Origin of the sequence: Shouchella shacheensis (assembly GCF_001484965.1) — a bacterium.
Classification (GTDB): Bacteria; Bacillota; Bacilli; order Bacillales; family Bacillaceae_D; genus Shouchella; species Shouchella shacheensis.
In genome coordinates, this window is sequence record NZ_LLYY01000008.1 from 115,343 (window position 1) to 173,013 (window position 57,671).

48 protein-coding genes and 2 pseudogenes (2 of these 50 running past the window's edge) are annotated in these 57,671 nt (G+C 48.4%); 29 read left to right on the plus strand and 21 right to left on the minus strand.

The annotated features are described in order from the left end of the window. Positions 1 to 486: the 5' portion of a multicopper oxidase family protein gene (locus AVZ68_RS10575; protein ID WP_180316694.1), read on the minus strand. The gene continues 1,059 nt to the left of window position 1, outside the view; 486 of the gene's 1,545 nt are visible here — the first part of the coding sequence; the start codon lies at positions 484 to 486; the stop codon falls past the left edge of the window. A 152-nt stretch (positions 487 to 638) separates the two neighbouring features. On the opposite strand from AVZ68_RS10575, the gene AVZ68_RS10580 reads away from it, so the two are divergent. The 5 genes and pseudogenes from AVZ68_RS10580 (at position 639) to AVZ68_RS10600 (ending at position 4,702) form a co-directional block, all read left to right on the plus strand. Then, positions 639 to 1,247 carry a GNAT family N-acetyltransferase gene (locus AVZ68_RS10580; protein WP_059104519.1) on the plus strand — a complete coding sequence of 203 codons (609 nt, stop codon included), beginning with the start codon at positions 639 to 641 and terminating at the stop codon, positions 1,245 to 1,247. Continuing rightward, a pseudogene (locus AVZ68_RS10585) lies at positions 1,244 to 1,997 on the plus strand (DUF2332 domain-containing protein). Before AVZ68_RS10580 ends, AVZ68_RS10585 begins: the two are co-directional and overlap by 4 nt. A gap of 249 nt (positions 1,998 to 2,246) precedes the next feature. Beyond that, complete coding sequence (locus AVZ68_RS10595) at positions 2,247 to 4,079, plus strand: hypothetical protein (RefSeq protein ID WP_059104522.1); 1,833 nt, start codon at positions 2,247 to 2,249, stop codon at positions 4,077 to 4,079. Positions 4,080 to 4,190: 111 nt separating this feature from the next. Then, on the plus strand, positions 4,191 to 4,361 hold the full coding sequence (locus AVZ68_RS19835) for a DUF4177 domain-containing protein (RefSeq protein ID WP_082676495.1): 171 nt from the start codon (positions 4,191 to 4,193) through the stop codon (positions 4,359 to 4,361). Positions 4,362 to 4,444: 83 nt separating this feature from the next. Next, positions 4,445 to 4,702 (plus strand): cytochrome b family protein, encoded by a 258-nt coding sequence (locus AVZ68_RS10600; protein WP_059104523.1) that lies wholly within the window; start codon positions 4,445 to 4,447, stop codon positions 4,700 to 4,702. Between the two features lie 121 nt (positions 4,703 to 4,823). Here AVZ68_RS10600 and AVZ68_RS10605 read toward each other — a convergent pair whose 3' ends face one another. The 4 genes from AVZ68_RS10605 to AVZ68_RS10620 form a co-directional block, all read right to left on the minus strand. Next, on the minus strand, positions 4,824 to 6,746 hold the full coding sequence (locus AVZ68_RS10605; RefSeq protein ID WP_059104524.1) for an FtsX-like permease family protein: 1,923 nt from the start codon (positions 6,744 to 6,746) through the stop codon (positions 4,824 to 4,826). Continuing rightward, positions 6,721 to 7,500 (minus strand): ABC transporter ATP-binding protein, encoded by a 780-nt coding sequence (locus tag AVZ68_RS10610; protein WP_059104525.1) that lies wholly within the window; start codon positions 7,498 to 7,500, stop codon positions 6,721 to 6,723. Before AVZ68_RS10610 ends, AVZ68_RS10605 begins: the two co-directional genes overlap by 26 nt. Positions 7,501 to 7,605: 105 nt before the next feature. Next, positions 7,606 to 8,673, minus strand: a complete 1,068-nt coding sequence (locus tag AVZ68_RS10615; protein ID WP_059104526.1) for a sensor histidine kinase — start codon at positions 8,671 to 8,673, stop codon at positions 7,606 to 7,608. Further along, a complete protein-coding gene (locus tag AVZ68_RS10620) occupies positions 8,670 to 9,380 on the minus strand; it encodes a response regulator transcription factor (protein WP_059104527.1) in 711 nt (236 codons plus the stop codon). The genes AVZ68_RS10615 and AVZ68_RS10620 overlap by 4 nt, the downstream gene beginning before the upstream one ends. A 151-nt stretch (positions 9,381 to 9,531) precedes the next feature. On the opposite strand from AVZ68_RS10620, the gene AVZ68_RS10625 reads away from it, so the two are divergent. From AVZ68_RS10625 to AVZ68_RS20715, 4 genes and pseudogenes are all read left to right on the plus strand, one after another. Beyond that, complete coding sequence (locus AVZ68_RS10625; RefSeq protein ID WP_059104528.1) at positions 9,532 to 10,110, plus strand: TetR/AcrR family transcriptional regulator; 579 nt, start codon at positions 9,532 to 9,534, stop codon at positions 10,108 to 10,110. 23 nt (positions 10,111 to 10,133) lie between these two features. After that, the gene (locus AVZ68_RS10630) at positions 10,134 to 11,486 is read left to right on the plus strand and encodes an MATE family efflux transporter (protein ID WP_059104529.1); all 1,353 of its coding nucleotides are present in this window, start codon (positions 10,134 to 10,136) and stop codon (positions 11,484 to 11,486) included. A 238-nt stretch (positions 11,487 to 11,724) separates the two neighbouring features. Further along, a complete protein-coding gene (locus AVZ68_RS10635; protein WP_059104530.1) occupies positions 11,725 to 12,777 on the plus strand; it encodes an EAL domain-containing protein in 1,053 nt (350 codons plus the stop codon). A gap of 433 nt (positions 12,778 to 13,210) precedes the next feature. Continuing rightward, positions 13,211 to 13,773, plus strand: a pseudogene (locus tag AVZ68_RS20715) (GGDEF domain-containing protein). A 461-nt stretch (positions 13,774 to 14,234) separates the two neighbouring features. Here the strand turns inward: AVZ68_RS20715 and AVZ68_RS10645 are convergent. Together AVZ68_RS10645 and proC are read right to left on the minus strand one after the other, a co-directional pair. Next, positions 14,235 to 15,737: a class I adenylate-forming enzyme family protein gene (locus AVZ68_RS10645; RefSeq protein ID WP_059104532.1), complete on the minus strand. Its 1,503-nt coding sequence runs from the start codon at positions 15,735 to 15,737 to the stop codon at positions 14,235 to 14,237. Between the two features lie 328 nt (positions 15,738 to 16,065). Then, positions 16,066 to 16,872, minus strand: coding sequence for a pyrroline-5-carboxylate reductase (gene proC, locus AVZ68_RS10650; RefSeq protein WP_059104533.1), 807 nt, complete (start codon positions 16,870 to 16,872; stop codon positions 16,066 to 16,068). A gap of 125 nt (positions 16,873 to 16,997) precedes the next feature. Between proC and AVZ68_RS10655 the strand changes: the two genes are divergently transcribed. Further along, complete coding sequence (locus AVZ68_RS10655) at positions 16,998 to 17,264, plus strand: YciI family protein (protein ID WP_059104534.1); 267 nt, start codon at positions 16,998 to 17,000, stop codon at positions 17,262 to 17,264. A gap of 42 nt (positions 17,265 to 17,306) precedes the next feature. Here AVZ68_RS10655 and phnE (AVZ68_RS10660) read toward each other — a convergent pair whose 3' ends face one another. The 5 genes from phnE (AVZ68_RS10660) to AVZ68_RS20505 all read right to left on the minus strand — a co-directional run bounded on the left by phnE (AVZ68_RS10660) (position 17,307) and on the right by AVZ68_RS20505 (position 21,221). Next, entirely contained in the window at positions 17,307 to 18,110 is an 804-nt protein-coding gene (phnE, locus tag AVZ68_RS10660; protein ID WP_059104535.1) for a phosphonate ABC transporter, permease protein PhnE, read from the minus strand. After that, positions 18,107 to 18,895 carry a phosphonate ABC transporter, permease protein PhnE gene (gene phnE, locus AVZ68_RS10665; RefSeq protein ID WP_059104536.1) on the minus strand — a complete coding sequence of 263 codons (789 nt, stop codon included), beginning with the start codon at positions 18,893 to 18,895 and terminating at the stop codon, positions 18,107 to 18,109. The genes phnE (AVZ68_RS10660) and phnE (AVZ68_RS10665) overlap by 4 nt, the downstream gene beginning before the upstream one ends. Then, positions 18,867 to 19,664, minus strand: coding sequence for a phosphonate ABC transporter ATP-binding protein (gene phnC / locus AVZ68_RS10670; protein WP_059104537.1), 798 nt, complete (start codon positions 19,662 to 19,664; stop codon positions 18,867 to 18,869). Before phnC ends, phnE (AVZ68_RS10665) begins: the two co-directional genes overlap by 29 nt. 128 nt (positions 19,665 to 19,792) lie before the next feature. Beyond that, complete coding sequence (locus AVZ68_RS10675) at positions 19,793 to 20,749, minus strand: phosphate/phosphite/phosphonate ABC transporter substrate-binding protein (protein WP_437182691.1); 957 nt, start codon at positions 20,747 to 20,749, stop codon at positions 19,793 to 19,795. Positions 20,750 to 21,074: 325 nt separating this feature from the next. Further along, positions 21,075 to 21,221: a hypothetical protein gene (locus AVZ68_RS20505; RefSeq protein WP_180316695.1), complete on the minus strand. Its 147-nt coding sequence runs from the start codon at positions 21,219 to 21,221 to the stop codon at positions 21,075 to 21,077. A gap of 250 nt (positions 21,222 to 21,471) precedes the next feature. Here AVZ68_RS20505 and AVZ68_RS10680 point away from each other — a divergent pair, with 250 nt between their 5' ends. Both AVZ68_RS10680 and AVZ68_RS10685 read left to right on the plus strand, forming a co-directional pair. Further along, entirely contained in the window at positions 21,472 to 23,007 is a 1,536-nt protein-coding gene (locus tag AVZ68_RS10680) for a PTS transporter subunit EIIC (RefSeq protein WP_082676499.1), read from the plus strand. 4 nt (positions 23,008 to 23,011) lie between these two features. Continuing rightward, the gene (locus AVZ68_RS10685) at positions 23,012 to 23,701 is read left to right on the plus strand and encodes an N-acetylmannosamine-6-phosphate 2-epimerase (RefSeq protein WP_059104540.1); all 690 of its coding nucleotides are present in this window, start codon (positions 23,012 to 23,014) and stop codon (positions 23,699 to 23,701) included. 31 nt (positions 23,702 to 23,732) lie between these two features. Here AVZ68_RS10685 and AVZ68_RS10690 read toward each other — a convergent pair whose 3' ends face one another. Next, positions 23,733 to 24,539, minus strand: a complete 807-nt coding sequence (locus tag AVZ68_RS10690) for a MurR/RpiR family transcriptional regulator (RefSeq protein WP_059104541.1) — start codon at positions 24,537 to 24,539, stop codon at positions 23,733 to 23,735. Between the two features lie 237 nt (positions 24,540 to 24,776). Here AVZ68_RS10690 and AVZ68_RS10695 point away from each other — a divergent pair, with 237 nt between their 5' ends. The 6 genes from AVZ68_RS10695 to glpK all read left to right on the plus strand — a co-directional run bounded on the left by AVZ68_RS10695 (position 24,777) and on the right by glpK (position 33,744). Next, on the plus strand, positions 24,777 to 25,433 hold the full coding sequence (locus AVZ68_RS10695) for a GDSL-type esterase/lipase family protein (protein ID WP_059104542.1): 657 nt from the start codon (positions 24,777 to 24,779) through the stop codon (positions 25,431 to 25,433). Positions 25,434 to 25,923: 490 nt separating this feature from the next. Beyond that, entirely contained in the window at positions 25,924 to 27,642 is a 1,719-nt protein-coding gene (locus AVZ68_RS10705; protein WP_059104584.1) for an ABC transporter ATP-binding protein, read from the plus strand. A gap of 2 nt (positions 27,643 to 27,644) precedes the next feature. Then, complete coding sequence (locus AVZ68_RS10710) at positions 27,645 to 29,540, plus strand: ABC transporter ATP-binding protein (protein ID WP_059104544.1); 1,896 nt, start codon at positions 27,645 to 27,647, stop codon at positions 29,538 to 29,540. A 222-nt stretch (positions 29,541 to 29,762) separates the two neighbouring features. After that, complete coding sequence (locus tag AVZ68_RS10715; RefSeq protein WP_059104545.1) at positions 29,763 to 31,037, plus strand: ATP-binding protein; 1,275 nt, start codon at positions 29,763 to 29,765, stop codon at positions 31,035 to 31,037. A gap of 454 nt (positions 31,038 to 31,491) precedes the next feature. Further along, a complete protein-coding gene (locus AVZ68_RS10720) occupies positions 31,492 to 32,202 on the plus strand; it encodes an MIP/aquaporin family protein (RefSeq protein WP_281176616.1) in 711 nt (236 codons plus the stop codon). 36 nt (positions 32,203 to 32,238) lie between these two features. Further along, positions 32,239 to 33,744, plus strand: a complete 1,506-nt coding sequence (gene glpK / locus AVZ68_RS10725; protein WP_059104546.1) for a glycerol kinase GlpK — start codon at positions 32,239 to 32,241, stop codon at positions 33,742 to 33,744. A 159-nt stretch (positions 33,745 to 33,903) separates the two neighbouring features. Here the strand turns inward: glpK and AVZ68_RS10730 are convergent, their stop codons facing one another. The 3 genes from AVZ68_RS10730 to AVZ68_RS10740 are packed head-to-tail and all read right to left on the minus strand — an operon-like array spanning position 33,904 to position 35,313. Continuing rightward, positions 33,904 to 34,215 carry a nucleotidyltransferase substrate binding protein gene (locus AVZ68_RS10730; RefSeq protein WP_218970842.1) on the minus strand — a complete coding sequence of 104 codons (312 nt, stop codon included), beginning with the start codon at positions 34,213 to 34,215 and terminating at the stop codon, positions 33,904 to 33,906. Next, positions 34,203 to 34,514 (minus strand): nucleotidyltransferase family protein, encoded by a 312-nt coding sequence (locus tag AVZ68_RS10735; RefSeq protein WP_059104547.1) that lies wholly within the window; start codon positions 34,512 to 34,514, stop codon positions 34,203 to 34,205. Before AVZ68_RS10735 ends, AVZ68_RS10730 begins: the two co-directional genes overlap by 13 nt. Positions 34,515 to 34,569: 55 nt before the next feature. Next, entirely contained in the window at positions 34,570 to 35,313 is a 744-nt protein-coding gene (locus AVZ68_RS10740) for an SDR family NAD(P)-dependent oxidoreductase (protein ID WP_059104548.1), read from the minus strand. Positions 35,314 to 35,568: 255 nt separating this feature from the next. Between AVZ68_RS10740 and AVZ68_RS10745 the strand changes: the two genes are divergently transcribed. From AVZ68_RS10745 to AVZ68_RS10765, 5 genes are all read left to right on the plus strand, one after another. Next, the gene (locus AVZ68_RS10745) at positions 35,569 to 37,230 is read left to right on the plus strand and encodes a glycerol-3-phosphate dehydrogenase/oxidase (protein WP_059104549.1); all 1,662 of its coding nucleotides are present in this window, start codon (positions 35,569 to 35,571) and stop codon (positions 37,228 to 37,230) included. 8 nt (positions 37,231 to 37,238) lie between these two features. Continuing rightward, complete coding sequence (locus AVZ68_RS10750) at positions 37,239 to 37,793, plus strand: glycerol-3-phosphate responsive antiterminator (RefSeq protein ID WP_059104550.1); 555 nt, start codon at positions 37,239 to 37,241, stop codon at positions 37,791 to 37,793. Between the two features lie 145 nt (positions 37,794 to 37,938). Then, positions 37,939 to 39,357 (plus strand): alanine/glycine:cation symporter family protein, encoded by a 1,419-nt coding sequence (locus AVZ68_RS10755; protein WP_059104586.1) that lies wholly within the window; start codon positions 37,939 to 37,941, stop codon positions 39,355 to 39,357. Positions 39,358 to 39,455: 98 nt separating this feature from the next. Further along, positions 39,456 to 40,643 carry an MFS transporter gene (locus tag AVZ68_RS10760; protein WP_059104551.1) on the plus strand — a complete coding sequence of 396 codons (1,188 nt, stop codon included), beginning with the start codon at positions 39,456 to 39,458 and terminating at the stop codon, positions 40,641 to 40,643. Positions 40,644 to 40,866: 223 nt separating this feature from the next. Next, positions 40,867 to 42,195 carry an oligosaccharide flippase family protein gene (locus AVZ68_RS10765; protein ID WP_059104552.1) on the plus strand — a complete coding sequence of 443 codons (1,329 nt, stop codon included), beginning with the start codon at positions 40,867 to 40,869 and terminating at the stop codon, positions 42,193 to 42,195. Between the two features lie 79 nt (positions 42,196 to 42,274). On the opposite strand, the gene AVZ68_RS10770 is transcribed toward AVZ68_RS10765, so the two are convergent. From AVZ68_RS10770 to AVZ68_RS10780, 3 genes are all read right to left on the minus strand, one after another. Further along, the gene (locus AVZ68_RS10770; protein WP_059104553.1) at positions 42,275 to 43,894 is read right to left on the minus strand and encodes a gamma-glutamyltransferase family protein; all 1,620 of its coding nucleotides are present in this window, start codon (positions 43,892 to 43,894) and stop codon (positions 42,275 to 42,277) included. A 236-nt stretch (positions 43,895 to 44,130) separates the two neighbouring features. After that, positions 44,131 to 45,441: a uracil/xanthine transporter gene (locus AVZ68_RS10775; RefSeq protein WP_180316696.1), complete on the minus strand. Its 1,311-nt coding sequence runs from the start codon at positions 45,439 to 45,441 to the stop codon at positions 44,131 to 44,133. 149 nt (positions 45,442 to 45,590) lie between these two features. Next, the gene (locus AVZ68_RS10780) at positions 45,591 to 46,823 is read right to left on the minus strand and encodes a pyridoxal-phosphate-dependent aminotransferase family protein (RefSeq protein ID WP_059104554.1); all 1,233 of its coding nucleotides are present in this window, start codon (positions 46,821 to 46,823) and stop codon (positions 45,591 to 45,593) included. 174 nt (positions 46,824 to 46,997) lie between these two features. On the opposite strand from AVZ68_RS10780, the gene AVZ68_RS10785 reads away from it, so the two are divergent. After that, positions 46,998 to 48,638: a PucR family transcriptional regulator gene (locus tag AVZ68_RS10785; protein WP_059104555.1), complete on the plus strand. Its 1,641-nt coding sequence runs from the start codon at positions 46,998 to 47,000 to the stop codon at positions 48,636 to 48,638. A 57-nt stretch (positions 48,639 to 48,695) separates the two neighbouring features. Here AVZ68_RS10785 and allB read toward each other — a convergent pair whose 3' ends face one another. Together allB and AVZ68_RS10795 are read right to left on the minus strand one after the other, a co-directional pair. After that, positions 48,696 to 50,045: an allantoinase AllB gene (gene allB, locus AVZ68_RS10790; protein ID WP_059104556.1), complete on the minus strand. Its 1,350-nt coding sequence runs from the start codon at positions 50,043 to 50,045 to the stop codon at positions 48,696 to 48,698. A 21-nt stretch (positions 50,046 to 50,066) separates the two neighbouring features. After that, positions 50,067 to 51,491, minus strand: a complete 1,425-nt coding sequence (locus AVZ68_RS10795) for a YfcC family protein (RefSeq protein WP_059104557.1) — start codon at positions 51,489 to 51,491, stop codon at positions 50,067 to 50,069. Between the two features lie 322 nt (positions 51,492 to 51,813). On the opposite strand from AVZ68_RS10795, the gene allC reads away from it, so the two are divergent. The 5 genes in view from allC to AVZ68_RS10820 are tightly spaced (at most 20 nt apart) and all read left to right on the plus strand, a layout consistent with a single transcriptional unit that may run on beyond the window. Beyond that, positions 51,814 to 53,037, plus strand: a complete 1,224-nt coding sequence (gene allC / locus AVZ68_RS10800; RefSeq protein WP_059104558.1) for an allantoate deiminase — start codon at positions 51,814 to 51,816, stop codon at positions 53,035 to 53,037. A 20-nt stretch (positions 53,038 to 53,057) separates the two neighbouring features. After that, positions 53,058 to 53,822, plus strand: coding sequence for a (S)-ureidoglycine aminohydrolase (gene allE / locus AVZ68_RS10805; RefSeq protein ID WP_059104588.1), 765 nt, complete (start codon positions 53,058 to 53,060; stop codon positions 53,820 to 53,822). A gap of 13 nt (positions 53,823 to 53,835) precedes the next feature. Further along, on the plus strand, positions 53,836 to 54,885 hold the full coding sequence (gene allD, locus AVZ68_RS10810; protein ID WP_059104559.1) for an ureidoglycolate dehydrogenase: 1,050 nt from the start codon (positions 53,836 to 53,838) through the stop codon (positions 54,883 to 54,885). Between the two features lie 12 nt (positions 54,886 to 54,897). Further along, a complete protein-coding gene (gene fdrA / locus AVZ68_RS10815; protein ID WP_059104560.1) occupies positions 54,898 to 56,607 on the plus strand; it encodes an acyl-CoA synthetase FdrA in 1,710 nt (569 codons plus the stop codon). Between the two features lie 12 nt (positions 56,608 to 56,619). Next, a protein-coding gene (locus AVZ68_RS10820) for a YlbE family protein (protein ID WP_059104561.1) crosses the window boundary here: on the plus strand, positions 56,620 to 57,671 show its 5' portion. Its footprint extends 220 nt past the window's final position; the window shows 1,052 of its 1,272 coding nt (coding positions 1–1,052); the start codon lies at positions 56,620 to 56,622; its stop codon lies beyond the right edge, outside the window.

The following is a 57,671-nucleotide window of genomic DNA, read 5'->3' on the forward strand; positions in this document are numbered from 1 at the left end:
ATAGACATTGAGCCTCGTAATGCCCATGGCGTGGTCGTGATACCAGAGCGTCGAACCCCGCTGATGGTTGGGGTATTCGTACACTTCGCTTTCAAAAGACGATCCTACTTCTTTAAAACCTTTCGTAAACCACGCCTCTGGGTAGCCATCACTAGACGGTCGGGTCTCACTTCCATGTAAGTGGACAACGGTTCGTACTTCCGGTTGATGGGCAACATGGTGGATCGATCGGTCGATTGGAAGAAAATGCGTGTCGGGAAGATTGTTGATCCATTTAACCTGAGTCCGCTCGCCCCGATTGACATCAATGAGTGGTCCCGGAAACTGGCGATCGTATCCCCACAGACGTGTCGGTCGTAAATCTCTGTGCAGCTTTTGATAAAATTCTTCCATTTGCACTTCGTAATAAGTTTCATTTTTACTTTTTCGCTCCGGCTTTGCCGTGTTCATGAGTGGCAGCCGGTCGACAAATTTCATGAGGTTCATCGGTTTCATCTCCCAGGTTAGGCATTAATACATTAGATGATGAAGCCGCATTATTGATTGGGCGTATGAATGGGTTTTTAGATATTTTGTCGTCGGGGGTTGGGGCGTTGCTGCCTGGAGAAGTCGTAGTCATGCATGGTAAGGAGGCACTTATGCTCATTAGAAAGTATGCACAAGCAGACGAAGATGGGTGGGTCCGGTGCCGAGTGCTATCATTCTTGGATACCCCATATTTCGATAATGTTTTGAAAGAGAGAGAGGAATATGAAAACCCTGCCATAGAACTTGTGGCCGTGGAAGAAGGTCAAATAGTTGGGCTGCTGGATATTGAATGTGAGGTTAGGGAGGGTAGCGTTTGTTCAAGGGGCACAGGGTTAGGTGGGATGCTATGGCATGTCGCCGTTCATCCTGATTACCGCAGAAGAGGGGTTGGAAACGAACTATTGACCGAAGCGGAGAAAATTGCAAAAGACCAAGGTCTAAATCGACTAGAAGCTTGGACAAGAGATGATGGTAGGGTCCATAAATGGTACGAAAAACATGGATTTCTTAAGGAGACATCTTATTTCCACGTAGTTATCGAAGGCAGTCAGGAGATAAAAGGCACACTTAAAAGTGAGATGCCGAAATTATGCCCTATTCAAGTATTTGCGCATTATTCAGGGGAAGATGAAGAGGCTGTAAGAGGTAAGTTCAACAGAGTTCACGAATGCTTTTGTTATGTGAAACGAATCCCATTACGAAAGGAAGATGCACAATGACTATCGATCAAATGTCCATTCGATTTAAAACCTTCGCAGAAGCAGAGTGCAGAGGGTCCAGCCACTTATATGAATATTTAGCTTTACGAATTGCGGAAGACTCTGATTTACTCCACTTAGCTGCTGAAGCACCGGTGGGCCAACCAGCTCCTAATCTATTGTTTGGAGCGGTTCATTTTTTGTTGCTAAGAGGGAGGGACCATTCTCTAAGGGAGTATTATCCAAGCATCGTGGAAGACGCGAAAGAGGTTCAAGCGTCCTTTCCCCATTTCAAAGACTTTTGCAGCCTTTATTCAGAAGAAATCACTTCCATTCTGAAAACGAAATTGGTGCAAACGAATGAAGTGAGGCGCTGTGCTTATCTCTACCCGATTTTTTGCTACATATACAGCCAAGTCCGCACCCCTCTGTCTCTTATTGAAATCGGAACAAGTGCTGGCCTGCAATTATTATGGGATCAGTATTCCTATTCCTACGGCAGCGGTGAGCTCTATGGGAATAAAGAGGCGACGGTTCTTTTGCAGTCGGAAGTTAGACAAGGGAGTGAACCTTTCTTATTAAAAGAAAGCCCGTCCGTAGATTCGCGTGTGGGGTTTGATTTGCACATTAATGATGTAACCAAGAACGAAGATGCGTTATGGTTAAAAGCCCGCTGACCTTCACCTCGATTATTTTCTAAACGGTGTACCTTATTATAAGAGGGTGGGCGAAACCGACGGGCATGGTAGGTGGTTTGATTGGAAGTTGTAGTTTTTCTATATTCCCCGCTCGGTGCAACCAAACGGTACGATAACAAGCGTCAGCCCTTATAGTAAGGGCTTTTTTGCCGCGCAGTATTTGTAAATCTCCTAACAAAAAGCTAGGAATCTGCTTGTTGAGAACCCGGAAGGATATTTTAATGAGGTACTTCGGAAAAACAGCCATTTTCATCAGGTTGTGAATCTTTTTCTACTGTAAGGCGTATATAGAAGTAGACACATTTTCACCAGGAGGAAGTATATGTTTAGTTGGATTTTCATCATGGCGCTTACTTGTTTGGAGTTGAATCCGAAATACTGGGTCCGAGGACTGAAGCGCAACAGCCAATCATTTATCATGATTCAGTTGGGTCGGTACGTCGTGGGGCTGATTATAGGGATTGTTATTATCTATTTTCGTTTAATTGATATATCGCTAACAGGAATGATGAATACATATGGATTCGTAGTTGCTATCAATCTGCTTATCTCTGGGCTGTTTCATCCCTCGAATCGTATCAAAAAAGGAAAGGAGCAGAAGCAGAAACAGAAACAGAAACAGGAACAGAAGAAGCCAAAGCTCCCCATAGTCAATGTGCAAGGCATGCTCGGGGCATTCATTCTTGTTGGTTTGTTGGTTCTTAATTTCGTCTATCCATTCACAGTCACGCAAGAATTAGCGCAGCTTGGAGAGATTGAGACCAGTAATGAGCAAATTGAATCGGTCACCGAAGAGGCCGTTCGTTCGGTTCCTTATACATATGCACGATACAAATCGGAAATTGTGTTTGGCAACATTGACAACTACTCCTTTTTTGAGTTGGGAGAATCGAGCATTCAGAAAATGGATGATGAGTTGTACTGGGTATCTCCGATTGAGTACGCAAGCGTTTGGCGATGGTTGAGAGCGGATTATGCTCCTGGTTATATTATGGTCAGTGCCGAAGATCCAAATGCCGAAGCTCAGCTTATGGACGATTATGAAATGAACTATGTGCCGAGTGCTTATCTTGGTGAGCATCTCGAACGTCATGTGCGGAAAACGTATGAAGATGTCATTCTCATGGGGTATTCTTTTGAGCCTGATGATGAGGGGAGGCCGTACTACGCGTATTCCTATGCGTACTATGATCATTACCGGACGGGTCCTAAGGCCGATGGTGTGATTGTTGTTGATGCAGAAAGTGGAGAGATGGAGCAGTATGAGCTAGGGGAGCAGCCTGATTTTATTGATAACGCGATTGATTACGGAGTTGCCTTAGACTATGCCCACTGGTTTGGCACCTACAGCAATGGCCTATTCAACGCTCTCTTTGCAAAAGAAGGCGTTCATCAACCGACGAGTGACGAAGAAATGATTGGGGTTCTTGGCCCTGATGAAGATATGTATTGGATGGTGGACCATATGCGCCCGAACCAGGAGTCCAATACGATGGTTGGGTTTACGATGGTCAATGCCCAGACGGGGGAAGCGAAGTATTATACGGGCTCCTCAGGACTTCTGAATGCAGGTGGAGCACGAGAAGTGGTGGATAAGTCGTATCAACGAGAGCAATGGAGCGGCACGCAGCCTGTCTTGTATTCCGTCTACGATCAGTATACGTGGGTGGTTCCGGTGGTGGATCAGAACGGGTTAATGAGAGAAATGGCCATGGTCCATGCAGATACAGGGAATGTGGCGACGGGATCATCAAGGGAGGAAGCCTTCAGCAGTTATCGTCAGATGCTCGCAACCGATCTGGACTCCGATGACTTCGTTCCAACCGATGTACTGGAAGAGGAAACCGTTGAGGGAACCGTCTATCGAGTGAGCGATACGCTTAACGAGCAGTACATCCAAGTGTTGATTACCGATGAGGCCCGAGTGTTGGAATTCGATCTCACCACCGTGGCGGATGCGGTATTCCTCCAAGAAGGGGACGACATTGCGGCACAGGTCGTGGATACCGAAGAGAATGTGTTGAATGTCGTTGACTTTACCAATGTGACGATTGAAGATGATTTTGGAGAAGTCGAGGATTTTGAACTAGACGAAGAAGCAGGGAACGAATCGGATTCAGAGGCATCTGACGAAAATGGGGAAGGGGAAGAGTAAGCTCAGCGTGGGGAGGAGACAAGGAAGTCTAATTCTCACGTTCATGCAACAAGGCGTGGGGATTAATAGAAACACCTTTTCTTGGGAATCCTCTCTAATGAGGTGAAAGAGATGACGTTTGAATACAAAGTCCTAAGCATATCCGGAGAAGAAAAAGAAATGGAAAAGACGCTGAATGATTTTGGAAAAGAAGGATGGGAATTGGTGAACGTGACGCCTCTGTATGAAAGAGTGTCGAAGGTTAGTGGCTATCAAGCGGTTTTAAAGATCGTTTGTGGTTGAGGAGGAGTAGTCCTAGTCCTTCAACTTTCTTCCCGATCTATGTTACCTTTTAGAGAGGAAGAGCTAGCAAAGGGGCGGATGTAATGAAAAAACATGCAACGTTTCTCGGGAGCTTTCTAGTCGTGTATATTGGGTTGCAAATTCTTTCGGGTATGGTTCTAACCATGTTCTATTCAGCGGAAATCATACACTCATTGGGTAGCACGCCATCCACGGCTTCAGAAGTGGCGTTCGGGGAAGTGAGCTTCATCCGGGGGGCAGGGATGGTCGTTGTTGCAGCAGTGATTGCTTTCCTTATAACAAAGGTTTGTCACCGTCCGAAAACACAGACACATGCCTAGAAGCAGAAAGGAGGGAGAACATCCTTCCTTTTTTTGTGTCTAGCTCCGGTGGGTCTGGGCAACCCGCCGGTGCTAAAAAAAGGAAAGGGAGACCACCTCCCTTTCCTTCGTTTCATTACATTTAGCTTAGCACCGCCCGCACATAAAAGTAACGCGTCACAAGATAGTAAACGAGCTGCAAGACTACATAAATACTGATAACAAGCGCAGCATTGGATACTAGACTGGCACCAAGCAAGTTGCTGAGCATGCCGTAGGCAAAACTTGCGTGGATGGAGCCCATAACGACGGGGACAAAAAATAAGAAGCGCACTTGGTTATCAAGAATCTGCACGGTTTCTTTTTTCGTGATCCCAATTCGGTTGAGCGCGAACATTTGTCGTTTTGTATCTTCGAGCTCCGTGAACAGCTTCAGGTACAGCATGCTTCCTTGCACAATAAAGAAGAGCAAGCTGACAAACAAACCGATGAAGAGCACAAGTGAGTACGTTTGTGTCAACATCGTGTAAAGGGGCGCTCGTGTATTCAAGGCATAAAAAAGCTCATCGTTTGCCTCTGCTTCGATCGCTTCCGACACGTCTGCTTCCTGTTGCCAATTAACGAGTTCGTAGCCAATAACGCGATTTCTGTCGACGCCTTCAATGGCGTCAAACCGCTCATAGGCGTCATCAGGAATCACAAGCGTAGAGTAAGCCCCCTGAGTGGGATTTACAATTCCATCTCTAGACTGCCCCAATACGGTAAAGCTCTGCGTAAGCTCTCCAACTTGTACGTCCTTCTCTGAACCCTCCTGCTCAAAATAATTCTCTGTCAGATACGGCATACTGATAAAAGCCTCATCCTCTGCTAGAGAAAGAGAATCAATCCCTCGTTTTTCCGCATAGAAATTGTAAACTGTCTCCGGAAGCAGAAAAGTCGTGGACGCCTCAAGCTCTCCGCTGTACCCCAGTGCTTGCGTATCAGCAATGATTCCTGTGACGTCGAGCTTGTAATCAATCTCCGCGTCATATGCGTCCAAGAGGGTTTCAATGGTCTCGGGTGTTAGAACTTCAAACGCTTCAGGGTCTTCCTCTGTCCATGAAACAGCCTGCGTCATGCCTTCCGTTGCTTGCAAGATAACGGACTGAAAGAACATGTAGACGGTGCCCGCGGCGGTGAGCACCACCGCACTAATAATCGATGTGATAAACAGCATCCGTGCATAATCGTTCAAGCGAAACAAAATATTGGTGCGTGTCAGAAGCTTTGTCCCGTTCGTCAAACGACGTTTATTGGCGTACAGTCGTTTGTAGACCGCAACGGTTCCCTGTGTGAAAAAGAAATAAGTGCCAATGACCACGAAAAACAGAATTGGAAACATCGTGAACAACGCAAACTCAGGCGGTCCCAACAACGCAATCGCGTAGCCAATCGCAAGAAAAACGAGCGCCACAACGGCGAGCCAAGGGGAGACTTTCGGCATCGTCTTCGGTTTTTGTGATTCTTTGAGCATCTCGACCACTTGCTTGTTCCGCATGCGCCAGAATGAGAACAGGGTTAGGAATTGGAACAACGCAAAGAACCCAAGCCCCGATATGACATAGGGGAGCGGTAGTACCTGAAACGTGATCGGTGATTCTACGGTAAGGAGCGACGTCATCAACATCAGAAATAGCTTGGAGAAAAGCGTGCCCAGTAGCAAGCCACAGACGATCGCTATAAGCGAGATCAGCGTTTGTTCGTAGTAGACAAGCGCCCGCAACTGACGGTTGTTCATGCCAAACAGGGACAGGAGTCCGAACTCCTTTGAGCGGACTTGCAAGAAGACCGAATTGGAGTAGGCAATGAAAAACACGGAAAACATCACGATAATGACTTGCGCGGCAATCATTCCTCCGCGCACCGTATCGCCAGAAGGGATGTAGCCGCTCTGGACATCGGGATGAAACACAAACTGCGCGTAAATAAAGAAGACGGTTACCGCAAAGACACAGCTGAGAAAGTAAGCGGCGTAGCGCTGGGCGTTGCCGGTTACATTTCTACGAGCGAGCGTGCGTATGTTCATGGAAATCACCTCCAAGAACACTTAAGGTATCGAGAATGTTTTGGAAAAATGCTTGCTGGCGCTCGCCTTTGCGAATCTCAGAGAAGAATTCACCGTCTTTAATGAAAACGATGCGGTCGCAGTAGCTTGCGGCCGTTGGGTCATGAGTCACCATTAAAATTGTTGCGTTCTGCTCTTGGTTGATCGACGTCAGCGTATCAAGCACTTGGCGCGCCGATTTTGAATCGAGATTCCCTGTGGGTTCATCCGCTAAAATCATCGACGGCTCATGGATGATCGCTCGCGCGCAGGCGGTGCGCTGCTGCTGACCGCCGGAAATTTCCGATGTGCGTTTATCAAGAATCTCACTGATATTCAGTAGCTTCGCGATTCGCTCCAGCCGCTCCTCCATTTTCTTAAAGGAAAGCTTATCAAGCGCCAGAGGCAGCAAGATGTTTTCCCGTACGGTGAGCGTGTCGAGCAAGTTAAAGTCCTGAAACACAAAGCCAAGCTCTCGGCGGCGAAAGAGGGCGAGCTTATTGTTCGTAAGCTGCGCGGGGTTGGTTCCATTGATGATGATGTCGCCTGATGTCGGCTGGTCAATGGTGGCGAGCATGTTCAAAAGCGTGGTTTTCCCGCTTCCTGACGGCCCCATTACGCCCACAAATTCTCCCTTTTCGACTTGAAGGTCAAAGCGAGCCAGCGCCTTGTAGGCAAGCCCGTCTTTCTTTGGATAGTACGTTTTGGCAAGTTGTTTCACTTGAAGTATAGACATCGATTCTTTCCTCCTACCATGGTTGGATAAGGCTAGTATAAAAAAAGAACCCGCCCTCTCCCATCGAATGATCTTTCAAAGGGAGAAGCAAGCCTTACAGTTTTGTCATCTTGGCTGCTCGTGTAGGGTGGTAGAGGAGAAAACAATCGTCACGGTCGTGCCTTTATCCACTTCGGAATCAACGTAAATCGAGTGCCCAAGCTGACTTGCAATGGTGTGTGCTAAGTACAGACCCATTCCTGTCGACTCTGTGTGCGTACGCCCGTTGTCGCCGGTGAAAAACGGATGAAAGACGCGGGGAAGGTCTCGAGCAGGGATGCCGATGCCTGTGTCTGTGACGGATAACCTTACGCGGTCGCTCTCCTCCCAGACATCGAAGAAGATCTTCGCGCTTTTGCCCTGCTTCGAATAGTTTAAGGCATTAAGCAGGAGCTGATGCAAAATCACGCGCAGCCATTTGCCGTCACTGGCCACAATGTAGGCACCCATATCTGCATTGATTTCCGGGAAAAGCTTCCGGCGGATGAACTGGCGCTTCTCCTCATTGACGACGTCACGCACAAGCGAAATGGGGTCAATTTCTTCCGCTTTTAAATCAAGGGAAAAGTGATCGAGCCGTGCTAAGTGCAGCATTAATTCAAGGCCATGGCGAAAGCGATCATTTTCATCACTAATTTCATTGAGCGTCTTCTTTTCTTCGGCATCTGCCTCATTACGTCGCTGCTGAACAAGAAGCGAGATGACCGACACCGGTGTTTTCATATGATGCACCCATTGGTTGATGAAAAGCTGATGCTGCTCGCTCGCTGCCTGATAAGCCTCTCGCTCCTCTCGATACAGTTCATGATACATTCGCTGCAAGCGCAGCCACATTGCCGACTCCTTCGTCGGTGGGGCAAGCGCTTCAAGCTCATAGCTTGTTTCTAGAGGAGGCTGTGCTTCTGTAGAGAGGGCGTGCAGTTTACGCAAATAGCTACGCATGCGCACATAATCCATACAAAGCCAGACGCCAAGGAAGAAAAGCGAGAGAACAAAGCAATAGAGAATCGTACCGACATCAAGGACCCCGCCCGTGTTCTGGAAGGCAAGGCTCGCTGTAAGAACAATAAGACCTGTGTTAAAGAGAAATACGAAGATAAAGGGGATGCGATCTAAGAGAAATGCACGTTTCATGAATTTGTATCCTTCCAGTTGACGTTAAGCCTGTAGCCCTGACCGCGGATCGTTTGGATGGCATCAACAATACCAACATCAGCGAGTCGCTTTCTCAGCCTCGTCACATTCACAGACAGGGTGTTATCATCGACAAAATCGACCTCATCCCAGAGGGCTTCGAGAAGGTCATCGCGACTGACGATACGATCGTGACGATCGGCCAGGCGCTGAAACAGGAGGAATTCTTTTTTGGTTAGTTCTAGCCTTCGTTCACTAAACACGATCTCATTTCGGTCCGGGTATGAAAATAACTCAGCTAATTCATGCACGTTTTGATGAATTTCCTTCGACCCTGCATACTCCCCGTAGGTCCGGCGCAGGGAACTCTTCACCTTAGCGAGAACCACATCAAGGTGAAACGGTTTGGTGATGTAATCATCGCCGCCGTTTTCAATCGCCATCACTTGATTCATCTCATCCGTTCTTGCGGAAATAAAAAGGACAGGTACGTTGGAGTCCGTGCGAATTTGCCGGCACCAATAGAAGCCGTCAAAATGAGGCAAATTGATATCAAGCAACACAAGGTCTGGAGCCAGCTGCGTAAATTCTGATTTAACGTTCGCAAAATCCTTTGTTTGCGTGACTTCATAGCCATGTTTGCTTAAGTGGTCGGCTAAAATCCGGCCAATTTGTGTGTCATCTTCAACAAGATAGATATGGTACATCAACATCACCTCATCCGTATTGATTTAAAGATAGCATGTTTTGTATGGGGGACAAAACCTACTACAGACGGAGAAGAAAAAAAGCTAGCTAATCAGCCTGGCCTTCTGTTACACTATTACCTGACGAACGTTCGTTAAAAGGTGGTGCGAGATGAAAGCAGAACAAATTAAGGAAGCTGCGTTAAAATATTTTACGATATATGGGTATGAGGGAGCGTCACTAGCACGGATTGCCGAGGATGTGGGCATTAAGAAACAATCGATTTACGCTCATTTTAAAGGGAAAGATGATTTGTTTTTGGAAGTGGTGAGGGAGGTGAAGCTTCTCGAATGGGAGGCGAAGCGACGTCACTTTGATTCTGTGGAACCACGTCACCTTCGCAATCGTTTGTATGAATTCTTAAAGATGCATAAGCAGATGTTTGAAGAAGACGAACGGTTTCGGTTTTGGCTACGCATTTCCTTCTTCCCACCGCCGCATTTATATAAAGACGTAGAAAAAGAAGTGCTTGAAATTGAGCAGGCAGTGGAAGCAATGCTTCGTGAGGTGTTTCAAAAAGCAATCGAGCTTGAAGCGGTAAGCGGCAGCGATCCAGCGGTGCCGACGCTTGCGTATCTGGGCATTTTAGATGCGATTGCCATGGAGATCGTCTATGAGGGAGGCTCCAATCGAGTGGAGCAGAAACTGGAAGCATCATGGCATGTATTCTGGCGGGGGATTGCCGTCTAGGCTAGGGAATGGGAGATGAAAACATGACGACACAAAAGCAAAATCCGCTAGATACCGAGTCTGTCGGGAAAATATTCGTCCGTTATTTAGTCCCGTCTCTTATTGGAATGGTGCTCATGGCGGTCAATTTCGTCGTCGATGGCGTGATGGTGGGCAATAAGCTTGGGCCAGTTGCACTTGCGGGTGTCAATATTGCTGGCCCCGTCTACACGATCTTTGTGGCGATGTCTTTGTGGATCGGGATGGGCGGCGCTACGCTCTATTCCCAGAGCATGGGACGAAAAGAACCCAAACACGCACGCTTTATCTTTACCCACTCGATCGTATTCATTGCCGCTTTCACGCTTGTGATTGGATTAACGGCCCTCGCGTTCCATGAGCCTCTCGTTTACGGGCTTGGCGCGAACGAGGAAACGGCTCCGTTTGCCGCGAGCTATATGAATGTGTTTCTCGTCTTTGGCTTTGTGTTCACATTGGAAAATGCGTTTAGCATCTTTGTACGCAATGACGGCAATCCAACGCTTGCGATGGCCGCCTTGATTACGACAGCGGTCTCCAACATTGTCATTAACTATATCATGCTGTATGTGCTTGGCCTAGGTGTTCGCGAAATTGCCTATGGCACGATCATTGCGGCTACACTTGGCTTGCTTGTGCTAAGCTCGCATTTTTTCATGAGGCGAAGCAATTTGAAACTGGTGAAATTTCGTTTTCAAAAGCCGCTCTTTCTGCAGACATTGACTTTTGGTTTTCCTAGTTTTCTCGCGGAAGTCGGGATATCGGTTTTCACGATTGCTCACAATATTGCTTTTTCACGCCTTGCCGGAACCGAGGGCGTGGCTGCTTTTTCGATCGTCAACTACATTCATGGAGTCATGCTTTTGATGTTTCTCGGCATGGGCTCGGCCATTCAGCCGCTCGTCAGCTATTTTCACGGTGGCGAGCAGGAGGAGAAAAAGCGTGAGGTGATGCGAATTGCCTTGAAGACGGCGCTTGTCGCAGGTGTGTTTTGCTTTGTGGTCGGTCAGGTGGCAGCTGTTCCTCTGGTTGCGATCTTTGGGGATTTCCCACAAGACATTCGGAACCTCGCGACGACAGGCATACGGTTATTTTTTATCGCTTATATCTTCATGGGGCTAAACTTTGTGATGATGACATTCTTTCAGTCGATCGGCCAGGTCCGTATGGCCGCCTGGATCACGGCAGGGCGAGAGATTATTTTTATGATTATCTTCCTAGTCTCACTTCCGGTTTTGTTTGGCGTTAACTCCGCATGGCTGGCAATTCCGCTAGCGGAAATTTGTGTGCTCGCGACCGTGTTTATTTACGTGAAGCGCAGTGGATACAGGTTTGGAGAGAGCGGGGGATTGATTTGAGGAGGGACGATAGGAAATAAAGGCAATCAAAACGCTAGGGGTGATGGTCCCTAGCGTTTTTTATTGTCCAGCTCCGGCGGGTAGAAGCTCGGGATTTTTCAGTCCTGGCCCGAAATCCAAACCCGGGATTTCTAGTCCAGGCCTTCCAAAATCCTCGCTTCTGAACGACCCGCCTGCGCTTTCCGACTAAAGAACTTCTTCAAAGAGACCGATACTAAGTAATAAGGAGGGATCTTTCATGCAAAATCATTGTGACATTTGTTTGCCGCAGCACCGGGGGTATACCATTCTCTTTAAAGGAGAACAGCAAACGAGAGAGCTGGAGAAGTACTTCAAGTCTTTCCCAGAAGAACAGTGGTCGGTTGTCGAGGATAAGCTTTATTGGGCTGAGGAAACCGTATTCTTTGATTTATTGGATTATCTGAATGTACACATGGATGCCGACAAGATACTGGCTGTCGGGTCGAAGCGAACAGAGCCACAGAAGGATATCAAGGGTCTTAGACCCATTTCCACATTCCTAATGGAGAAACAAGCCAGCTGGATTGACGATGTGATTGAACAGCATGCCATAAAAACACACTATCAGCCGATTGTGACGGTGAAGGGCCAAAGAGTCGAAGTCATTGGACATGAATTACTGTCAAGGGGGATAGATGAGACAGGGGCTCTCATTCCTCCTATCAAGATGTTTGAAGCCGCAAGAGTTCGCAACCGATTGTTTGCCCTTGACCGAGTCTGCCGCATTGAATCCGTGAAAAATGCGGCTCCTGTTACCGACAAGCTTATTTTTATCAACTTCATTCCGACGTCGATTTATGTGCCTGAACATTGCCTTACAACAACATTCAAGCTGATTAGCCAATTGAATATGAAGCCGGAGCAAATTGTTTTTGAAGTGGTTGAAACAGATGAAGTCGAGGATATTGAACATTTAAAATCGATCTTGCTTCATTATCAGGCCCATGGATTCAAATATGCGCTTGATGATGTCGGTACCGGGATCAACGATTTAGGAAAGTTAAATGACCTGCAGCCACACTATGTCAAATTGGCACGTGAATATTCCGATGGTGTTAGTACCGATCTTGAGAAACAAGCTGTTGCCAAATCGGTGATAGACGTAGCACGAAGCATTGGCTCATGTCCGTTGGCAGAGGGGATCGAACGGCCGGAAGATCTGACTTTCCTTGCTGATATGGGGTATGAATTGTTTCAAGGGTACTATTTTGCGAAGCCTCAGGAAAATCCCCTTGAGCGTATGACGTTAAATGAAGATACTAACATTTAAACCTAAAGCTCCCGGTTTCTCTTACTTGCTTCAACTGTTCGAGACGCGTACACAGGTAGTTTTGGTATATACCATTTATGCGCTATTTGCTGTGTTGCTCATATTGGATAGCTACTATCTTGTAGATTTTTCGCTACCTGTGATGATTCTGTGGAGCATGTACGTCGTGCTAGGTATCTGGTTCATCAAACGCGCGCTTCATAACAAAACAAGTGGCCTTTGTTATTATTTGATTGGCAGCTCTCTATGGTGGTCGGGAGCGATGTTTTTCTCAGGAGGGTTGACCAGCCAGCTCTTTTTTTTCGGCGAAATTCTATTGATTTTATACGCGCTTTCAGGGTCTATTCTGATGAATGCTCTCGGCGGTGGTCTTTACATTGCAGCGGTAACCGCAAGTGCCATGATTTCAATACAGACCATCGATAACCTGTCCATGCTGACGACGGTGATTGTGGTGAATTTGCTAACCCTTTCCGTCGGTTTTCTCACTTCGCACGCGATTGATTATCACCGTAAATCGATCGACCAACGGCAAACACGCGCCCTCACAGACTATTTAACGGGACTGTCTAACCGGGAAGGTTTTGTTGAACACATTAGCCTTCATCGATTGGACAAAGGTCTGTTTGGTCTTTTTGACTTAAACGGATTCAAGGAAATCAACGATGAACATGGCCATGATTTTGGCGATGAAGTCCTCAAGCAGGTAGCGAAGGAACTTAAAAAAACCTTCCGGATCAAGCGCATATCGGCAGAATTGGAGGAGATGAATTTGTTTTTTTCCTACCTGAAACGGATACGGACGACGAGAAGATGCGTCATCTCCGTACACTGGTGGAAATGAGCATTCAAGATGCTGGCAATCAGGCAGGGATTATGCTGAACGCCTCTGTTGGCCTGATGCCCGCCGCGGCATATCCCAATTTCCGTGAACTCTATCGGATTGCTGACCAACTCATGTATGAGGACAAAAGAACGTTGAAGCAAACGAATTGACCCGATTTTTCAGATCAACTAGGGGGACTATGCCACTACCGGTTATCTTACTAAGGAGTTGATAAAAAAGAACGAAACTAGTGTCGCTTCGCCACTAGTTTTGCTGAAAATATGACAAAACACAAATCAGATAGTTTTTCTTGTGAAACTCCGGTATGATAGCCGTAGTTCAAGCATCATGAGCAAGCCATCGTTTTGTGGGTTCAAACGATTGTCAGGACTCGGGAGGTTCTCGTAATCTGCCCAGTCGATGGGTTCACGGGCCGTAGAGTTGTTGAGGGGAGCTGAGTCCTAACAAAGCTTTTGCGGTTCGCAAAATCCGGCACGTCCTACATGGAGGCAAGGTATTCCACTCACTATGTACAAGAAAAAAAGAAACGCTAGGAAAAAAGCCTCAGCGTTTCTATTTCCTTGGTGCTGTGTCTATGTCCGTTGCAATGCCGAACGTCTCTTTAGCCGCCCTATTGTCTCTGCGAGAGTTCTTTCGCTTGTTCGCGTAACGCAAACTTTAGTACTTTCCCACTCGCGTTTCGAGGCAGTTCCAAGCAAAATTCAACCTCAGCTGGACATTTGTAGCGAGCAAGCTTCGAAGCGCAGTGGCGGATGACCTCTTCCTCGTTCAAAGAAGCGCCTTCCTTTGTGACAACAACGGCTTTAGGGACTTCGCCGAGGACCGGATGGGGGATGCCAATGACCGCTGCTTCTACAACGCCCGGTAGTTCAAAGAGAACTTCTTCAATTTCTAGAGGATAAATGTTCTCTCCGCCACGAATGAGCATGTCTTTTTTTCGGTCTACAACGTACAAATAGCCATCCTCATCCATCCGTCCGAGGTCCCCGGTTAACAGCCACCCGTCCTGAATCGTCTCAGTGGTCGCCTCTGGATTCTTGAAGTAGCCTTTCATCACATGCGGGCCTTTCACCGCGATCTCGCCCGTTTCTCCCTGGGCAACCGGTCGTCTCTCCGTGTCGACCACTTGAACCTCACAGGAGGGCAGTGCTGTACCGACGGAGCCAATTTTCGTTAGCGCGTCCGGGTCTTTCAGCGTTGTCGCTCCGGGAGCGTTCTCGGTCTGACCGTATAGGTTTTGCACACGCACATGAGGAAAGAGTGTTTTGAGTTGCTTGATTCGTTCATAGGGCATCGGAGCCGCTCCGTAAGCAAATGTCTTTAAGGCAGGGAATGTGACTGTTTCAAGTGCTTTCTGCTGAAGCAGTAAATTGTACATCGCCGGTACGCCAAAGAAGAGGGTCACATTCTCCTGCTCCAGCGCTTCAATCACCTGCTCTGAATCAAAGCCGCTGTGGATAATCGCCGTCCCTCCCGCTGCTAAGGTGGGAAGCATGAACACATGGGACGCAGCACAATGAAACAGGGGAGCGACCAAGAGTGTTCGTTCTTCACGAGTCAGGGAAAGGGCTTCTTTCCACATCGAGGCGATCGCCAAGCAATTGCCGTGGGAGAGAAGGACGCCTTTGGGTTTTCCGGTTGTGCCTGATGTGTAAAAAAGCACAGCTGTGTCCTGCTCGTCAATGTTCGCTTCTTTTAGCGGCAAGCGCTCCTCCCGTGTATAGGTGGTTAAGTTGACCGCCTCTGTCAGTGCAGGAAGCGCCGATTGAAGCGATAGGCTTCGTCCTGTAAAGGCTGTTTCATAGAGCAGGCAAGTGGCTTCGGAATGCGAAAGGATATAGGAAAGCTCGTGTTCTGATAGCCGAACGTTTAGCGGTAGGCAGACGAACCCCGCCGCTTGGCAAGCAAAATAAGCAACCACAAAGTCATCGTTGTTGGAGAGCAAAAGGGCGACCGTGTCCCCCTGTTTCAGGCCTTTTTGTTGAAGGTAGGCCGCGAGTTGTTCAGCTTCCAGCGTAAGTTCGCTGTACGTAAGAGTTTGACCAAGAAATTCGATCGCCGGCTTGTGAGGGGCGACGCTAAGGTGTTCGGTGAGAAGAGAGAACGTTGACAAGAAATCAGCTCCTTATGGCAAGCGTTTTCACCAGTATACATCAAAACACTGAATTATAAGACACTTTTTTAAAAAAAGAACAACGCACTTATCTTTGTAAGTACGTTGCTTTGGCGTATAGAAAGTTAGAAGATCAGTGATACCAACCAGCCGATAACCACAATTGCCCCAACAATCATAAGAATCGTTCGTACCATAAGAGGCACCAACCTTTCTGCTTTAGTTGCCTTAGTATACGCATCCTATTCCTGTTCAAGTCATTCTTCAAACATGGGATGGCGTTTTCGGCAAAAACGATACAAACGACAGGGGTGAGAAAGACTAGATGCTAAGACTCTCCCTGTTCCCTTGCGCGCGCATTCACTGCAACAATGGCGCTATGAACAACGTCCGAGAAATCATTTTCTGATAGGGAGGCGAGCCCAGCGGCTGTAGCTCCACCTGGAGAAGTGACCTGTTCCCGTAAAACAAGCGGATCCTCCTCGGCTTCTAGCATCTTTGCACTGCCAATAAGCATGTTCGAAACAAGCTTGCGCGCCAGCGTTTCACTGATTCCAAAAGATTTGGCCGCATCTTCAAGCTGCAGCGCGAACTCGTAAAAGAAGGCCGGGGCACTGCCTGTTATAGCGGTGAGTTCATGAATCTGTGCTTCCGTCATTTCCTCCGAAAATCCAATCGCTGCGAGAATGTTCGCCAGCCAGCCCCTCTGCACCTCTGTGACCGTTTGCCCTACGGCATACAAACTCATAGAGGCACCGACCTGTGCGGCGGTGTTTGGCATAATCCAGGCGGTGGAAGCTCCTTCTGGCAGCTTGGATTCAAGGTAGCTAGGCCCAATGCCGGCTGCGACGGTAACAATGAGTTGCGTATCGACATAAGGAGAGACGCGCTCCAGCACCTCCTCGTGGGCGTGAGGGGGCATGGCTAGTACAATCACTTCCGCATTTGCCGCTACCTCCTCCCATCGATCAAGGGTTTCAATGGGGTAGAGAGATTGTAAGTTTTCCAAATGAGCGTGGTTTTGCCGGTTGGCTACATAGATAGGGGAGAACGGGCATGGCTTTTGCTTTAATAGTCCAGAGAAGACCGCTTCAGCCATACGCCCAGCTCCAATAAATAGAATCGATGTTGTCATCTGCTTGCTCCCTTCCGTTATCTACTAAGAATGTAGCAGAAAAAAGGGATGAGAGGAAGGGGAGGCAGGGAACTGAGCGGCTGTTGTCGAATGTAAAACGCAGGGTATGAAGGGGAGGGATTGAATTGAATTACTATGCCGTACTGCTTCCTATGCGAGATAAGGAGAAAAGCCGACAATTTAGAGAAGAACATCTTCTGTTTCTGGAAAAAGGCCGAAGAGAGGGCTGGATTTTTGCCAACGGCCGGTTTACGGATCAAAGCGGAGGGCTTGTCATCTATAAAGCAAGGGAGCTACAAGAGGTCGAGGGGTATGTGCAGCAAGATCCGTATATCATTCACGGGGCTAGAAATTATGAAATCCATGAATGGGAAATGGTGCTCGGGGAGTAAAACAAAAACCTGCGCCACGTCTGACGTGCGCAGGTTTCTATATTAAACGACTCGTTTTCGCAGGTTGCTTGAAATCAAGTCTATCAGGAGGACAACGACGACAATACCGATCAAAATAATGCCCACACGGTCCCAGCTACGTCCGGTGATCGCGAAAATTAATGGCGTCCCAATGCCCCCCGCACCAATAACACCGAGCGTGGCAGCCGAACGCATATTGATTTCAAAACGATAGAGCGTTGCAGAAATGAATCCGGGCAATACTTGGGGCACGACGGCAAACCAGAGAATTTGAAGTTTGTTTGCTCCTGTGGCAATAAGCGCTTCCTCTGGGCCGCGGTCCATCGCTTCGATCTCCTCGGCATAGAGTTTTCCGAGCATCCCGACGGCGCCGATTCCAAGCGCAAGCATCCCTGCGTAAGCGCCAGGACCAACGACTTTAATGAAAAGAAGGGCCATCACAATGTCTGGAAATGTGCGTAAGAAACTCAAAACAAATTTCCCTGAACTCGAAATGGCACGGAGCCGGCTTAAATTTCTAGCGGCCCAAAATGAAACCGGCACAGCAATAAGAACAGAGACGAAAATGCCGACAACCGCAATCGCAAGGGTTTCCAGCAGAGCACGTAGTAAATCTTCGCCCTCAGGACTGTACACATAATCCCAATCGGGGTTGATAAACCCACCTAGAATGGCTCTTGTCACGGGTCCAGCGGACTCACGGATGCCGCTGTAATTAATGCCCCCGAATGCCCACACATAAATGGCGAGTAAAAGTAAAATGACAAACGCCGTTTTCAGTCGACGCTTCTTCGGTTTATGAAGAGTGCTTCGTAGATCGCTCATAGTAGACGCTCCCGAATTTTTAAGCTAATAAAGTCGATAATCACAACGACAAGCAGTGTGTAAAGAATAAGTGAGAATACCTGGTCATAGTTAAAGAAAGACAGCGCTCTGTCGTAAAAAATACCAATACCGCCAGCTCCAACAAGACCTAAAATTGCGGCAGCGCGAACGTTAATCTCGAATGTGTACAGCACATAGGACGCAAATTGCGGCAGAACCTGCGGAACAACGCCAAACACAATCCATTGAATTTTATTCGCACCAACGGCGGTCATGGATTCGAGGGGGCCTGACTCGATGTTCTCAATCGCCTCAAAGGAAAGCTTTGCAATGATCCCTATAGAGAAAATGCTTAGTGCGACGATACCGGCTAGTGGTGTGAATCCTAAAATCGCTGCAAAAATCGCGGCAAGTAACAGATCAGGAACCGTACGTAAAATGTTAAGCAGAATACGGGCCGTTTGGTGCAGCCAGACGGGGGTTGCCACATTACGAGAACAAAGGAACATAACGGGAATGGACATGATCGCGCCAAATGTCGTACCGACTAAAGCCATTCGAATAGTATCAAGCATCGCAGGAGTAACTGTAGCAAAATACCCCCAGTCAGGTGGAAACATCTGAACGATCAAATCGAGCATATTGCCCCAGTTGTTAAAAAAGATCATTGGATCCGCGCCAATGTACAATCCACTGGAGGTGATGATGACCACAAGAAGACCTAGAGATGTGTACAGCTTCGTGCGCGGAGGACGATTAACGGGTAGGTTCGCTTGCTTGCTCATCCAATTCCTCCCCCAAAAGCTCATCTTCCTGTATAGGTCGACCATAAATTTCCGCAAATTTCTCGTCCGTTGCTTCCGAAACAGGACCGTCAAATACAATTTCGCCAGCGCGCATGCCGATGATTCTCGTTGCATACTCGCGGGCAAGGTCGATAAAGTGCAGGTTGACGACGGTCGTAATGTTGTCTTCGGTGTTAATCTTTTTGAGGTCGTCCATGACTTGCTTCGTCGTTAAAGGGTCGAGCGATGCCGTCGGTTCGTCTGCCAGAATGACACTTGCTTCCTGAGCTAGTGCTCGGGCAATAGACACGCGTTGCTGTTGCCCACCAGAGAGCTCACTGGCACGCGTATAAGCTTTTTCTAAAATGTTGACGCGCTCAAGCGCACGAAGCGCTAACTCCACATCGTCCTTTGGAAACAAATTTAAAATGGTCCGAAGCGTGCCATGGTAGCCGACGCGGCCCGATAAAACATTTCGCAAGACGGAGGAACGTTTGATCAGGTTGAAATTCTGAAAAATCATACCAATGTCCTGGCGGCTTTGTCGCAATGCCTTGCCTTTAGCAGCGGTGATTGACTTTCCATTCACGATGATCTCACCTTCTGTAACGTCATTAAGGCGATTAATTGATCGGAGGAGCGTCGATTTTCCTGCGCCGGAAAGACCGACAATGACAACAAATTCGCCTTCGTCAATCGTGATGTTAACGTTCTTCAGGCCCTTGGTTCCGTTTGGATAGGTTTTGGAAACGTTTTTAAGCTCAATCATTTGCGTACCTACTCTCTTAAAAGATAAGTATTAAAATAAATAAAGGAAGGATACATAGGAGGAGAGCTCGGGGCGGTAAAGGGCGCCGAGCTCTCTCTTTAGAAAGTACATTCTACAAACGTATATCGTTACTCGCTTGTTACGCGCTCTTCATAATCACGCACGATGTCAAAGTTGGAATCGTCAGACTCAACATACCCTTGATGTGTATAGACGTCATAAATGATTTCCCGTCCTTCTTCCGATTCGCCAATGGTGATAAAGGCTTGCTGGATTTTTTCCATCCATTCTGGATCCATGTCAGAACGAACGGAAATCGTGTCGTTAGGAATGAATTCTGTTGTTCCGATAATTTTCGTGTCTTCAAATACGTCAGGGAAATCGCCTTCGACGGTGTTTCTCGCATCCTGGAAGGTTGCGGCCACATCCACATCTCCATTTAGAACGGCGATAATGCCAGCATCATGTCCTGTGAGGTTAACAGGGTTCACATCGGTTTGGGGGTCGATGCCTGCATCCATCATAGAAGCAGCCGGCCAAATGTATCCTGCCGAAGAAGAAACATCCTGGAACCCAATGGTAGCTCCTTCAAGGTCTTCAATCGAGTCATATTCGGAATCAGCCATAGCAACAAACTGTGCTTTGTACCCATCCACGAGCTCGTCCGTTTCGGAACCGTCTTCTTCATTGACCCCATAACGTTGGGATTGTAGAATCACTTCTGCCGCGCCCATCTCCTTTGCTTGTACATAAGCGGTTGGCGGCAAGAAGCCTACATCAATCTGTTCAGAAGCCATCGCTTCAACGACGGAGGTATAATTAGTAGATACACTCACTGTAACTGGAATATCAATTTCGTCCTCAAGTAAATCTTCAAGCGGTTTCGCGCGCGCTTCTAACGTTTCTGCGTTTTGCGAGGGCACGAATTGAACGGTTAGTTCTTCTGGGACATAGCCGCCTCCGCTTGCTTCCTCTCCATTGTCACCATTTCCATTTGTTTCTTCATCGTTTCCACCGCCACACGCGACAAGCGCAAGTGTTGAAAACGCGACAAGCGTCGAACCTGCTAGCTTCTTTTTCATCAAAAAATCCCCCTATGATTTGATTAAGGACAGCTTTTCTCGTTAATTGTAGAATTGTGTGTAAAACCTGTCAAGACTGGTTTTTCAACGACTTTAGGTACTGCTTATACTCAAGTGAAAAAGGTGTGATAGGTAAGGGAAATACTCAGCGTTTGAGAAGTTATTTCCAGGCATAAATTTTAAAATACCCTCGCCTATCTTAAAGGTCAGCTTCAACGGCACCCTCCTACCTTTAACTGTTGTCCCAACTTCTACTGTACCAAATCGAAGGCATTCTTTAGATGGAGTTTCTGTAAAGGTTTTGTAAATCTTATTTAAGGTCGCCAAGCTATTTGAACAATTTCCTTGTCAGTTGGTTGATCGCGCGGTGCGCTGGACGCCTGACCGCACGTCGGGCAAGGCGCTTGTGATACGTGCCGTTCTTCACGGACTTCGCATCGCCGAATAGTCGTAGGAGTTTGAATAGGACGTTCATTTGTGGACCTCCTTCATGTAATGGGCAGTTGATTTTGGCGAATGTACTTCTATCATACACGAGAGGGTGATAGAAGGCGAAGATCACCCCCATCCCCTTGAATAAATCATTATTTTTTGTGCAAACTCTCCTGTATTAGAGCATTCACTGTCATCGGGTTAGGCTTCTACGAAATTGTCTCAATGCACTATTGAAAAAATAAAGCTGTTCTTATATACTTATGAAAATCATTTTATTTATGGAGGTTATTATGAAAAGTGTTTTCTTTGAGAAGGCTCAGCGATTTGGCAAATCCTTTATGCTCCCCATTGCCGTTCTTCCTGCGGCAGGCTTACTTCTAGGGATCGGCGGAGCGCTTAGTAACCCAAATACGTTGGTAGCTTATCCTTTTTTAGATCAGGCTCTTTTGCAAGCGATCTTCACTGTTATGAGTTCCGCAGGGAACATTGTCTTTGCTAACTTGCCGCTTCTATTCGCTGTTGGGTTAGCTGTTGGCTTAGCCAGGGCAGATAAAGGAACAGTAGGGCTTGCTGCGGTCATTGCTTTTTTTGTGATGAACGCAACTATCAATGCGATGCTAGTTATTACAGGAAATTTAGCAGACGACAACTTGGCAGACGTTGGACAAGGAATGAGCGTTGGCATTCAAACGCTTGAAACAGGTGTGTTTGGTGGAGTACTTGTTGGTGTGATGGCCTACATGCTTCATGCACGCTATTACAAAATTGAGTTGCCACGCTTTCTCGGATTTTTCGGGGGCTCGCGCTTTATTCCGATTGTCAGTTCACTTGGCGGAATGATTTTGGGAGTGGTTTTGTTCTATGTTTGGCCTTTTATCCAATCAGGGATTTTCTCGCTTGGGGGATTGGTAGAGGCGACTGGATATGTTGGTACATTTATATACGGAACGATTCTGAGACTACTTGGACCTTTTGGTCTTCATCATATTTTTTATATGCCGTTTTGGACAACCAGCCTTGGTGGGTCGATGATCGTAGATGGCACGCTTGTAGAAGGTACACAACGGATTTTCTTTGCCCAGCTTGCGGATCCTACAGTGGAACAATTCTATGAGGGCACCTCACGCTTTATGTCCGGACGTTTTATTACGATGATGTTTGGCCTACTTGGTGCGTGTCTCGCCCTCTATCACACGGCCAAGCCAAAAAATAAAAAGATCGTCGCTGGGTTGATGCTCTCTGCTGGTCTTACTTCCTTTTTAACGGGGATCACGGAACCGATTGAGTTCTCCTTCCTCTTCATTGCGCCAGTATTATATGTGATTCACGCGGTTTTTGATGGCTTTGCCTTTATGCTGGCTCACATTTTTTCCATTACAATTGGACAAACGTTCTCAGGTGGATTTATAGACTTCATGTTGTTTGGTGTCCTGCAAGGGAATGAGAAAACCAATTGGATTTTTGTACCTATTATTGGAGTTATATGGTTTTTTATGTACTACTTCACTTTCCGTTTTATGATCACAAAGTTTAACTTTAAAACGCCTGGCAGGGAGGATGAAGAAATGGCTACGGAGTCTGTAAAAGGCACTGACCGTGCAGCGGCAATTCTGAAAGGTCTTGGTGAAAAAGAGAATATAAAAGATGTTGATGCCTGTGCGACTAGATTACGTGTGAGCGTCCATGACGGGGAACAAGTGGATAAAGAAACGTTAAAAGCAACAGGAGCCAAAGGGGTTATTATCAGTGGCAATGGTGTACAGGTCATCTACGGACCTGAAGTAACAGTGATTCGAAATGAAATTGATGAAGTGATGGGAGAATAAAGAGATGCATGATGTATTGATAGAAATAAAAGGAAAGCTCGTGGTTTCCTGCCAGGCGCTTCAGCATGAACCGCTCCATTCGTCCTATATTATGGGGCGAATGGCGATAGCTGCCAGGGAAGGCGGTGCATCCGCTATCCGGGCCAATTCAAAAGCGGACATTAAAGAGATAAAAGGGAACATTGAGCTCCCAGTGATTGGCATTGTAAAAAGGGATTATCCGGATAGCGACGTCTATATCACAGCGACAATGAGAGAAATTAAGGAGCTGGCGCAAGCAGGAACGGAAATGATTGCGATGGATGCGACTAAACAATCACGCCCAGAAGGAGAGACTTTAGAAGGACTCGTCGAAAAAACAAGGCGTGCATATCCAGATGTGGCCCTAATGGCGGACGTGTCAACTACTGGAGAAGCCATTCAAGCGGAGAGGCTCGGCTTTGACTGCATCTCAACGACACTCGTCGGCTATACAAGCTATACAGAAGGTCAGCGAACTGCTGATGATGATTTTGCGATCCTTAAGGATATTCTTGCTAACGTTAGCACCCCTGTGATCGCTGAAGGGAAAATGGATACACCAGAATTAGCGAAAGCAGCGCTTGACGCGGGCGCATTTAGTGTCGTGGTGGGTGGGGCTATCACGCGCCCGCAGCAGATCACAAAAATGTTTGTCAACCAGCTTAATAAATAGGAAAAGAAGAAAGATATAGGTGCTTGTGTGCCTATATCTTTTTTAATTGATTAAGCGCTTCTAGCGTCTTCATGCGACTTGCTTCCCGTTCGTTGTTCTTGAGCAAAACCATGCTGAGCAAATCAAGCATATGGAAGATGGAGAGCTGTGCGTTAAGGAAGCCTTTAGAGTAAAAAGGTTTCGGGCTGTAACTAAGAAGCAAAAGGTCAGCTAAATCACTGAGGGGGGTGTGCTCATGGTTGGTGATCAGCAGGAGCTGCGCGTTGTTTTGCTTGGCAAGCTGGGCAGCATCGATAATATCCTGAGTGTGACCAGAGTTGGAGATCGCAATTACCACGTCGTCTGGACCGAGCAAGGAAGCGTTCATCAGCATCGTATGAGAATCAACGTGGCAATCGACGCGCATACCCATCCGCATTAAGCGGAATTTTAGTTCCTGCGCAGATAGCCCTGAGCTACCAATGCCATAGATTTCAATTCGAGCAGCCGCTTCAATCAGTTGGCATGCTTCTATAACTTTCTCTTCACTTACAAGTGTACGGCTTCCACTTATGATGACTTTGTAGATATGTTCCATCTCGGAAATGAGGCTGTCTTGCTCTGTGTTTTTAGTAAGTTCATCTCGTAGCAGAATTTTGAACTCTACAAAGCTCTGAACGCCGATCTTCTGACAGAAGCGGGTGATTGTTGCGATGGAGGCGTCACTTTTCTGTGCTAAGTCCCGGATATGAATATTGGCTAGCTCTTGTGTGTGTGTCGTAACGTAGTCGGCAATTCGTTTTTCCGTAGCACTAAGTGTGTGATACTTCACTTGAATTTGTTGAACAATTGAGCTCATAACCGTTTATCGTCCTTTCAGTTAGATACTAGCTCTATCATACATGAAAAACGTGTTGGAAAGCGATCTTCCATGTGGAGGCTTATGTAATTTTGCAACAAATGTACGGTCTTAAACATCCGGGTACAGGTAAAAATCTCCTTCCGTCTCGCTGTAAGTACCGCCACCCGCCGTTCCCCTCTTTCTTTTCTTGAATAGCATGGAACCAGATCATTTTAATGGAAAGAAGGAGGAAAAATGGGAATCCTACGCATCAATTATTTAGCGATTGGCGATTCGCTTTCAGTTGGGGTGGGGAGCTCTCTTTTGGGGCGGGGAGGACTCGTCCCTCGCTATGCGTGTATGACGGAAAGAGCTCTGGGAGGCCGAGTCGCCGTAGAGATGGCTGCAAGATCGGGGCTGACGTCTGAAGAAATTTTAACGCTCGGGACACAGCCTCAACTGCGGCGAACCATTTTCCAAGCCAATATCATCACGGTCACTGCAGGAGGCAATGATTTAATTCACGCGTACGAATGGTTTAAGAGAGGTGGAGATGAGAGAGTTTTATTCCGGGTCTTATGTGAGGCTACAGAGAATCTCTCCGCTCTTGTGTCCTACGTATGCAAGGTGAAAGGAAGCTGCTATGAACCATACATGATTCGTGTATTCAACGTGTTTAATCCGCTACCAGCCCTTCCGCTCGCCGATCAATTTGTGCGGCGATTGAATCAGCATCTCGCTACTCTCCAGGGGCATCCCCATGTGCGAATCGTGAATGTGTATTCCGTCTTTCACGGGCGGGAGAACATGTTGCTTTCTAGTGATCAAATTCATCCAAATGACGAAGGGTACCATCTAATGGCTTCTCAAGCCGTTAGAACGGGCTATGGCAGACTGGGTGTAAGGAGATAACATCGTTCAAGTCTGCTGCCGAAGTAGAGGGAAAAGTCCTTAGGTTTGCCTTACGAATTTGTAAGAATTCCGTAAGAAAGATCGATATATTCCCGCTTGCTTTCATTGTATACTTTATGTATCAATTCAGAAGGAGCGATGAATAGGTGAGCGGTAGTTTCGGCGTGAAGTTCATGTCCACCCTGTTTTTTCTTGGGATCGTTGGTGTTGTCATTGTAGCCATCAGTGTTCAGTCTTAAAGGCGAACACTTCATATAGGGAGAAGCTTCTTGGCGTGGCTAGGAAGCTTTTTTTGTCTAGCTCCGGCGGGTAGGAGCTCGGGATTTTTCGCCCTGACCAACCCGCCTACGCTTTTCGTATTGTCTTGCTGGAGCGGGGACAAAATTGAAGAACAGGGGCATGGTCGTAGTGATGTCTAAGAAAATACGCTATCATATAGAGAGAATAGTTAGAGCACCGAAGTTTTGCTAGAGATGAGAGGTCGATGTATGTGCGAACGGTATTTTCTTATTTACTTCCATATAAAGTAGCGGCAGGGGTCGCTTTTATTCTCATGTTGTTGGAGCTTGCTGTTGAGTTGCTTCAGCCGCTGTTGCTCGCGAAAATCATTGATGACGGCATTATGCAAGAGGATCTTGCCACCGTGCTCACTTGGGGTGCGGTGATGGTGGGGCTTTCCTTGCTAGCTTTTGGAGCCGGGGTGTTGAATTCTTTCTACGCGGGACATGCCGGCCAAAGCACGGGGTTTGATCTTAGAAACGCGATGTTTCGAAAAATTCAGCGGTCGAGTCTTGGGAACTTACAGCCGTTTGCAACGTCTTCGCTGATGACGCGGCTCACCAACGATGTGACGCAAATCCAGAACACGATCTTCATGGGGCTTCGGATTATGGCCCGAGCCCCTCTCCTTGTGGTTGGCGGGTCGATTATGGCGCTTGTTGTCAACTGGAGGCTTGCCCTTTTTCTCCTTATAACTGTTCCGCTGCTCGTATTTTTTCTATTATGGGTCCTAAAAAAAGGGGTCCATATTTTTGGCAAGGTGCAGCAGAATGTCGATGAGGTCAACCACGTGGTCCGCGAAAATTTAACGGGCCTGCGCTTGATTCGTGTGTTTGTGCGTGAGAGGTTTGAAATCGGCCGCTTTGTTGACAAGAGTGGGACGCTTATGAAAAATACGCGTAGCGCTTTTCGCTTAATGGAGCTGACGATGCCTGTACTGTTATTCCTGATGAATGCCTCGATTCTAGCCGTACTCTGGTTTGGAAGCATAAGCGTACAAGAGGGCGGCGCTGAAATTGGTGAAGTGGTCGCGATTGTCAACTACGCCACTCGGATTACCAGCGCGCTCGGGGTGTTTGCGATGATCATTATGGTCTTCTCCAGAGCACGTGCCTCGGCGCTACGCATTGAGGAGGTATTGCTTGGGACCGATGATGAGCTGGTGGGTTCACAGGGTCTGCCTGCTGAGAAAACCATCAGCGGGGATCTCGCGTTTGCGGATGTCTCGTTTTCCTATGAGGAGAAGACGGCTCCGGTGCTCGAGCATATTTCCTTTCAGGCGAAGCGCGGGGAGACGATTGCTGTTATTGGTGAGACCGGAGCAGGAAAATCCTCGCTCTTTCAGCTCATTCCAAAGCTCTATACCCCTACATCAGGGGTTATACGGATGGATGGCGTGAATATACAGGATACTAATGTTCAGACGCTTCGAAAACAAATTGGCTATGTCCCGCAGGCGGTGCGTCTGTTCTCAGGGACCATTCGAGAGAATATCGCTTGGGGCGTGCCTGAAGCAAGTGATGCAGCTGTGGAAGAAGCTGCAAGGACAGCACAAATTCATGGCATGATCGAAGCCCTTCCCGAGGGCTATGCGACTCTTGTTGGCCAGCAAGGGGTGAACTTATCAGGAGGGCAGAAACAGCGCATCTCCATCGCGCGTGCGCTTCTTCGAAACCCAAAGGTGCTGCTTCTGGATGACAGCACGAGCGCGCTTGATACCAAAACAGAAGGGCGTTTCCTGTCCGCGCTAGAGACTTATTCATGCACCACACTCATTGTGACGCAGAAGCTGTCCACGGCGCTTAGGGCCGATTCGATTCTTCTCCTAGAGCACGGAAAAATGGTCGGAATGGGCTCTCATGAGGAATTGCTAGCCACCTCTCCACTTTACAAGAAGCTTTATGAATCGCAGTACGGGAAGGAGGCGTGAAGATGTCGCTCAAACAACAGTTAAAAGCACCCTTTCAGTATAGGAATATCGATTGGCGTCACTCACAAGCGCCAGCGCCACAAAGCGAGTCGAGCGCCCCACGCCATCCTCATGCGGCGAGAGCGGGTGGCAAGAAGGAAAAGGTCCGAGACTGGAAAGAAGCCGTTGGTCGAATCTGGCGCTATCTTGCCAGGAGCAAGGCAGGGCTCACGCTCGTGGTCTTCTTAGTTTTTGCCAGCTCCACCTTTATGCTGCTTGGTCCGCTCTTAATCGGAATCATCATTGATGACTATATCTTGGCGGGGGCCATTGATGGGCTTGCGATGATGCTTTTGTTCTTACTACTCTCCTACTTGGGGCTGTCTCTTGCCACCTTTTTTCAGAATTTCTGGATGGTGAGTATTGCTCAGCGTGCCGTTTATGCGATCAGAAGAGATTTGTTTGCTCATTTGCAGAAGTTGCCGGTACGTTTCTTCGATCAAAGACAACATGGCGACGTGATGAGCCGTGTCACCAACGATATTGAAAACATTTCAGGGACACTGAATTCTTCGATCGTGCAAATTCTTTCAAGTGTGATTACATTCGTCGGGATTCTTACGGTCATGCTTGTTTTATCACCCGTATTGACACTTTTGACTATTCTTGTAATCCCCATTATGTTCTATGGCCTGAAGTGGATCACGAAACGAACGCGCGTATTCTTCAAAGACCAGCAGCGTGCGCTTGGGATTTTGAATGGCTATTCAGAAGAAACGATTGCTGGACAGACGATGGTGAAGACCTTCTCCCGGGAAGGGCCCATCATCGAAGATTTTGAGGCGAAGAATGCCTCTCTCAAAACGGCGGGGTTTTGGGCCCAGACCTACTCTGGCTTCATCCCTAAATTGATGAATGTCTTGAACAATATGAGTTTTACTGTGATTGCAGGAGTCGGAGGGTTGCTTGCGGTGAATCAAGTGGCTGGGGTCACCGTTGGGATCATGGTCGTATTTGTGGAGTATTCACGTCAGTTTACACGCCCGCTCAGTGATCTTGCCAACCAGTTTAACATGCTTCTCTCCGCACTCGCCGGGGCTGAGCGGGTGTTTGACATTATGGACGAAGAGCCAGAACGTGACCGAGAAGGGGCACGATCAGTAGAATCGATAAAAGGGGATGTGACCCTTTCAAATGTCAGCTTCTCTTATGAGGACGAACCAACGCTTCAGGACATCAGTTTTCAGGCGAAAGCTGGGGAGACGGTCGCTTTTGTTGGGCCTACCGGGGCTGGGAAGACGACGATTATCAATTTGCTTGCGGGGTTTTATGAGCCAAGTGCTGGAACGATTGAAATGGACGGAAAAGATATGAGGCAGTTGCGGCGAGAGGATTTACGAAAGCAGATGGGGGTGGTTCTGCAAGATTCGTTTCTTTTTCAAGGCTCTATTCGTGAAAACATTCGCTACGGGCGTCTCGCTGCGAGTGATGGGGAAGTTGAGGAAGCCGCGAAACTCGCCAACGCTCACGGGTTTATCACTCATTTGAAGAACGGCTACGAGACGCGTCTCGGCCAGGACGGAAGTGGCATAAGTCAGGGACAAAGGCAGCTGCTCTCCATTGCTCGGGCGCTTCTCGCGAGTCCATCGATTTTGATTTTGGACGAGGCGACTTCCAGTATCGATACCGTGACAGAAATGAAGATCCAAGAGGCGCTTGGCCGGTTAATGGAAGGGCGCACAAGCTTTGTCATCGCCCACCGCTTGAACACCATTGAAGCCGCTGATCAAATTCTCGTCCTGCAAGACGGACGGCTAACGGAGCAAGGAAATCACCAGCAACTCATGCAGCGAGGCGGCTTTTACTATGAATTGCAGCAAACAAACCAAATGGCGGGCGAGAAAGCAGATGAGGCTTAGGGGACGACGAGAGGAGTGGACAAAAGTGTAGTACAGCCTTCCGGTTTAGGTTCCAAGCGTCAAAGTGCTTTTTTTTCAGACAATGAAAGCTCATGAGGGAGTGGCTCATGAGCTTGCTTACATTAGAGGGAATTAATACAAAATGAGAAGGAGGAAATTTAGCACTATTTGTCGAAAACTTAGTACAGAGAGAAATTGTCTATGGAGGAGTCGAGTACTTTTATGATTATTGAAACACTCTTGTTAAACGTCTTGATCACGCTCGCTCCTGTACTCGTTTTTAGTCTGAGACCAGGGGCAGGAGGGAAGGTTCAACCTCCTCTTGTGATGTTTGGGTTTATGAGCATCACGGTTGTGCTTTGCATGCTCTTCCCATTTGAGCAGTTTGATTTGTACTGGGATTTGCGATATGTCCCCATTTTGCTTGCCTTTCTATATGGAAACAAAAGAGCTGGATGGGGAGTGGCCGGCGTGGCGGTCGTGGTGCGTCTTTTTTTAGGAGAAGAGTTTTGGTTCTACGGGGTAGCGACGATAATTATTACTGCACTCGTTCTCTCAGTCTTCTCTGACCGCTATCAAACGCTTACGTATAAGTGGCCGCGATTACGATTTGCGTTGTTACTTTCCATTTGTCCGATCCTCAGTAAATTTTTGGTGATGGTTCCTGTTGTGTTTTATGACACGGAGCGTCTCACGCTCTCCCTGTGGATGCATGGAACTTTTTATTCGATTTTTGTTTTAATTTCCGTTTGTTTAACAACTTTGTTGTACGAAACACTTATTGAGCGGGAACGTATACTTCAAGAAATCGTGCGTGCGGAAAAGTACAACACATTAGGTGAACTGGCCGCTTCTATTGCACACGAAGTCCGAAATCCATTAACGGTCGTCAAAGGGTTTCTCCAATTGATGAGTCAAAAGAACGAGACAAAATCCACTCAGTATTATCAATTAATTATGAGTGAGTTGAACCGGGCCGAAGTGATTATTAATGATTACTTAAACTTCGCTAAACCAAGGTTGGATGAAATGGCGACTGTGAACGTCAAAGAAAATGTTCAAGAAGTGGTCTCCCTCCTTGAACCCTATGCGCTAAAAGATGGCGTGATGTTATCGGGGTCTTACATAGAGAACGTAACGTTAACAACCGATCGTAACAAGCTTAAGCAAGCGTTGATTAATTTTGTGAAAAACGGAATCGAGGCCACCTCTTCTGGCGGCAGTGTTCACGTTTCAATGGAGCTTATGAACGAGCGCTGGATTGGCATTGAAATTGCAGACACAGGGATAGGGATGACAAAAGAACAAGTGCATCGGGTAGGCTCTGTTTATTTCACAACGAAAGAGACGGGGACAGGTCTTGGCACGATGGTGTCTATCCGCCTGATCGAAGCGATGGGCGGGACGGTCGCTTACAAGAGTGAAATCAATAAGGGAACAGCTGTACATATTCAACTGCCAGCTTCAACCAGCAGAGATGAAGCAGACATAAATTAAGGTGAAAGGGTTTACAGATTTGTTGTATTGATATATGATAATGGCAAGTTAATAAATAGGCTGATGAGTCAATGAGGGACAGCTTTTTACAGAACATGGAGCACATGGAGTCTGTAAAAAGCTGTCTTTTTTTGTCTAGCTCCGGCGGGTAAGCAACCCGCCTGCGCTTTTCGGTATTGTCTAGCTCCGGCGGGTAGGAGCGTCGAGATTTTTCGCCCCGATAACAAAATCCAAAGGCGGGATTTGGTTATCGGGTCTCCAAAGTTCTCGCTCCTGAGCAACCCGCCTGCGCTTTTCGGTATTGTCTAGCTCCGGCGGGTAGGAGCGTCGAGATTTTTCGCCCTGACAACGAAATCCAAGAACGGGATTTCTTTTGCCAGGTCTCCAAAATTCTCGCTCCTAGGCAACCCGCCTGCGCTTTTCGGTATTAGTATAGTTTTCTGGAGGGGTAAGCATGTGGATGGAAATGTTGGCAGAACTCGTTGGAACGATGATTCTGATTATCTTTGGGGCAGGGGTTGTCGCTGGGAATGTATTAAAAAAGACCAAGTCAGAGAATATGGGCTGGGTGGGGATCTCGTTTGGCTGGGGATTTGGAGTCGCTCTTGGGGTGTATGTATCTGGAACCGTTAGTGAAGGTCACTTGAATCCAGCCGTAACTCTTGGTTTCGCTGCGATCGGAGAATTTCCATGGACAAAGGTACTTCCCTATATTATTGGACAAATCGCGGGCGCCTTCCTCGGCGCAGTGACCGTCTATCTTCACTACCTGCCTCATTGGAAAGCGACAGAGGATCCAGGGGCAAAGCTTAACACATTTGCCACTGATCCGGCCATTCGGCATTATCCATCGAACGTTATCAGTGAAGCGATCGGAACAGCGATTTTGTTGTTTGGTCTTCTTGCGATTGGGGCAAATACCTTCACCGAAGGCCTGAACCCGATGATTGTTGGTGTGCTCATTATTGCGATTGGCTTGTCTCTTGGTGGGCCAACAGGATACGCGATTAACCCCGCTCGTGACTTGGGACCCCGTCTGGCCCACTTCTTGCTGCCAATTCACGGAAAAGGCACCTCGGACTGGAAGTATGCGTGGGTACCGATTGTTGGACCGATCGCTGGCGGTGTTGTAGGATCATTTTTATACGTCTGGTTACTTGGGTAAAGAATAAAGTAAGAGTATGTAGAGGAGGAAGAAACGGTGGAGAAAAATTACATTTTAGCGATTGATCAGGGGACGACAAGTACAAGGGTGATCTTATTCAATTCAAAAGCCGAAATGGTTCACAGCGTGCAAAGAGAGTTTACACAGCATTTCCCAAAGCCAGGCTGGGTGGAACATGATGCAAACGAGATCTGGGGTTCTGTTCTTGCGGTGATCGCTGGTCTTTTTACCGAAGTAGACATTAAGCCCGAGCAAGTGGCCGGGATTGGGATTACGAACCAACGGGAAACCACGGTGGTTTGGGATAAACATACCGGCAAACCAATTTATCACGCGCTTGTCTGGCAATCGCGCCAGACCGCGGAGATTTGCGACGATCTTAGAGACGCCGGGTACAATGATACCTTTCGTAAAAAGACAGGGCTCTTGCTTGACCCTTATTTCTCTGGAACAAAGGTGAAATGGATCCTTGATAACGTAGACGGGGCGCGGGAAAAAGCTGAAAATGGCGATTTGCTGTTTGGAACGATCGACAGTTGGCTCATTTGGAAAATGAGTGGAGGCGCGGCACACGTAACCGATTATACAAACGCCGGACGAACGTTGATGTTCAATATCCATGACCTCGAGTGGGATCAGGAGCTGCTTGACATTCTCGATGTACCAAAGCAAATGCTTCCAGAAGTGAAATCGTCGTCGGAAGTTTATGCGGAAACCGTGGAGTATCATTTCTTTGGCGCGAAGATCCCGATTGCCGGAGTCGCTGGCGACCAGCACGCCGCTCTATTTGGGCAGGCCTGTTTTGAAGAGGGAATGGTAAAAAATACGTATGGCACAGGTTGCTTTATTTTAATGAATACCGGGGAAAAAGCGGTTTCCTCCGACAATGGGTTGCTCACGACGATTGCCTGGGGGATGGATGGCAAAGTCGAGTATGCACTGGAAGGAAGCATCTTTGTGGCGGGTTCAGCCATTCAGTGGCTCCGAGACGGGATTAAGATGATTGAGCACGCCAAGGATAGCGAGGATTTTGCGACTCGTATCACTTCTTCGGACGGTGTCTATCTCGTGCCAGCCTTTGTGGGATTGGGCACTCCGTACTGGGACAGTTCTGCCCGCGGGGCGATGTTTGGGCTTACTCGAGGAACGGAGCGAGAGCAGATTGTCCGTGCGACGGTGGAGTCTCTCGCCTATCAAACCAAAGATGTGATGGATGCAATGGAAGCGGATGCTGGGATTGAGTCGAAGAGGCTGCGTGCAGACGGCGGGGCGGTCGCCAATGACTTTCTGATGCAGTTCCAGAGCGACTTGCTTGATGCACCGGTTGAAGTGCCAGCTGTGATTGAGACGACAGCACTTGGTGCCGCGTACTTGGCGGGGCTTGCCGTCGGTGTCTGGGAAAGCAAAGAAGAGATTGCGGAAAAATGGAATCTGGACCGCTCTTTTGAGCCGAAAATGGAAGAGGGAGAGCGCGACGAGTTATACCACGGCTGGAAAAAAGCCGTCGAGGCGACACAGGTGTTTAAGCCAAAGCGTTCATAAGAAGAGGAAGAAGCCAGGGAGTGTTCTCGCTGGCTTCTTCCTTGTGTTCGAAAAGAAGCAAGAGGGGCGATTACACCCCATTAAGTTTTTCTTCCATCTTTTTAACTAAGAAGGAAAGATGATGGTAGTAGGATGGGAGCTGCTTGAAAATGGTTAAGGCTAGCTCCTCATTATACGTATGAACAGTGAGGTCCGGTCGTTGATCATTGTGAGGCAGGAGATGGTATGCTCTTCACTAAGGTAGCCGATTTCTCTAAAGGTACGAAACACTCCTTTTGGAGAGCCCACATCTAAGCCTTCCACATCGTAGAGAAATTGTTTTCCGGCTTTCCAACAGGCTTCAAAACTAACTTCAAACCTTTGTAGGCTAGCATCTCTCTCGATAGCCGAAGGACTTTGAATTTCAAGGACTTCTTCAAATGCGCTGAGTGCTTTTTGAGCGGTTTGTAAGCGTTGCTTTACCCTTTCCAAAGGATGCCCTCCTTTTTCACTTGTGCCAGAAATTCAGAACTAGTCGAGGTAAGGTCAACAAGCTCTACGTGGTATGGAATCAGCGACTCTTCTACCGCATCTCGAAGAGCGACCCACGTTTTTTCTGGAATCTTTGGATCAGATAGTATTCCAATATCAATGTCGGAAGTTCGCTTCTCTTCTTTACGGGCCCAGGAGCCAAACAAATACACTTCAGCGTTCACATTACGAAGCGTTTGTTGAATGATTGATTTAAGCAAGGCTAGTGTTGCTTCACGGTTGTTCGAAAGGGTACTCACCTAGTGCTCCCCCGTTTCTTTTTCCTTAGTATACCACGCCATCAGAAACGCAGAGCTAGTCCAAGTACCGATCCACAGAAACGACTTCTCCGTCTGGAAACGTGGAGGCGCACAAGCACTTCACGAGCGCTGATGCCACCACAGAAGGCGGGCGAAGCATGTCCCGTTCTTTAAACGAGACAAACCGCTCAATATCGGCGAATTGTTCCTGGCTTGAGGAGCGGATCAACGCTTGCATGTCCGTGTCCATAATGCTTGGGTCAAACGCACAGGCTTGGGCACCGTTTGGGACGGAAGCTTGTTCAGCACTCACGGACTTGGTGAACATGTTTAATCCTGCTTTCGTGCTGGAATAGTTGCTCCAGCCTGACACGGGGGTTTGTGCGGCACCTGAGGTAACGTGAACCATTCGTTTATCGGTCTGAGTGCCCTCCAGCTGTTGAAGAAAGGCATTGGCCAGTACGATGGGCGCGGTTAAGTTTAAGGTGACGTTGGTTTCAATGTCTTTTCCGTTTAAAGTGGAAACCGGACCAATAGGTGTAACGAGACCTGCGTTCTGTACCAAATAGCAACACTCAAGCTCAGAAGTTGGAATGGATTGAAGAATTGTCTTCAGGGTCTTTTCCGCAAGGCTAAGATCCGTTAAATCCACTTGGTGGAAGTAAACATTTTCGAGATTGGCTAGGTCTTCAGAAATCGACCTGGCGAGACCGTGGACGATGAAGCCTTGTTGATGCAAGGTTTCAACGACACTTGCTCCTAGCCCTCTGGACGCACCGGTAACGATGGCAAGTTTCATACAAATCTCTCCATTCCTTTTTCTCCATTCTAGCGATGGTTTGAAAGAAGTGTCAATGTGGAACAGTATAAGAGGAATGCGAGCGTTCCTCTTTACGTTTGTTAGAATCCGACGTATACTAACGGTAAGTTGATACACATGATCTGAGTCTATGAGGGGATCACAGCATTCAAAAAGACGTGGCGTACGTCTTGTTTGAGTTGCCGTGGTCCCTTTTTTTCATGCAATGATAGGAATCACTAGGGGGAAAACAAGATGAGCTTCTCAGTCCAAGCAAGAGAAAAGTCCATTCGAAACATGGTGGATCAAGAATTAGATGTACTAATCATCGGCGGCGGTATTACCGGCGTGGGAATCGCTTTAGACGCGCAAACACGGGGCATCCAAGCAGGCCTGATTGAAATGCAGGATTACGCAGCAGGTACATCCAGCCGTTCGACAAAGCTAATACACGGGGGATTGCGGTACTTAAAACAGTTTGAAATCAAACTTGTGGCCGAGGTGGGCAAGGAGCGCGCGATTGTCTTTGAAAATGCCCCCCACGTGACAACTCCCCTTCGCATGATGCTTCCATTTTACAAAGGCGGCACCTTTGGCTCGCTTACGACCTCCATCGGTCTCTCTGTTTATGACCGTCTAGCAGGTGTAAAAAAAGCAGAGCGCCGCACGATGATGAGGTCGAAGGAAGCGATGAAGAAGGAACCGATTCTTGCAGAAAAAAATCTTCGCGGCGCAGGGATGTACGTTGAGTACCGTACAGATGATGCTCGCTTGACGCTTGAGGTGGCCAAAACGGCAGCAGAGAAAGGGGCATGGCTCGCCAACTACGTGAAAGCGGAGTCCTTTATTTACGAAGACAATAAAGTGGTTGGTGTTGTAGCCCGTAATCTCGTCACCGACGAAGCCGTTAAAATTAGAGCGAAGAAAGTGGTCAATGCGACCGGTCCTTGGGTGGACGGCTTGCGTGAGCAAGATCGCTCCAAAGAAGGAAAAACGATTCATCTAACCAAGGGAGTCCACCTCGTTCTCTCCAAAAAACGTCTTCCCCTTAACCAGGCGGTCTATTTTGATACACCATTTGATGATGGGCGAATGATGTTTGCCGTCCCGCGCGGGGAAAAAGTCTATGTGGGCACAACCGATACGAATTATACAGGTGATCAGCGCGAACCAGGCGTCACTTCTGAGGATGTTGGCTATATTCTAACCGCGACGAACGAAATGTTCCCTGGTTTTCACATTCACGCAGATGATGTGGAATCAAGCTGGTCGGGCTTAAGACCCCTCATCCACGAAGAAGGCAAAGACCCATCGGATATTTCACGGAAGGATGAAATTTTTCACTCTGATAGTGGTTTGATGACGATTGCCGGAGGAAAACTCACAGGCTACCGGAAAATGGCCGACAGCGTTGTCTCCCTCGTTGCGATAGAATTGCAGGAGGAAACAGGAAAAGACTACAAAGGCTGCCAGACAAAAGAGCTCGTTCTTTCCGGTGGAGATGTTGGTGGCTCCAAGGCGTTAGAGTCGTTTAACGCGGCGCATATTCAGGCAGGAACCATTCTTGGGCTCGATGAAAAAACGTCACAGGAGCTTGTGGAACGCTATGGTTCAAACGTGACACAGGTGTTTGCCTATCTTGAGGATGAGCAGGCGAAAACATACGGACTCTCAAAAGACGTTTGGGCCTGCTTACGCTATGCGCTGACACACGAGATGGCGCTGACTCCTGTGGACTTCTTCCTCCGCCGCACCGCTTATCTATTGTTCGATATTGATAAAGCAACGACGTATAAGCAGGAAGTCGTAGAAGCCATGGCCAAAGAGCTGAAGTGGTCTGAGGAAACGAAAGCCGCGCACGTCGCTGAGCTAAATGATCAGTGGCAGGGACATACGCTCCAGCAACCGCGACGATAGGAGCAGGCATGTTTAACGAACAAAAAATACTTCCAGCCGTGAAAGCCATGAAAGACTTTGAACTCGTACTTAAAAGGGAGGAGGACTTCTTTGTTGTCCTCGATGTGCATATTTCAAAGTTAGCCACGATGAAGAAGCAGGCGCGTGAGGCAAAGAAGCAGATGATTCTGCACGCAGACCTCGTGCAAGGACTGAAGACCGATAAGTACGCAGCGGAATTTCTGTGCCAGACGATCAAGCCTGCAGGAATTATATCTACGCGGGCCGATATGCTGCGGACGGCTAAGAAAAATCAAATGTTAGCGATACAGCGCTTGTTCTTACTGGATACACTCGCTCTGCACACGAGCTACCAGCTTGTAAAAGTAGTCGAGCCGGACGTGATTGAACTGCTTCCAGGCATTATTCCTTCGTATATTGAGAAAGTCAATGAAGACACAGGAATTGATGTGATTGCTGGAGGATTAATCACAACAGGCGAAGACGTTCGTCAAGCTCTCTCTGCGGGAGCTAAGGCCGTAACGACATCGCGTCATGATTTGTGGGAGACAGGCAAGCGTTGAGCTTGCCTGTCTTTACATATATAAAAGGAAAATTATTCATTTTAAAATCAGGCTATTTCCTGTACAGTATGAAACAAGCGCAAATTTTAGTTTGAAGAGAATGAAAAATGGTACGAAGTACACACCAACGAGAGAGGAAGAGTTTATGGAAACTGTAACAGAACTTGTAGGCAGTATAAATGATTTTCTGTCCACGTATATCTTAATTGCGCTATTAATTGGCGTCGGTCTATTTTTTTCCATTCGAACGAGATTTGTACAACTAACGATGTTTTCGGAAATGTTGCGAGTGATTTTTGAGAAGAAGAAAAAGAAGGGGGAGATATCGGCGTTTCAGGCCTTCTCCATCAGTACGGCGAATCGCGTAGGTTCTGCCAACATTGCTGGGGTGGCCCTCGCCATTGCAAGTGGCGGTCCTGGCGCCGTTTTTTGGATGTGGGTAGTGGCCGCCATCGGTATGGCAACAGGGTTCATCGAAAGCATGCTTGCTCAGGTGTATAAAGTCCGAGAAGGCGACCAGTTTCGGGGTGGACCGGCGTATTACATAGAAAAAGCGCTTGGGATGCGCTGGCTCGGGGTTTTGTTTGCCGTGCTCATTGCAGTGACGTTTGGAATTATTTTTGCTTCGCTACAAGCCAACACACTCTCCAATGCGATGGATGAGGCGTTTGGCATTGATGTGCTCGTGGTTGGGGTGGCCGTTGCTCTACTCACTGCGGTGATTATCTTCGGCGGAGTGCAGCGTATTTCAAGAATGACGTCGATCATCGTACCGATTATGACCGTCTTTTACCTCATCGTCGTCTTTTATGTCCTGCTGACCAATCTATCGGCGCTTCCTTCCATGTTCATGCTCATCGTTTCCGAGGCTTTTGGCTTACGGGAAGCTGGAACGGGAATCATTATGGGAGCGATTTTAGAAGGAACAAGACGGGGATTGTTCTCAAACGAGGCAGGGATGGGGAGTATCCCAAACGCAGCTGCGGCCGCACATGTCAGTCATCCTGTGAAACAGGGACTCGTTCAATCGCTCGGTGTTTTCTTTGACACCATAGTCATTTGTTCGGCAACCGCTTTCGTTATTCTTTTATCCGATGTCTATCAAACGGGCGGTGCAAATGGCGTAGCATTAACACAGGCCTCCTTAAGCGATCATCTTGGAGGCTGGGCCGTTGCTTTTGTGGCGATTGCGATCTTCTTCTTTGCCTTTAGCTCCGTGTTAGGAGCGTATTATATTGGCGAAACCAATCTGCAATTCATTAAACGCAGTACAAGGATGTTGCAGCTTTACCGGCTTGCCGTGGTTTGCATGGTCGTGGTTGGTTCGGTGATCAGCATTGAGCTCGCTTGGAATTTGGCGGATGTCTTTATGGTCATCACCGCCGCTGTTAACTTAGTCGCGATTGCGCTGATGAGCAAGATCGCTTTGTCCGTATTACAGGATTACAAAAAACAGAAGAAGTCTGGCATAAAAGAGCCGGTCTTTTATGCGAAAAACGTGCGAGGGTTAAGAGGGGCAGAGTGTTGGGAGGATGCGTCAGGAGAAAAGAGAGAACAGGCGTAAGAAGGAACGACTGGGGCGCGTTGGTGGTGTACTGTGTCCCTTCGTATACTGTCTAAGGAGTGGACTCCAAGCTGAAATGGAATGGAGGGAGGGTAGGAATGAAACATACCCGTTGGCTAGCGCTAGGTATTATTGCAACAGCCGTTCTTTTCACACTGACTCTATGGTTTAGTGCATCGGTGATTTCCCCGCAGTTAAGGGAGCAGTGGTCGCTAACAACCGCAACGGAGACATGGTTGTCGGCAGCAGTTCCGGGTGGGTTTGTCATTGGCGCATTCGTAAGCGCCTATTTTGGGTTTGCGGATCGTTTTAATACGAGAAAACTCTTCGCTTATGCAGCGTTTCTAGGCGGCCTGCTCAACCTCTTACTCCTATGGGTGGATCATGCTGGAGTAGGGATTGCGATTCGGGTGGCCACAGGCATGACGTTAGCAGGCGTGTATCCTCCAGCTGTGAAGTTGATTTCTCAGTGGTTTCCAAAGCAACGAGGATTGGCCGTGGGCATACTGATCGCCTCCTTGACGATCGGCACGGCGATGCCTCATGTCATTGCGATTTTCTTCGTATCGTTAGACACTCGGTTGGTTCTAGTGGCCACCTCTATACTGGCAATAGTGGCAGCAATGGGCGTCAACTATCTTCTGAAAGACGCCCCGGGCGCAGGGGGAAACGCACCATTCTCATTAAGTCAATTAAAGCAGGTGTTTCACAACAAACCTGTCATGCTAGCCAATTATGGGTATTTTGGTCACATGTGGGAACTTTATGCGATGTGGACATGGTTGCCTGCGTTTCTCACAGCTAGTTTCATGTTCCAGTATCCAGATCTACACCCGGAAATAGTCTCTCTCATTGCCTTTCTCTCCATTGGTCTAGCCGGCGGGGGAGGGTGCATTTTAGGAGGGTTCGTGGCCGATCGCATTGGCATCTCCCGACTAACCATTGCCGCGATGGCCGTGAGCGCTTTTTGTGCTCTGACCATCGGCTTTACCTTTGGTCAATCCATGTGGGTGACGGTCATCCTTTCCTTATTATGGGGAATATCCATCATAGCGGACTCTGCGCAATTTTCAGTGGCCGTTTCTAAGTTTGGCGAAAAACCGTATGTAGGGACGGCTTTAACGTTTCAAATGTGCGTAGGCTTCCTTGTGGCAACGCTGTCTATTAATTTTTTGCCAGTCTTCCAGTCTTTTTTAGGGTGGGAGTGGGTGTTTGCAGTTCTAGCTATTGGTCCTATTTTGGGGATTCTTTCTATGTTGAGGTTTCAGTTGTATGAGAGAGGGTGAGAGCTAAACTTAGGCAGCACCACTGAGGCAAATTTGATTAGAGGGTGATGTGACCGGATAGGGGAACACACGAAAACACACAGTAACAGTTATCTTTCATTTAATCGAATCAAAATGCATCTGTAAGAGTTTTGAATAGAGCCCTTCTCTCCACCCATAATTTCCCACCCATAATTCCCGGCCTTGTCTCATATTGTGTTATGAGGAGGAAGAGGGTGAGTGGGTGAATAATTTTTTTCGAGGAGTTTTGGTTCTCTCTGCCGCAGCGTTTGTCGGAGAGTGCCTGGAGTTTTTTATTAACGTCGTGTTGGCAAGAGAGCTCGGTGACGAGGCCTTTGGGATGTATATGGCAATCTTGCCTACTCTCCTTTTCGTCGTTGTTCTGGCAAGCTTGGAGCTCCCTGTTTCCATCTCAAAGCTGGTTGCGGAGAAGGAGCCTACGTACCACTGGAGCATTTTGGTCCATGCCCTCCAGCTGGCGACCCTTTGTGCTTTAACCGTGATGCTTGCGGCGATTTGGGTGTTGCCGCTTCTGCCTGTATTTGAAAAGTATCATTCAGGCATCCAGTGGCTGATGATATTGCTTGTGCCCGTGATCACATTTTCTTCGGTTGTACGTGGCTATTTAATTGGGGCCAAGAAAACAACAAAGATTGCCATAGCCAATATCTTAAAGCGCGCGTTACAACTAAGCGGCTTGCTTCTTGTCTTCCAGTTGTTTTCCTTAGAAAGTGACGTCGCGATTTTCATGGCTCTTCTTGCTTTAAAGTTAAGTGAGCTTCTTGTTCTTGTGTATTTGCTTGTTGTCTTTATTTCCAATATGCGGAGAGTTAAAACGGTGAAGCAAACCCCGATGAGTGGGAACGAGGTACGTAAGAAGCTGCTTGCTGTCTCGGTACCAACCACCGGATTACGTATTTTTCACTCGGCTACGTTTGCGATTAAACCGTTTCTCATTACGCAGGCGCTGGGTCACGCCGGTATGGTTGAAAGTGTGGCGTTGGTGCAGTATGGGAAACTAGCAGGGGTTGCTTTCACCATTGGCTTTTTTCCTGCTTTTATTGCGCATGCGCTGCTCGTGGTCCTCATTCCAATTGTTTCAGAGAGCTATGAGAAGCGGGACTTTGCGACTCTCCATTACTATTTAAAGCTCTCAATTTTAGTCACGGTTGTTTATGGGGCACCTGTTGTGCTAGGGTTTTACTTTTTTGCTGATCCCATTACGACGCTGTTTTTTGAGGATTCTCCAGCGTCGGGGTACTTGCAAATTCTTATCCCTTATTTCCTGTTCCACTATTTCGCCACGCCGCTCCAGGCTTATTTGATTGGCATTGGGTTGGTGAAGGACGCGTTCTTGCATTCGCTTTATGCGACGACGGTTTCTTTTCTGCTCATGATTTCGTTAGGATCGATGCCTAGTTTACAAATGGACGGAATTATTCTCGGGATGAATATGGGGGCGGTGCTTCTAACGCTGCTTCATTATGTAACGATCTGTCGGAAGCTAGGACTGAACGTGCTGCTTGGAACGAAAACGAGGTGGAATTTGTAGAGTACGACTGTACGGGTGAACAATAACCCGGCCCATGAAGAGAAAAATTCATGGGCCGGGTTTCATATGCTTGCCGAGCTCACCAGGCTGCGACTTCTCCATCCGTTCTCGACTCAGTCCCACCAGCCAATACCCCGGTGGCTGAATCACGCCAAATGATCTGGCCACGGCCAAATCCACCTTCTTCAAGAGCAATCTGAATATCGTGACCTTTCCGTGCGAGCCCTTTTGCGAGGGCATTGGAAAAGTCGGCTTCCACTGACACCGATTTTCCTTCATTCCAACACCAGCGCGGCGCATCAAGCGCAGCTTGTGGATTGAGTCCAAAGTCAATGGTGTTCATGACCACCTGCACATGCCCTTGAGGCTGCATATAACCGCCCATGACTCCGAACGGACCCACTGCTTCGCTTCCCTTTGTCAGAAAGCCAGGGATGATCGTATGATACGTACGCTTGCCGGGTTCTAGGCAATTGGCGTGCGTTTCATCCATGGAGAACGAAGAGCCGCGATTCTGCATCGAGATTCCAGTTCCCGGAATGACGATACCAGAGCCGAAGCCCGAAAAATTAGATTGAATAAAAGACACCATATTCCCATCTCCGTCAGCGCTTGCAAGGTAAACGGTCCCCCCAGACGGTGGGTTGCCTGGTTCTGGTGTGATCGCTTCTTCACCAATGAGTGACCGTCTCTCTTCTGCATATGCTTCTGACAGCATCGCCTCTACGGAGACAGACATCTCTTTATGTTCGGTAATGTACTTTTTCCCGTCAGCAAACGCTAGCTTGATTGCTTCAATTTGCTTGTGGTAGGTATCGATCGTTTCTTTTTCGTGAAAGTCAAAGCTCTTTAAGATATTGAGTGCCTCTAAGGCGACGAGTCCTTGACCGCTAGGTGGTATCTCCCAGACATCGTAACCGCGGTAGTTAATGTGAATTGGATCGACCCACTCAGGCTGAAACGCGGCAAGGTCTGCTTTTCTAAGAAATCCCCCATGTGCCTGGAAAAACTGACCAATATTCTCAGCGAGTTCTCCACGGTAAAAGGACTCTGCGTTTGATTCAGCAATGGCACGGAGCGATTTCGCATGTCCGGGTGAACGAAAAAGTTCTCCCGTTTGCGGTACGCGCCCGTTTGGGGTGAACGTTTCAAACCAAGAGGAAAATTCTTCTTCCTTCCACGACTGACTATAGAGGCTGTAAGCTCTAGCCCATGCCTTTGCGAGTGTAGGAGAGACGGGAAAGCCTTCCTCCGCGTAGGCGATGGCTGGCGTCAATACAGCGGTTAAAGGGAGCTTACCAAAGCGTTTGGAAAGCGCAGCCCACGCACCCGGGGCCCCTGGAACGGTAACAGGAATCATGCCATGCTTCGGCAAAGCGTCGTGGAAACCTGCTTCTTTTACGGCTTCCCGCGTAAGCAAATTCGGTGCTTGTCCGCTAGCGTCAAGGCCGTGTAGCTTCCCATCGACCCAAACGAGCGCAAATGCATCGGAGCCGATGCCATTAGAAGTAGGCTCCACGACCGTGAGGCAAGCGGCTGTAGCAATCGCTGCGTCAATGGCATTCCCCCCTTGCTTTAGGATCTCAAGTCCACTTTGCGCAGCGAGTGGTTGTGATGTTGCAACCATCCCCTTCCTCCCGTAGATTACATTCCGGCTTGCGGTATGTGGATAGTGATGGGCATCAAATGTAACACTCATATGTACCAAACCTCCTGGAACGATTAAACTTACTCATTATCATAGCTCTGTTTGGCAAGTTCGTAAAGCCAAAAAAGTGAGAAGGTTTTTGCGTTACAAAGAATCGGTCTTTGCTGAATACTTGATAGGGGAAAAACAAAAAGGCCCCTGACCTTTTAGAGTCAGAGGGGATTGATTGAAGCTTTCTCTTGTATAGATTTCCTATCCGCCTCTACTGTTCATAGGTCAGCCCAACTTTACGTCGGTCTCTCAAGTTGATCCCACGGCACAACATTCTCTAAAACAATGGCCAGCACTAATCCAACAAGCAACCCGCTTGATAATAGCGGCTGCCAGAGGCTAGGCAAGGTTGAAAAGGCAGACGCAGGCATGGTCATAATAATGATGCCAATGAACACAGGAAGTGCGGTCCGGTAAATGGTTGCGTTCGTGTAATGAACGTTTTTAAAGAAACTCAACGCCGATAAGAGCAGCTGAAGATAGGCGACAAAGAGAACCGCGCTTCCCACGCTAAGCGGAATTGTTGAGAAAATACGTGCGAAAAAAGGGACAGCGCCAATAAGAAAAAACAGAAAACCAGCAAGAATGAACGGCAGCTGCCTCAAGATGCGTGTCTGGCTTAAAAACCCAATCGATGAGACATAGGGAGCGTTTGGCACGAGACCGAGCAAACCGGACAGGCATGCGAAAGCGCCGGTAATGGTGAACGAGCGTCGGTATTCGCTCTTCGATGTGACGGTATCATACATACCCTCGGTTCCTTTGAGGGCGCCGTAGGTGTTGGCAAGATTGAGTAGTCCGGTTACTACAGCCGTTAAAATAATGCCCGCATGAAATTCAGGGGCACCGAGAATGAATAGCTCCCACTTGAAGCCGGAAATCCCTTCGACGGTTGAAGTTGCGCCATTGAAAAGAACCGTATAGGCGAGCCAGCCAACGAGGATACCCGTCAAAAGTCCGTACGGGCGGTATTTTGGTGGCGCTTTGACACTAATCCAAATGACGAGTCCTACAAGTCCAATAGACAGAAGGGATACCGACCCGTTAATCGTGGCATTCGCTTGATCCGCGCCAAAGGGAATGCCGAGCATGCCTTGCATAAATAGACCGAGAATTTGGCATCCAAAGAGTAGCATGAAGACACCCATCACATTTGGTTTGAATAGCCGCCCGATTACAGGGCCGGCGCCGGTTAAGCCAATAAGAACCGAAATGAGCCCAGACAGGATGATGCCAACGGCAAGACTTCCGCCAACGGTTGTGAGCGAGATCCCCTGTGCGGGAGCAATCGCGGCTAGTGAGAGGATCACACCCCACCAAAGACCGGACTGCCCTTCCATTAGTGCACGCTTATGACCAAAGGCGGCTTGGATGATGCAGGCAATTCCTGTGACGATAAACGAGTACTGCATGAGTGTGACAATGTCAGCTTGTGGAAGGGTGAAAGCTGCACCGATCGTAATGGGAATAACAACGGTATTGGTAAACATAAAGAAGAGCCATTGAAGGCCGGAGACCCAAGACTTCAGCTGTGCCAATTCTTTCATGAGGATACCTCCATAAAAAAGCAAGGGAACGCCATCATCCCTTGCTTTTATCTTAGAGTGCGTGTTCGAAAAGGAGGACAAAAAGAGCACAGAAGCGAGCCAACGAAGAGATTCGACAGCTACTTTTCCCGGATTTTTTGAACATCCTCTTATAAAGAAACTGGTTCTGGCAGTTGATCGTAGTAGTGCAGGGCCGCTTGAACGGCCTCGCCTTGATTGACCGGGACACCGAGATAGGTGAACGTCGATTCTAGGGCCCCAAGCGTTTGTAAAATGTTGTTTTTGCGGCAGCTGAAGCCCATGGTGCCAATACGAACCACTTTCCCTTTTAGTGGGCCAAAGGAGCCGGCAATTTCAATCCCGAATTGTTCAAGAAGCGTTGAACGAATGGCTGTTTCTTCGATGCCCTCAGGAACATTGATGACCGTTACGCACGGAAGGCGGTTTTCGTTGTTTCCATAGAGAGAAATACCCATCGCTTCGAGTCCTATGTTCAAGGCCTCGCTATGAATGCGATGCCGCTCGTAACGATTTTCAATTCCTTCCTGCTTAATGAAGCGCAAGCTTTCACGCACGGCATAGAGCATTGAGGTTGCCTCTGTATGGTGATTGAGGCGATCGGGCGTCCAGTAATCCTGGATCTGGCTTAAGTCAAAGTAGTTGCTGTGGATGCGCCGTGGATTTGTGCCGCTCTCGCTTAGCCCTTGTTCAATCGACTTTCGCTCAAGCAAAACGTGTTCAATCCGTTCGTTGTAAGTAATGAGCGCCATTCCCGATGGGGCGGAGACGCATTTTTGTGTTCCAGTAATCGCCGCGTCTATGTTCCATTCATCGGTTTTGAAAGGAATGCCTCCTACCGTGGCAACGGCGTCCACGACAAAAAGAATGTCGTTATCGCGGCAGAACTGCCCAATCTCCTTAAGTGGCTGCATACGCCCTGTGGAGGTTTCTCCGTGGACGAGGGCAACGATTTTAGGGTTCACGTCTTGAATTTTCTTCTTGAGTTCTTCGGGGTCAAAAACAGTGCCCCACTCGACGGAAGCATTGTGAACGTCGGCCCCGCAACGTGCAGCGATTTCTGTAAGTAAATGACCGAATCGCCCAAAAATCGGAATAAAAACGTTATCTCCTGGCTCGATGATGCTGCAAAGGACAGCTTCTATGCCTGCTCTAGACGTCCCGTCAATCGTGTAAGACCAGTGGTTCTCCGTTTGGAACAAATCGCGAATCAAGCCCATGGTTTCGTTCATAATGTCAAGGAACTCAGGGTCAAACTGCCCAATCACGGGAGTGGACATCGCTCGCAGGACACGGGGGTCAACTTCAACAGGACCTGGAGTCATAATGGTTCTCGTAGACGGATGTAGTTCTTTTGTGTTCATAGATGGACCTCCTTGCCTGACTGCAAACGTTGTGTATTTTTTCAATCATAGCGAATTGGCAGGAAAAAGTCATTGTGTAACCTATCTAAAATCAGAAAAATACATTGTTTGGTTTAGACATTATTGCTATGATGAACCATAATAAATGGACTGCTGAAATGAGGGGAGGCAATTGTGAAAACAGTCAATGACCTATTTATGCTTGATCAGTTGAAAGAGGCGACCGTTCTTGCCGGCCATCGAGGGCTGAGCCGGGGAGTCCAGACGGTTAATATATCCGATACACCAGACGCCATTAATTTTTTGAATGTCCATGAGCTCCTTTTAACTTCTGGGTATGCGTTTAAGGATAGGCCTGGAGCGCTTTGTCGGTTGGTAGAGCAAATGAGTGAGCGCAATTGCTCGGGCATCATCATTAAACTTCAGCGCTACCTTCTCACGTTGCCAGAAGAAGTACAGCTTCTAGCGGATTCGCTCGCCTTTCCAATAATCGATGTGCCCATGGAGGAGACGCTTGGGGAACTTTCGCAAAACATTCTGAACCTGCTTAATGACGCGAAAGCAGAACAGCTTTATTACGCCATGCATCTTCATCGAAAGTTTTCAAGCATGATGATTAAAGGCTACAGTTTGCAGTCGCTCGTCGAACAAATTGGTTATTTTATCGAGCGACCGACGCTGCTCTTGGATCACCGCGGGCAACCACTTATAGCGAGCCAGTCTCATTCTCTTTCCCGTCGATGGGATGAGAGCATTAAACAACGGATTACGCAGGTGGTTAGGCAGAACCCCGATAAGGCGCAAAAGGGAGAGACGTTCATGACCGGAGTTGAAGGAATAGAAAGCGTGACCACTTTTCCGGTGCCAACGAAGCGGCAGCAACCGAACATGCTTGTCATTGCCAATGCCGTTACGCTTGATTATCCACTCTCTGAGACTGCGGTTGAGCAAGCGGCCAATGTGCTTTCCTTCACGCTTTTGAAGGAACAGGCGATTGAAGAAAACGTTGAGATCTTGAAAAATAATTTTTTTAGCGACTTAATTGAGGGCCGAATTGAATCGGGCTCAGAAATGCGTAGCCGCTGCGCTCATTATGGCCTTACGGAGAATGTTTTTAGCATAATGGCAGTCTGTGACTCACAGAAATCTGGGCAACGTGATTGGAATGACAAAGCGGTTGCTGAGACCCACCGGTTCATTCTAGAACATCTGGAAGACGCGATGCTGGAACATTCCTTCGAGGGAGTGCTGTTTACAAAGGAAACCTATGTCGCCATGGTTCTGCAATTTGACCAATACGACGATTCAGTGCTTGAAGAAGTGAAGAACTTTCTGCATGCCTTGCAGAAGCAATTTGCGGCGACAGGGGCAGAACTTTCTTTCGGGGTGAGTAATTATATCCAGCAGCTGCAAAATCTGGCCGCTTCCTACAATGAAGCTCTCGAGGCGTTGCAAACCGGTCGCAGCTATCACTCTACACCTTTCGTGCAAGTGTACAAGGTTCGTGAGATGAAGGAACTCTTGCAAATGGTGCCGCAGAAGAATTTGCAGGAATTTTACCGAAATACTTTGCAGTCGCTCGCACATCCAGAGTCAAAGGAAATGAAAGAGTTAACCAAGACGTTGCATGTGTACTTAGATGCCCAGTGCGAGATCTCAGAAACGGCAAGAAAGCTGTATGTTCATCGCAACACGGTGAAATACCGGATTGAGAAAATCGAAACGCTGCTTGGGTGTGTACTACGTGATCCGCTGGATTCGCTACGCCTGAGGACGGCGCTCCTTGTTGGTTCTTTGATAAGGGAAAAATCATAAATGAAAAAAAGCAGAAGACGGAAGGAAGTCTTCTGCTTTTTTTCTCTTTTCCTATGACTAGTGCTGAAACTCTCCTCTCGCATTGCTGGTAATCCCCTCTGCCCATGTATACACGGTCTCGCCTCGTAGCACAGTACGAGTGACGCGACAGTCAATCGTCCGCCCAACATAAGGACTATGAGGGTTTTTATAATAAAGGTCTTCGGTGCTTAGCTTGTAAGACTGGTTCGGATCAACGAATACGAAGTCGGCATCTTTGCCAAGGGCGATCTCTCCTTTGTGTGTCAGCCCAAAGCGCCTGGCGGGAGCTGTGGCAATGAGTTTGGCAAAGGAGGAAAGTGAGAGCCCTCGTTGTTTAACAGCAAGGTCAAACATCAAGTCAACGTTATTCTGGCAACCGGAGATGCCGCCCCAGGCACTGAAGAGGTCGCCCTCCTTTAGATCGGGAGTACACGGAGAGTGATCGGACGTTAGCCAATCAATCTCACCGTGGAGCAGCCGGTCCCAAAGCGCTTCCTGCTCATTTGCGTAGCGGAGTGGCGGCTGGCATTTGGCAAGAGTGCCTATCTCTGCAAGATCATCGGCATTCAGAGCAAAGTAATGTGGACATGATTCAAGCGTGACATCAACGCCATCGGCTTTGGCAGCTTGAATGAGGTCAACGGCTTGGGCAGAACTAATGTGAACAAGGTGAAGACGGCAGCCTGTTTCTCTTGCGAAGTGCAAAGCGCGACTGACAGCCTCGACTTCCGCAACAATTGGTCGTGAATCCACATAGTTATAGGCGCTCAATGCGCCCGCCTTGATTTTCTCTTCGGTCAGCCCATCCGTCATCTCTGCATTTTCCGCATGGATGCAGAGCAATTGCCCTTTGCTTGCAAGAAGTTCCATGCCCTTGAAGAGTGTGTAATCATCGACATTTTGAAAATCTCCGGGTTCATCGGACCCACAAGTGGAAAGAAAGCATTTAAAAGCAAGAACGCCAGCATCCGCAAGCTCTTCAATTTCATGCAGGTTAGAGGGCGTCAATCCTCCGTAAAACGCGTAATCAACGTAATTCTTTCCTTTCGCCGCCTCGAGTTTCAGTTGCAAGTGATCTCGATTTGTCGTGGCGGGCAAGGCGTTGAGAGGCATTTCGACATAAGTCGTTGTCCCGCCTGCAGCGAGTGCTTTTGTCCCTGTTTCGAATCCCTCCCACTCGGCGCGTCCTGGCTCGGAAAGGTGAACATGACTATCCACCATTCCAGGGAGAACGTACGCGCCGTCTGCTTGCAAGACATTCTTTGCAAGTGCAGACGGAATCGATTCAGCAATCATGTGAATCTTGCCGTCTTTCACGCCGATGTCGGCCGCGCGTACGTCGTCTCCCAAAACGACCGTTCCTCCTGTAATGAGTGTATCCAGCATCCCGTGTATCCTCCTTCAATCTTACCCGGTCCATCCGGTGGTCTGAGCATAAATTAAAAACATGGCTCCCACACCCATGAAAATCAAAAAGAGTGGGAAAAAGAAGCGGACCCATTTGCTCCAGCTAATCCCGGCAATAACGAGCGCCGCCATAAAATAACCGGAAGTCGGGTAAAGAATATGGGCAAAGCCATCGCCAAGCTGAAAGGCGAGAACCGCCGTTTGTCTCGTTACGCCGACAATGTCTGCCAGTGGTGCCATAATCGGCATGGTGACGAGCGCTTGCCCGCTGCCTGAAGGGATAAAGAAATTAATTACGAGCTGGACAAGCATCATGCCAATAGCGGTGAGCGTTCCGGGAAGCTCGCCGACAACAAGGCCGAGTCCGTAGACAATCGAGTCCATAATCTGTCCGTCTTCTAGCACGATGGCAACCGAGCGGGCAATCCCAATAATAATTGCACCCATGAGCACTTCACGAAAGCCCTCCGTGAACGCCTCGCACACTCCTGTCAGCGAAAGCCCTGCGATCAGTCCAACAATGACGCCCATGAAAATGAATAAGCCAGACATCTCAAGCATGAACCAGCCGAGTTGTGTTACGCCATAGACTAGGATCCCAAAGAACACAGGAAGCGTGATAATCGCTATCATCTGACGTCTTTGCAGCGGCTTAAGCGGTTTGGTTAGTTCGTTTTCATACCGGGCGCGTTTTTCTTTGTCTTCGTCATAGGTCAAGCTCTGACTTGGGTTTGCTTTGACCTTCTTAGCATAGCGCATCATGTAGAGACTGCCAATGGTGACGATGATGATAAAGACAATCAAGCGCAAGCCAATGCCTGAATAGGTTTCGAGCCCAGAAATTTGCTGTGAAATGCCAACAGTACCGGGATTCATCAAACCAGCGGTGAAGCCAAGTGCTGTCGAGATAAGCGCTATACCGGCGGCGGACATTGAGTCATACCCAAGCGAAATCATGAGTGGGATCAATACCGGTATGTAAACAAGGGAAAGTTCAGGAGTTCCAATCGTTGTCGCTACAGCGGCAAATAGCGTCGTTAAGATCGGAATGATGAGAATACTCTTCGACTGGAATTTACGCGCGAGTCGGTCGACGCCGATTTCGATAATCCCCGTGTGACGCAACACCATAAACATCCCGCCGATAATGAATGTGAAAAAGATGATTTCACTCGCGTCCCCCATCCCTCGTGGAATCGCCAGCATAAAGTCCATCAGTGAGGCAGGGGAGGAGTCAACCTCTGTAAACGAATTGGGGTCGATTGACTCTCTGCCATTTGGCCCGGGAACGCGCTCGAACTCTCCAGGGGGAATGAAGTAAGTCATAATGGCTGAGATTCCGCTAATCACAAACAGAATCACGTAAATATGGGGCATGCCTCTCTTTTTCTTCACAGGTTCTTCGTGCGGTTTTCGATTCTCCATATCCACTCTCCTTCACAGAGATTTTAAATGCTTAGTCGTTATTTTAGCTAGATTAATCAGAAAACTCATTAGGGGAATTCGACAAATATGAGCCGCAAAACCAGGACAAGTTGAACAAAGCCTAACTCATTTTAGACGATTTGTACAATTGCTTAGGTGAAGATAACTAAAAAAGAAAAAGCAATTTCAGAATCAGCTGTAATAAATAAAATACTCAACAAATTTTAGTGAACTTGCACAATGATTTTAAGTTGCCGTCTGACTATACTGAAAGTAACTAAAAAGCATGAAGAACATAATGGCGTTGAAAGGAGATGCGACAATGAACGCAACGGGCTCAGAACTGCTAGAGAAACTGAACTGGCTAAGTGAATATGGGAAGGACGAGGATGGTGGCATCACACGCTTTCTTTATTCAAAAGAGTGGAAGGACGCGCAGTGTGCGTTAAAAGAATGGCTTGAGGCAGAAGGGTTTCGCACACATGAAGATCATGTTGGCAACTTGTTTGCAACCATTGAAGGGAGTGAACAACCAGAAGAGGTCATCCTTACAGGGTCCCACCTTGATACGGTTCGGTGTGGTGGCTATTACGACGGGCAGTATGGAATTATCGGCGGCGCCCTGGCCATTAAAAAACTCGTTCGTGAGCGCGGGGTACCAAAGAAGAGTCTTCAGCTCGTTGCGTTTGCGGAAGAAGAAGGAAGTCGTTTCCCCACCGCTATGTGGGGGAGCAAGAGCATCGTTCATCAGGTTGGAGCCGAAGACGTTCGGGGCCTTGTTGATGCCAGTGGCGCTGTCTTTGAGGAAGAAATGAGCGCATCCGGCTATGAACTTGGCGTTCTAACGCCGAAACGAGAGGACATCGCCACATTTGTGGAGCTTCACATTGAGCAGGGCAATGTGCTTGAGCAGGAAGGCCTTTCTGTCGGAGTCGTAGATAGCATTGTTGGCCAGCGTCGCCTGACAATCACGCTCACAGGGGAGTCCAATCATGCCGGAACTACGCCAATGGGCTACCGCAAAGACACCATGCATCTTGCGAGTGAACTCATTTCAGAGACGCTCGATCAGGCGAGAGAAGCAGGGGACCCTCTTGTCGCTACCGTTGGGCAGCTGCAGCTAGGCCCGAATGTCGTCAATGTGGTTCCCGGCAAAGCAACCTTCACCGTCGACATTCGCCACACGGATCAGGAGGCATTGACTTCTTTTTCGGAAATGGTCATCGCAAACATGAAGGAAAAGGCGGCAGTTGCCGGCATTGGCATTGACGTCGATCTTTGGATGGATGCCCCACCGGTGCCGATGAGTGAGAGAGTGGTCACACTCATGGAAGGCGTGTGCGACAAGCTTGCCCTCTCCTATAAAACGATGCACAGCGGGGCTGGCCATGATGCACAGGTATTTGCCCCTCTAGTGCCAACGGCGATGCTCTTTGTGCCAAGTAAGAAAGGCATCAGCCATTCGCCGTTTGAGCATACGGACGAAGCCGATTTGCTTGCCGGTGTTCATGCTCTACAAGAAACGCTTTTTGAACTCGCTTACTAAAGGAGGAATTTTCGATGGGAATGGGATATCCAACGGACTTGCTGTCAAGCAGAGCGGTCATTAAGCACGGCCATTTTGCGCTCATTCCACCAGAAGGTCGCGTACAGAACATTATACCTGGCTTTGAAAACTGCGACCTCACCATTCTTGCCTCGCCGAAGCTGGGGGCGAGCTTTGCCGATTATATTGTCACACTTTATGAAGGCGGGAAGACAAATGGGTTCGGAGAAGAGAACGATGTAGAGACGTTCGTCTTTGTGTTGGAAGGAGAGATTGAAGCGACAGACGGGGAGCAAACGTATACGCTGACAAACAGTGGGTATCTGTATTGCCCACCAGAGAAGACCCTTTCCTTTAAAAATGCAAACAATGGGGTTTCTTGCGTCTTTCTTTACAAGCAAAAGCATCGCCCACTTGCCGGGAAGAGCCCGTGGACGGTCAGTGGGCATGCCGACAATGTGGCCGCGATTGATTTTGAGGACATGGAGACGGTGAAGCTCAAAGACCTTCTCCCGACGGATCTGGCGTTTGATATGAACGTCCATATTCTCTTGTTTTACCCTGGAGCAAGCCACCCATTTGTGGAAACGCATGTGCAGGAACATGGGGCGTACTTGCTTTCAGGTGAAGGCATGTATTTGCTCGACGGTGAATGGATTCCCGTAAAAAAAGAAGACTACATCTTCTTCGGACCGTACTGTCCTCAGGCTGCTTATGCGGTTGGACGGGAGCCGCTTGCGTATGTGTACTCAAAAGACTGCAACCGCGACGTTGCATTGGATTAGGGGGGGACAGGTGATGAGGCTAACGAAAGAAGAGCTCCATAATTTGATGAAAACGAAGCTAGCAAAGGCCGGTCTTTCCGATAAACACGCGGCAGGCGTAGCCGATGTTCTCCTTCACGCAGATGCGAGAGGGGTCCATTCTCATGGAGCTATGCGTGTGCAGTATTATGCGGAACGAATTGCGAAAGGCGGAACGAACACAAACCCTCATTTCGTTTATAACAAAACAGGGGCAAGCACAGCTATATTTGATGGAGATAATGGTGCTGGACACGTAGCGGCAAAAGAAGCAATGGACGAAGCGATTGCGCTTGCAAAAGAGACCGGTTCAGCGATTGTCGGCATTAGGCGCATCGGCCATAGCGGTGCCCTTTCCTACTTTGTGCAGCAGGCAGCGAAAGAGGGCTTGATCGGCATTTCATTATGCCAGTCCGATCCGATGGTGGTCCCTTACGGTGGGTCCGAACCTTACTATGGAACAAACCCGATTGCCTTTGCAGCGCCAGGCGAGGGCGATGAAATGATCACCTTTGATATGGCGACGACCGTCCAAGCCTGGGGAAAGGTGCTGCATGCACGCTCAAAAAACGAGGCTATTCCTGATACGTGGGCGGTGGACGCGGAAGGAGCTCCAACAACCGATCCATTCAGTGTCAATGCGCTTCTGCCGATTGCCGGACCTAAAGGCTACGGGCTGATGATGATGGTCGATGTGCTCTCCGGCATTCTTCTTGGCCTGCCGTTTGGCAAGCATGTGTCCTCGATGTACCACGATTTGACGGTGGGCAGGGAACTCGGGCAACTCCACATCGTCATCGACCCAGCGAAGTTTACAAACCCTGAGCTGTTTCGAACCTATATCTCTCAAACGATGAAGGAACTCAATGAATCAAAGCCTGCACCTGGATTTGATCGCGTTCAGTATCCCGGGGAGAACAGCACACGAAAAGAGCGAGAGTCAGAGATTCATGGCATCGAGATTGTCGACGACGTGTATGACTATTTAATCGACGAGGCAATTCACTATGGTGCCTACGATCAAAAAGACCCATTTGCGAAGTAGAGGAGGAAGACGATGCTACACGCGGTGATTAAAACAAATAGCTATCAGGATTCGGTGAATCTCATGCTATTAACCAATCAGGTCTCAAGCCTACAAGGGATTGAACGGGCGTCCGTCATGATGGGAACGGATGCCAACAAGGACATTTTTAAGAACACAGGATTGTTTGCAGAGGAATTGAATCAAGCGGGCGCAAACGATATGTGCATCGTCGTTGACACCGACAATACCGACAAAGTCGATGAAGTGCTGGCAGAAGTGGAGCACTTCTTGAAGAACCAATCGGTAAAATCAAAGGGAAGCCAGACCTCGCGTGTGCGTTCATGGGAGAAAGCAACAGAAACACTGCCGAACGCCAACCTTGCCCTCATTTCTGTTCCAGGAAAGTACGCAGCAGGGGAGGCAGAGCGCGCCCTCGATCTCGGTTTGCATGCGTTTATTTTCAGTGACAATGTGCCGCTTGAGGACGAAGAGAGGTTGAAGGGAAAGGCGGAGGAACTAGGTCTGCTCGTCATGGGTCCTGACTGTGGAACGGGCATCATCTCCGGTGTGCCGCTTGCCTTTGCCAACGTAGTACGTGAAGGGAATATTGGAGTGATTGGCGCCTCTGGGACGGGCATTCAGGAAGTAACGACACTCATTGATCGGCGCGGTGGCGGCATTCGTCACGCGGTTGGTACAGGCGGGAGGGACCTCTCAGCGGAAATCGGAGCAACGACGATGCTTCAAAGCTTGGCCGCTTTTGAGGAGGATGCAGGGACGGACGTGATTGTGCTCGTATCGAAGCCTCCGGCAGAATCGGTTCGGAGCCAGGTGCTCGAACGTCTAGCGGCTTCACCAAAACCGGTCGTTGTCAGCTTTGTTGGCGATGATCCTGCCGTTCATGACGAAGCAGGTATTTATCTTGCGTACACGTTAAATGAAGCCGCGCATCTGGCCTTAAACCTAGCAAAAGGGAATGACCCCCATCATGAGGAAGTGGGGATTCCTGATATCAGTGAGAACCGGGAAGGCGTCTTGTCTGGCTTGTATTCAGGTGGGACGCTTGCCACAGAAGCGGCAGTGCTTGCAAGCTCGGCGCTGTCTCTTTCAGAAGGTGTTGTTCACGAAGAGGGCTTCATGCTGAAGGCGAAGGGTCATGAAATCATTGACCTTGGCGACGACATGTATACAGAAGGACGACCGCATCCGATGATTGATCCAACAACGCGAATCGAATACTTTGAGAAGGCAGCCGTGGATCCGAAAGTGGCCGTTGTCCTCTTTGATGTTGTTCTCGGATACGGTGCCTTTGGCGACCCTGCTTCCGCGATTCTTCCAGCGATTGAGCAAGGGAAAGACAAGAAAGCTTACGTTGCCGTGCTTTGTGGCACGAAAGCGGACGTGCAAGCATACGACGAACAAAAAGCAAAGCTCGAAGCGGCGGGTGTAATTGTCAAAGAAAGCAACGAGGAAGCCGTTTCAGCAGCCCTTGCTCTTCTTGGTGCTGAGGTTCCGAAGAAAGAAAAGGTCTCGCTCCCTGTATTGAAGAAAACAGATCGAGTGGCGGCAAGTGAAGCGATACGTGCGCTCATTTCAGAAAAGCCTCGCGTGATCAACGTCGGCCTCGCGAACTTTGTAGAACCAATTGAAACCCATGGCGGGACTTGCGTTCAATACGACTGGCGCCCGGTTGCCGGCGGGAATGAACGTATGCAAAAAATCTTACAGCTCTTGCGCTAAGGAGGAACGGGAATGCGAACTACAACGTATCCAACGGTAAACGAGGCCAACCAGGCCGTCATCGATAAAATTTCTAGCTCCACCCCTTTCTTAGTGGATGTGGCGCCTGCCCATCATGTGATGGAGGCATTAGGGGAGCGTGAGTTGCTTCACGCGGGTCCTCCAATTGCCTATTCAGAGATGACAGGGCCAATGCAGGGCTCATGTATTGGCGCCTTATTATTTGAAGGCTGGGCGAGTACTGCCGAAGAAGCGGAACGCATGCTGAAAGCCGGAGACATTCGCTTTAAGCCGTGTCATTCGGTTGATGCGGTTGGACCAATGGGCGGGATCACCTCAATGAATATGCCTGTGCTCGTCGTTAAAAACAAGGCTGAGAACAACACCGCCTACTGCATCTTAAATGAAGGCATAGGGAAGGTGCTTCGCTTCGGTGCGTACTCCGAAGAAGTTGTCGAGCGTCTTGTCTGGATGCAAACGATTCTCGGTCCCACGCTTTCAAAAGCACTGGGGCAGTTGCCGGAAGGACTTAACTTAAATGTTCTTGTTGCGAGAGCGATCACAATGGGCGATGAATTTCACCAGCGCAACATTGCTGCCTCGGCTCTATTCTTAAAGGAACTTAGTCCGTATATCGTCGGACTTGATATTCCAGCCGAACAGAAGCAGGAAGTGATTCAATTTCTTGCCGATACGGACCAGTTTTTCTTGAACATCGCGATGGCGATGGCCAAAGCCGTGATGGACGGCGCACGTACGATTGAATCAGGGACAGTCATCACAGCGATGAGCCGCAATGGCCGAGACTTTGGGATTAAAATGAGCGGGACCGGGGATGAGTGGTTTACCGCACCTGTGAACACACCAGAAGGGTTGTTTTTCTCCGGCTACTCCCAAGAAGAGGCCAATCCGGACATTGGCGATTCGGCAATTACGGAAACCTTTGGCGTTGGTGGAATGGTGATTGTCGCTGCGCCAGGAGTCACACGCTTTCTTGGAGCTGGTGGCTTTGAGGATGCTCTCGCCATCAGTAATGAGATGACGGAGATCAGCATCGCTCACAA

What these genes read in the sequence shown, in the direction of transcription:
- AVZ68_RS10580 (WP_059104519.1), top strand. Translation starts at nt 639, where the DNA reads ATGCTCATTAGAAAGTATGCACAAGCAGACGAAGATGGGTGGGTCCGG.
- AVZ68_RS10595 (WP_059104522.1), top strand. Translation starts at nt 2,247, where the DNA reads ATGTTTAGTTGGATTTTCATCATGGCGCTTACTTGTTTGGAGTTGAAT.
- AVZ68_RS19835 (WP_082676495.1), top strand. Translation starts at nt 4,191, where the DNA reads ATGACGTTTGAATACAAAGTCCTAAGCATATCCGGAGAAGAAAAAGAA.
- AVZ68_RS10600 (WP_059104523.1), top strand. Translation starts at nt 4,445, where the DNA reads ATGAAAAAACATGCAACGTTTCTCGGGAGCTTTCTAGTCGTGTATATT.
- AVZ68_RS10605 (WP_059104524.1), bottom strand. Translation starts at nt 6,746, where the DNA reads ATGAACATACGCACGCTCGCTCGTAGAAATGTAACCGGCAACGCCCAG.
- AVZ68_RS10610 (WP_059104525.1), bottom strand. Translation starts at nt 7,500, where the DNA reads ATGTCTATACTTCAAGTGAAACAACTTGCCAAAACGTACTATCCAAAG.
- AVZ68_RS10615 (WP_059104526.1), bottom strand. Translation starts at nt 8,673, where the DNA reads ATGAAACGTGCATTTCTCTTAGATCGCATCCCCTTTATCTTCGTATTT.
- AVZ68_RS10620 (WP_059104527.1), bottom strand. Translation starts at nt 9,380, where the DNA reads ATGTACCATATCTATCTTGTTGAAGATGACACACAAATTGGCCGGATT.
- AVZ68_RS10625 (WP_059104528.1), top strand. Translation starts at nt 9,532, where the DNA reads ATGAAAGCAGAACAAATTAAGGAAGCTGCGTTAAAATATTTTACGATA.
- AVZ68_RS10630 (WP_059104529.1), top strand. Translation starts at nt 10,134, where the DNA reads ATGACGACACAAAAGCAAAATCCGCTAGATACCGAGTCTGTCGGGAAA.
- AVZ68_RS10635 (WP_059104530.1), top strand. Translation starts at nt 11,725, where the DNA reads ATGCAAAATCATTGTGACATTTGTTTGCCGCAGCACCGGGGGTATACC.
- proC (WP_059104533.1), bottom strand. Translation starts at nt 16,872, where the DNA reads ATGACAACATCGATTCTATTTATTGGAGCTGGGCGTATGGCTGAAGCG.
- phnE (WP_059104535.1), bottom strand. Translation starts at nt 18,110, where the DNA reads ATGAGCGATCTACGAAGCACTCTTCATAAACCGAAGAAGCGTCGACTG.
- phnE (WP_059104536.1), bottom strand. Translation starts at nt 18,895, where the DNA reads ATGAGCAAGCAAGCGAACCTACCCGTTAATCGTCCTCCGCGCACGAAG.
- phnC (WP_059104537.1), bottom strand. Translation starts at nt 19,664, where the DNA reads ATGATTGAGCTTAAAAACGTTTCCAAAACCTATCCAAACGGAACCAAG.
- AVZ68_RS20505 (WP_180316695.1), bottom strand. Translation starts at nt 21,221, where the DNA reads ATGAACGTCCTATTCAAACTCCTACGACTATTCGGCGATGCGAAGTCC.
- AVZ68_RS10680 (WP_082676499.1), top strand. Translation starts at nt 21,472, where the DNA reads ATGAAAAGTGTTTTCTTTGAGAAGGCTCAGCGATTTGGCAAATCCTTT.
- AVZ68_RS10685 (WP_059104540.1), top strand. Translation starts at nt 23,012, where the DNA reads ATGCATGATGTATTGATAGAAATAAAAGGAAAGCTCGTGGTTTCCTGC.
- AVZ68_RS10690 (WP_059104541.1), bottom strand. Translation starts at nt 24,539, where the DNA reads ATGAGCTCAATTGTTCAACAAATTCAAGTGAAGTATCACACACTTAGT.
- AVZ68_RS10695 (WP_059104542.1), top strand. Translation starts at nt 24,777, where the DNA reads ATGGGAATCCTACGCATCAATTATTTAGCGATTGGCGATTCGCTTTCA.
- AVZ68_RS10710 (WP_059104544.1), top strand. Translation starts at nt 27,645, where the DNA reads ATGTCGCTCAAACAACAGTTAAAAGCACCCTTTCAGTATAGGAATATC.
- AVZ68_RS10715 (WP_059104545.1), top strand. Translation starts at nt 29,763, where the DNA reads ATGATTATTGAAACACTCTTGTTAAACGTCTTGATCACGCTCGCTCCT.
- AVZ68_RS10720 (WP_281176616.1), top strand. Translation starts at nt 31,492, where the DNA reads ATGTGGATGGAAATGTTGGCAGAACTCGTTGGAACGATGATTCTGATT.
- AVZ68_RS10740 (WP_059104548.1), bottom strand. Translation starts at nt 35,313, where the DNA reads ATGAAACTTGCCATCGTTACCGGTGCGTCCAGAGGGCTAGGAGCAAGT.
- AVZ68_RS10745 (WP_059104549.1), top strand. Translation starts at nt 35,569, where the DNA reads ATGAGCTTCTCAGTCCAAGCAAGAGAAAAGTCCATTCGAAACATGGTG.
- AVZ68_RS10750 (WP_059104550.1), top strand. Translation starts at nt 37,239, where the DNA reads ATGTTTAACGAACAAAAAATACTTCCAGCCGTGAAAGCCATGAAAGAC.
- AVZ68_RS10755 (WP_059104586.1), top strand. Translation starts at nt 37,939, where the DNA reads ATGGAAACTGTAACAGAACTTGTAGGCAGTATAAATGATTTTCTGTCC.
- AVZ68_RS10760 (WP_059104551.1), top strand. Translation starts at nt 39,456, where the DNA reads ATGAAACATACCCGTTGGCTAGCGCTAGGTATTATTGCAACAGCCGTT.
- AVZ68_RS10770 (WP_059104553.1), bottom strand. Translation starts at nt 43,894, where the DNA reads ATGAGTGTTACATTTGATGCCCATCACTATCCACATACCGCAAGCCGG.
- AVZ68_RS10775 (WP_180316696.1), bottom strand. Translation starts at nt 45,441, where the DNA reads ATGAAAGAATTGGCACAGCTGAAGTCTTGGGTCTCCGGCCTTCAATGG.
- AVZ68_RS10780 (WP_059104554.1), bottom strand. Translation starts at nt 46,823, where the DNA reads ATGAACACAAAAGAACTACATCCGTCTACGAGAACCATTATGACTCCA.
- allB (WP_059104556.1), bottom strand. Translation starts at nt 50,045, where the DNA reads ATGCTGGATACACTCATTACAGGAGGAACGGTCGTTTTGGGAGACGAC.
- AVZ68_RS10795 (WP_059104557.1), bottom strand. Translation starts at nt 51,491, where the DNA reads ATGGAGAATCGAAAACCGCACGAAGAACCTGTGAAGAAAAAGAGAGGC.
- allC (WP_059104558.1), top strand. Translation starts at nt 51,814, where the DNA reads ATGAACGCAACGGGCTCAGAACTGCTAGAGAAACTGAACTGGCTAAGT.
- allE (WP_059104588.1), top strand. Translation starts at nt 53,058, where the DNA reads ATGGGATATCCAACGGACTTGCTGTCAAGCAGAGCGGTCATTAAGCAC.
- allD (WP_059104559.1), top strand. Translation starts at nt 53,836, where the DNA reads ATGAGGCTAACGAAAGAAGAGCTCCATAATTTGATGAAAACGAAGCTA.
- fdrA (WP_059104560.1), top strand. Translation starts at nt 54,898, where the DNA reads ATGCTACACGCGGTGATTAAAACAAATAGCTATCAGGATTCGGTGAAT.